Here is a 57,671-nt window from a genome sequence, read left to right on the forward strand (position 1 = left end):
CGGCATAACCCATCGAATTTTATCGATTTTCTTTCGAGCATGTTGCGGGTGCAAAGCCTAGGATTTCTGCGGATCGGGCAAGCTGCCCGCAAGGAGAAAACCATGACAAGCGTGTCCAGCGTCTCGACGGTGACGCGTCCGACCGTTCAGGTCCGCAACACCGAGAAATCCGAGCCGCCAAAGACGGCCGACAGCGATCGGGACGATCGCGTCGCCAAGGCTGCCGAGCGGCGCGCCGAACAGGCACGCCAGGCGCAAGCCGATCGCGAGGACTCCCAGAAGGCGCTGGAAGATCGTCAACAGCAGCGCAACGTGGGCAACAAGGCGAACGGCGTCGGCCGGGTCGTTGATCAGTACGCCTGATACTGTGGCGTCATGGCACCGGCGTTGTCCTGCTGGGTGCCTGGCGCGTTCCATGGAAGCTGTCGGCCATTGGCTGGCCGGCAGCACGGACTTGAAAGCGCGTGTTCCTGGCCGGACCCCATAACGGCAGCTCACGAAGCCTCCGCCAAAGGGCAAAGCTTGGTCCCGGCACCGACCCACAAACAGCCGCTCACATGATTGCGCACCTGGGCTCATAGACGGTATTGAGGGCGCATCCGGGCCAATCCCCGTATGCATTTTGGTTCCATAATATCCATTATGCGAATTTGATATGCCGCTAAGCGCGGCCGTACGGCTCACTATCCCCTGGGATCGGCGGAATTGGCGGGTGATACCTGATAAGCCAAAGGCACTCTCTCATAACCTGGCCAATCCCAAGTCACGCAGGCCCCCAACATCGTTGGCGCTCAGGCGCAGCAAGCACGCGACTTCGATGGTGTTCCCGAAGGCCGATTGACGCTCGCGGATATAGAGCTCGGCTTGATGGGTCGCCCACCGTTCGGCGCGTGAAACTTCAGACTTCCTCAGGGGCGGTCGTTGCCTCGGCAGAACTGCGCGAAGCTATCGATGAAACCCGTGATCTTCGCTCGTCCCTCTGGGGCGTTCATGATGGTGGCCACCTCCTCCGGCGTCAGTTTCATCAGCGGCAGACGCAGGAAGATGTCGGTGGCGAAGCGCGTGGTGACGGTGGCGAGCACAGCGCGCAGGGTTTCCAGCATGTCGTCGCCGCGGTACGAGGCGTGCAGGATGGCAGCGGGTTTGGCGATCAGCTCGTCGCCCGAGACCAGCCAGTCGATGGCATTCTTGAGGCCGCCGGGCAAGGTGCGGACATATTCCGGGCTGGCGATGATCAGCCCATCGCAGGCGGCGACGGCGGCCTTGAAGGCGATGACGGCGGCGGGCGCTGAGTCGCCCTCACGATCGGGCGAGAAGATCGGCAGATCGCCTAGGCCGTCGAAGATCTCGATGGTGATGCCAGCCGGGGCGAGATCGCGCAGGACGCGCAGCATGGCGCTGTTGGTGGAGGCGGCGCGAAGGCTGCCGGAGATTGCCAGGAACCGCATCTATGCCCTCCCCCGAACGTATGTCCCCAAACGCAAAACGGGGCGCCCAAGGCACCCCGTCAAAGCTCAGAAATCGAACAAAATCAATTACTTGATCTTGGATTCCTTGAATTCCACATGCTTGCGAGCGACCGGATCATACTTGGTCTTGGTCATCTTCTCGGTCATGGTGCGGGAGTTCTTCTTGGTAACGTAGAAGTACCCGGTATCGGCGGTCGAAACGAGCCGGATCTTGATGGTCGTCGCCTTGGCCATGGCATCCGATTCCTTGTGTTTGTTAGTGTGATGACAGCCAAAGCGGCTGGACGCCCGTGCCGGAGCGTCGTTCGTTCGCCGCGCACCCTAGTCGAAAAGACTGAAAAGTCAATATGTCCCCTCGCCTTTCATTCAGCCGTCGAACGACGAACGGTGAGGATGCGCCAGGCGGCCAGCAGGGCATAAGCGCCGAGAAACAGGGAGCAGACGATCAGAAAGCCGTGCGGACCAATGGCGTCCATGCCATAGCCGGTGGTGGCCGGGCCGAGCAGCATGCCTATCGAGTACATGAAGATGAAGGCCGCGTTGGCGGAAGCGAGATCGGCGCCGCTCAGGCGGGCGCCGAGATGGGTGAGTCCCACGGTGTAAAGGCACGCAGCGACACCGCCGCAGGCGCCGATCATGATCAGCAGCCAGACAAAACTGCCCGCGAACAACGGCGTTACGGCCGCCAGGATGGCACCGACGGTGGCGATGAGGAGCAAGAGGATGCGCTTGTCCATCTTGTCGGCCAGATAGCCGGCGGGAAACTGCGAGAGGATGTTGCCGACGGCGACCGCCACCACCAACTGCGTCGCCATGTGCTCGGGGAAGCCCAGGCGCAGGCCGTAGATGGCGGCGAAGTTCATCACCGACGATTCGACCGATCCCATGGCGAAGGCGGCGAAGGTGGCGAGGGGCACCACGGTGAGGAAATGCAGGAAGTGCCCCTTGCGTCCGCCTTCCATGGGCGGCGCCGAGCCGAGGCCCAGCACCACGGGGATGATGGAGAGCGCAAGTATGCCGGTGCCGATGGCGAACGGCAGGAACCCGTCCGATCCGGCAAAGCTGAGGATCGCTGGTCCGACCGCGAAGCCGAAGGACAGGATGGTGCCGTAGACGCCCATGACGAAGCCGCGCCTGGCGGTGGGGGCCAGGGCGTTGATCCAGAACTCGGACAGAATGAAGGTGGCGTTGAGCGCCATGGAGAAGATGAAGCGCAGCACGAACCAGGCCGGCAGCGAATCGAAGACATAGAACAGCGGGAACAGCGCCGTGCCGATGACGACACTCCACAGCAGCAGCCAGGCCGGACCGACGCGGCGCGCCAGAGCCGGCACGAAGGGCGTGCACAGCAGCGAGGCGACGCCGGCGGCGGCCGTGTTGGCGCCGATCATGAAGTTGGAAACGCCGTGCTTTTCCATGACCACGGCCAAGAGCGGCATGGCGAGGCTGACGGATGTGCCGACCGCCGACACCGCGCCAATGGCGGCGGCTATGCCTGCGAAGCGGCGCTTGTCATCGAAATCATGGCTGGGATGGAGCGGGCTTGCGTCCGACATCACACGTCTGTCCTGTCCCGGCGTTCATGTCCGGGACCCACAGGCAGGGATGGCCTTGGTCTAGATACCGTGAGAACGCGGATCAGCTTTCTACAGGAGTCCAGCCATAAATCCAATCCAGCGCGTCCAGCAACCGCTCGGGACCGGCAAGACGCATGACCATGTTGCGCGCCTTGGCCGAAAGACCGTCGAGGTGGTAGATCGAGCCATTGCGCCGTGCCATGGCCATGACCTTGTCGGTGCGAGGCTTGCGCAGGCTGACGAAGGTGCTGAGGCGCTCCTCGATGCTGCGATCGTCTTCGGCGGCAAGCAGCGAGGCAAGCACGCGGGCGTCCTCGATGGCCATTGCTCCGCCCTGCGCTACGAAGGGCAGCATGCCGTGCACGGCGTCACCGATGAGAACGGCGCGTTCGCGCACCCAGGGCGTATTGGACGGAGCGCCGCACAGCGCCCATTTGCGCCAGATATCCGGCTTGTCGATCAGTTCTCGCACCTGGGCGGGCCAATCGGCGAAGGCGTCGCGGATCTGCAGCTTCGAGCCGGGAACGTCCCAGTCGTCCTCGATCCAGTCGTCGTCGACAGCGGCGATCAGGTTGATCTCGCGGCCGGCGTCGATGGCATAGTGGACGAGATGCGCGCGCGGACCCATCCACAGGCCGGTTTCCTTGCGCAGATCCAGCGCGCCGTGCCAATCGGAGGCCTGGAAGGTGGCGCGCCAGGCGGTGCGGCCGGTGTAGACGGCGGGGCCGCCGGCGAGAACCTTCTGACGCACCATGGAGCGTACGCCGTCGGCGCCGACAAGGACCGAACCGGTATAGGTGGACGATTTTCCACCGCGCGTGGCCTGAACCTCGACCGTGTCCTTGAACTGCCGGATGGACGTGATCTCGGCACCGAGATGCAGAGTGACCCGCGGCTCGTTCATCACGGCGTCGCGCAGGGTGGCCTGTAGATCGGCGCGATGGATGACGATGTAGGGCGCGCCATAGCGGTCCATCATCACGCCGCCGAGCGGCATGCGGGTCACCACTTCGCCAGAAGCGCTGTCACGAATCGCTACGGCTTCCGGACGCACACCCGTGGCGTCCAGAGCGGGGCCGAGGCCAAGATCGATGAGGATGGACGAGGCATTGGGGGAAAGCTGGAGCCCTGCCCCGACTTCCCTGAGGCGCTCGGCCTTCTCCAGCAGCGTGACCTGAATGCCGGCCCGCGCCAAGCACAGCGACAACGTGAGGCCGGCAATTCCGGCACCGACGACGACCACCGGCAACTGGTCCGGCATTGTTGGGTTCCTGTATGGTTGTCAGGCAGCCTTGGGCTGCCATGCGGCTTCCTTGGGATCCGACTCGGTCGGCTTCAAAGTCGCATCATAGCGATAAACCGTCGAGCAATAAGGACAAATGATCTCCGTATCTCCACCCATATCGAGGAAGGTGTGCGGATGATCGAAGGGCGGCTTGGCACCGATGCACATGAACTCCTTCGCCCCGATGCGAATCGCCGGCACACCGACGTCGTTGGCGAAATGAGGAACGAATGCGTCTGCCATGGATATTTCCCTTGGTTGAACCGTGTCGGGCTGGACCATATCGTCAAGCGCTTGCCAAGAACAGTCCCTTTTGCGCCAAGCCACGGCTTTCGCGGCGAGACGGCCGGGGTGGTTCACAAGCCGCCACCGAGGCCCTATGTTGGCGCCCGCGCTAACACGAGGTGAGCATGCCGACCTTCTTCTCTTCCTCCCATGAGTTCGCCTATCTCGACGAGGGCGAAGGCGAGCCGATCCTGCTGGTGCACGGATTTGCATCGAACCGGAAGATCAACTGGGTCAATCCGGGCTGGGTGGAAACGCTGGTACAGGCCGGGCGCCGGGTGATTGCGCTCGACAATCGGGGCCATGGCGAGAGCGCCAAGTTCTATGACGTCGACTCCTACAAGCTCGGGCTGATGGCGGCCGATTCCATCGCCCTGCTCGACCATCTCGGGCTCGAGCGCGTGGATGCCATGGGCTATTCCATGGGGGCGCGCATCGTGGCGACGCTGGCTGTCGGGTATCCGCACCGACTGAAGTCCATCATTCTCGGCGGCATGGGCTCGTCGCTGGTCAATGGCATGCAGAATGGCGAGGTGGTCGCCGAAGCGCTGGAAGCCGAGAGCGTCGATCAGGTGACCGATCCGCAGGGGCGCGCCTTCCGCCTGTTCGCCGACCAGACGCAGAGCGACCGCAAGGCGCTCGCTGCCTGCATCCGGGGCATCCGCCAGCCGATCGCGCCGGACGCACTCGGCACCATCGTGGCGCCGACGCTGATCGCGGTGGGCACGAAGGACTACGTGGCGGGCTCGCCGCAGGAACTGGCGGCGCTGATCCCCGGTTCGGAAGTGCTGGATATCCCCAATCGCGACCACATGGTTGCGGTCGGCGATCAGGTCTACAAGCGCGGCGTCGTGGCGTTTCTGGCCCGGAAGTGAGGGTGTCGGGGACCACTCAGGCCCCCTCCTCCGCGCCGCCAGCGCCCTTAAGACGGACGACCGTGACCGAGCATGGCGCCTCGGCCACCACGGCCGATGACACGCTGCCCAGATGGCGGCGGAGGGCGCCGACGCCTCGGGCGCCCATCACCACGTGATCGACCTGGTTGAGGCGGATGTAATCGAGCAGCGCTGACGCCGGATCGAGGGCTTCGAGCACGTGGTAGCTGACCCGGTCGTCGGGCAGTTCCAGCGGCTGTGCCCAATCCTTCAAGGCAACGAGGCGCGACAGGTACATGGTGCGACCGTGGCTGTCGTGGGTCGGGGCGTTGCCGTGCAGCTTGGTCTTGAGCACGGTGAGGCAGGCGAGACGGGCGCCCTCCTCCATGGAGAGAACGCGGCGCAGATGCAGGCGCACTTCCTGGGCCAGAGGATCGGCGCCACGCGCCAGATCCACCGCCACCACCACCAGCGGCGCTGCGGAGACGCGGCGGGTTGGGACCATGCGCGTCAGGGGGCGCTGCTTCACCGACCGACCGAGCATCCAGGCGCCGAGGCGACGGAACAGGCCCCCCTTGCCTTCCCGCTCGGCACGGTCCGTGAGAATCACCTGGTCGGGGTGATTGAGGTCGAACAGCAGTTGCCCGGCAGAGCGATAGCGCTGGTCGGGGTCGATCTCCAGGCAGCGCAGGATGATTTCCTGCAGCCATTTGGGAATCTTGGCGTTGATGGCGCGCGGCGGCTGCGGCAGGCTGTAAAGGCGGCGCTTCTGCCCGGCCACCGACGTGGGCTCGCCATGGGGATAGTCGCCGGTGGCCATGCGGTAGAGGATGCAGCCGAGCGCGTAGATGTCGCTTTCCGGCCGGCTGCGTTCGCCGACGCATTGCTCCGGCGCGATGGTGGCGGCCGACCCCATGGGGATGTCGCTTTCCTCGCCGAGCAAGTCCGGCAGGCGCTCGTGGCGGGCGAGGCCGAAATCGATCAGCACCGCACCGCGCTTGGCGAGGATGATGTTACCGGGCTTGAGGTCGAGATGAATGACGCCCTGGCGATGCAGGTTCTCAAGCGCGGCCGCCACCTGAATGCCGACCTTGACCACCTCGGCATAGGGCTTGGCCGTGTCCTCCAGCATTGACTGCAGGACTGTGCCCTCGACGAATTCCATCACCAGATAGGGGCGGATGCGCAGGTCGCCGGCGGCGACGAAGCGCGGCACGTGCTTGCCCTCGACGCGCTTGAGGATCATCTCCTCGGTCTCGTAGCCGACGATGGTGGAAACGTCGGCGCCGGCGCCGAGGAAGGGTGACTTCAGCACCAGCGGAAAGGGCCAGTCGGGATGGTTGGCGCGCCAGATCGAGCCCATGCCGCCGACGGCGATCTTCTCCTCCAGCACGAAGCCGTCGAGTACGGTACCGGGCAGCAGGGACATGGGCCCCATGAAATGTCCTTTCAGCAAATGCCTGGAGTTATGAGCAACTTAATCGATTTTGACGCAGACCGGCATGACGTCTTTGGTGGTAGAGGCCGGCTATTTCCCGGCCTTGAGGCGCATCCAGAGGCGGTCCGGCAAGCCTGCGGCCTTGATCTTGTCGGCGGCGGCGTCGATGTCATAGGGCACACGCATCCAGGCGAGCGTCGACTTGTCGGAGTCATAGAGCCCCCAGCAGGCGGACGGGTTGCCATCGCGTGGCTGGCCGACGGAGCCGATCACCGCGAGATAGCGGCGGATGGGGGCGAGAGGCACCTCCACATCCGGCTGCGGCCGGAAGGTGAGCGTCTTGCCGGTATAGAGTGCGCCCGAGAGCGTGTGGAAGAGCGCCGGCACGTGGGTGTGGCCGCAAAAGGTGAGGCGCGCGTCGGTCGCCGCCCAGCTGGCGAAGGCGTCCGACGGATCGAGCATGTAGTTCCACGACTGGGGATCGTTGGCGCTGGCGTGGACGAAAAGCACGTCGCCATCCATCTCGGCGATCGGCAGGCGGGCGAGAAAGGTTCGGGCGGTGCTGTCGAGCTGGCCTTGCGTCCAGCTCATCGCCTTGGCCGCGCTCTCGGACATGCCGGAGACGCCGGCGGCGACGGCGTCGTCATGGTTGCCACGGATGCAGATGGCGCCCTTGTCGACCAGACCGGAGATCACCTCGACGCAGGCTTGCGGGTCGGCGCCGTAGCCGACGATGTCGCCGAGGCAGACGATACGATCGACACCGGCCTCCTCGATGTCGTCCAGAACCGCATTCAGGGCTTCAAGATTGCCGTGAATGTCGGTGATGATGGCACTCCGCACTATCGTCCTCCCTCCCCTGCCCGACCGCCGTCCTGCGGTTCGAACCGGTTGCTTCGGACTATCTTCGCAAGAGCGGGGCTTGGGAAGCAAGACCAATTACGGAGGGCCGAAAAAGCCTGCGCCCCCGGCAACTTTCGTCACCGGGGGCGCTGTGGTTTTCAGCCAATCGCGAGATCAATCGGCCTTGATCGGCTGCTTGCGCGGGCCGCCGCGGCGCGGCTTGGGATTGGGCGTGCCGACATCGGCCTTGGCGTCCGCCTCCTCGACCTTGCGCTTGAGCGCGGGGTCGGGCAGGCAATCGAGCTTGAGGCCGGGCTTGCCGTTCTCCTTGGTCTCGACCGAGACCTTGACCGTGCCGCCCTTCTTGAGCACGCCGAACAGGACAGCGTCGGCCAGGGGGCGCTTGATGTGCTCCTGGATGACGCGGCCGAGCGGACGGGCGCCCATGCGCTCGTCGTAGCCTTCCTTGGCCAGCCAGTCGATGGCGGCTTCGTCGAGCTCGAAGGTGACGTTGCGGTCGGAGAGCTGCGCTTCCAGCTGCATGACGAATTTCTGCACCACAGAACGCACCACTTCCGGCGGCAGGGCGCCGAAGGGAATGATGGCGTCCAGACGGTTGCGGAACTCCGGCGTGAACAGGCGGTTGATCGCCTCGGTGTCGTCGCCTTCCCGCTTGGAGCGGTTGAAGCCGATCGGCTCCTTGGACAGATCCGCCGCGCCGGCGTTGGTCGTCATGATCAGGATGACGTTGCGGAAGTCGACCTGCTTGCCGTTGTGGTCGGTCAGCTTGCCGTGGTCCATCACCTGCAGAAGGATGTTGTAAAGGTCCGGATGGGCCTTTTCGATCTCGTCCAGCAGCAGCACGCAATGGGGATGCTGGTCGACGCCGTCGGTCAGCAGGCCGCCCTGGTCGAAGCCGACATAGCCCGGAGGCGCGCCGATCAGGCGGCTGATGGTGTGGCGCTCCATATACTCCGACATGTCGAAGCGCAGGATGTTGACGCCGAGGATCGCCGCCAGCTGGCGGGCTACTTCCGTCTTGCCGACGCCGGTCGGGCCGGAGAACAGATAGTTGCCGATGGGCTTTTCCGGCTCACGCAGACCGGCACGCGCCAGCTTGATGGCCGAGGACAGCGCCTTGATGGCAGCGTCCTGACCGTAGACCACGCGATTGAGATTGGTCTCGAGGTTCTCCAGCACTTCCGCGTCGTCCTTGGAGACGGACTTGGGCGGGATGCGGGCCATGGTGGCGATGGTGGCCTCGATTTCCTTGACGCCGATGGTCTTCTTGCGCTTGGGCTCGGGCAGCAACATCTGGCTGGCGCCGGTCTCGTCGATCACGTCGATCGCCTTGTCGGGCAGCTTGCGGTCGTTGATGTAGCGGGCCGACAGCTCCACCGCCGCCTTGATGGCGTCGTTGGTGTAGCGGACCTTGTGGAACTCCTCGAAATAGGGCTTGAGGCCCTTGAGGATCTCCACGGCGTCGTGGATGGTCGGCTCGTTGACGTCGATCTTCTGGAAACGGCGGACCAGCGCCCGGTCCTTCTCGAAGAACTGGCGATATTCCTTGTAGGTGGTCGAGCCGATGCAGCGGATGGTGCCGCCGGCAAGGGCGGGCTTCAGGAGGTTCGAGGCGTCCATGGCTCCGCCCGAAGTGGCCCCGGCACCGATGACGGTGTGGATCTCGTCGATGAACATCACCGCGCCGGGATAGTTCTCGATTTCCTTGACGACCTGCTTCAGGCGCTCCTCGAAGTCGCCACGATAGCGGGTGCCGGCCAGCAGCGCGCCCATGTCGAGCGCGAAGATGGTCGAGCCGATGAGCACTTCCGGCACGTCGCCCTCGACGATGCGCTTGGCAAGGCCTTCGGCGATGGCGGTCTTGCCCACGCCGGGGTCACCGACATAGAGCGGGTTGTTCTTGGAGCGGCGGCAGAGCACCTGGATGGTGCGGTTGATTTCCTCGGCGCGGCCAATCAGCGGGTCGATCTTGCCCTTCTTGGCCTTCTCGTTGAGGTTGACGCAATAGGCATCGAGCGCATCGGCCTTCTTCTTTTCGGCACTGGCATTGCCGGCGGGCGTCTCCTGCGACGGGGTCTCCTCGTCGACGCCACGGGCCGGGCGGCTCTCGTTCATGCCGACGCGCTTGGCGATGCCATGGCTGATATAGTTGACCGCGTCGTAGCGGGTCATGTCCTGCTCTTGCAGGAAATAGGCAGCGTGGCTCTCGCGCTCGGCGAAGATGGCGACGAGCACGTTGGCGCCGGTCACCTCGTCGCGGCCGGAAGACTGCACGTGGATGACGGCGCGCTGGATCACGCGCTGGAAGCCGGCGGTGGGCTTGGCCTCCTCGCCGAGTTCTGTGACCAGATTGTCGAGCTCGGTGTCGATATATTCGATCAGGTTGCGCTTGAGCACATCGAGATCGACGTTGCAGGCGCGCATGACGGCGGCCGCGTCCTGATCCTCGATCAGAGACAGAAGCAGGTGTTCGAGCGTTGCATATTCCTGGCGACGCTCATTGGCGAAGGCCAGTGCCTGATGGAGGGCTTTTTCGAGGCTGCGCGAAAAGGATGGCACGATGGTCCCTCACTTCTTTTCCATGACGCATTGAAGCGGATGCTGGTGGCGGCGCGCGAAATCCATCACCTGAGTCACCTTCGTCTCGGCGACCTCATAAGTAAAGATACCACATTCACCGACACCGTGATGATGGACGTGCAGCATGATCTGGGTGGCTTCATCGCGCCCCTTGTTGAAGAAGCGCTCCAGCACATGCACCACGAATTCCATCGGTGTGTAATCGTCGTTCAGAATGAGAACGCGATACATGCTCGGCCGTTTGGCCTTGGTACGGGTCTTCGTCACCACTCCGGTGCCGAAGTCCCCGCCGTCATCCCCACTTCCCCCGTCTTCGTCGCCTGACATCACAATCCGGCGCTCCGAGGTCTCAGCCCCGAACCCATATTGCAGCAGCGGCAGGTAAAACCGCTCTCCCGATTCCGCCCGTTCTTGAGCGGAGCCCTGGAATTCTGCGGTTATCTGCACAGTCAAAACCACCAATCAGCCTCCGTACCCGACCGCAAAAGAACACTGGCGCGGCAAGCCACGCTGTTTCCCTTCGGTCTGAAACACCCGACCCATACTGTTACAGCCCACGGCGGTGCGCAATTCGTTTTTGGGAGTCGAGCACGTCCCCACGCGTTTGTGAAGAAACCAATTCGCCTCACCTGCCCCTTTTGGCGGCAAAATTATGCGTCATGCAACCAGATGCAAAATGCAAAAGGGCCCACCGCTGGCGAGCGGCGAGCCCTTTCGAGATCGATGGATTCTCGGGCTTCCGCCCTACCCTTACTTGCCGAACTTGACGGCGAAGGTTTCGTAAGGCTTGGAGATTTCCTTGGCGAGGTCGGTATAGATTTCGCCGACGCGGGTGAACTGCGCCATGGCGTCCTCATAGGACTTCTTGAAAAAGTCCGACTGCACGCCGATCGCAACATCGACGCTCTTGGCGCCGAGCAGCTTTTCGAAATACTTGCTGGAGTCTTCGACCGACTTCTTGGAATAGTCGGTGGCCTCGGTGGCGAGCGCCTGGAAGCTCTTGGCAATCACGTCAGCGGACTTGATCGCGGTGTCGAGATTGTCCTTGAAAACCTTCTGAACGTCGTCGAACCCAGTCGCCATGAACGTCACTCCAGATCCATGTTGTTTTGCGCTGCGCAAATCCCCGGAACGTCGCATTCCGCAAATATTTGCGTGCATTTGAACGTAATATATGCAGCGCAATATACGATGTCAACTAATTTTGTGCATCGCACAATTACCTAGACATTGTGGTGCATAAGCGGCTGCCAAATGGAAAATTCGAGTCAAACTTTACGGGTTGGTAACCGCGTTGCCGTTAGTTTTCCAAGTGTTGCGGACGTGCCGACGGAAGGCCTTTCGCATTGTCTTCGAGGGCGCCAAATCTTGCAGGCGTTCCATGTGGTTAACTCGTTTGTGTGCGAGGACGAGGGCGTGTTGCGTAGCTGGATTTCCCAAAAACTGCGGACGATGGCGGATCTGGCCGTTGCCGCGACTGTTTCGATGACGGTTCTGGTGTCTGCCTCTGCGGAATCGCAGGCAGGGATGTCCCAGGTGATCCCGTCGAAATATTCGGCCGTTGTGGTCGATACCGCGTCGGGGAAGGTTCTCTATCAGGCAAACGCCAACTCCCGGCGCTATCCTGCCTCCCTGACCAAGATGATGACGCTCTACGTCCTGTTTGAGGATCTCGAGCGTGGTCGCTTCAAGCTTTCCACTCCGCTCAAGGTGTCGTCCTATGCCGCGCTGCAGGCCCCGACCAAGCTCGGGTTGCGCGCCGGTGACAAGATCTCGGTGGAAGACGCCATCAAGGGGTTGATCACGCGTTCGGCCAACGATGCCGCCGCCACGATCGGCGAGAATGTTGCTGGCTCCATCCCCGCCTTTGCCGAGCGCATGACGCGTACGGCGCGCGCCATCGGCATGACCAATACCCGCTTCCGCAATGCCAACGGCTTGCCCGACCCGGGTCAGTACACCTCCGCCCACGACATGATGGTGCTGGGTGTCGCCTTGCAGGTGCGCTTTCCGCAGTATTTCCCCTATTTCTCGACGCAGTCCTTCGTGTTCCGCGGCAAGGTGATCGGCAATCACAATCATCTGCTGGGTCGTGTTGACGGCGTTGACGGCATCAAGACCGGCTATGTGAATGCCTCCGGCTTCAACATTGTCACCTCGGTCAAGCGCGACGGGCGCAAGCTGGTCGTCGTCGTGATGGGTGGCAAGACCGCGGCGCAGCGCGACGCCCACGTGGTCGAACTCATCAATACCTACCTGCCGAAGGCGACGCGGGCTCGCGGTTACGACAGTGACCTCATTGCCGCCGTGAAGGCTGCGCCGAAGGTTGCCGGTGCCGTGGCTGCGCCCCAGGAAGAAGAGGAAGAGGTGACGCAGGTTCGCATGCCGAGCCATCCCAACCCGGTTCCCCGCCCCGCTGTTGCTGCTTCGATGGAAATGGCGTCGGCCGACCCGGCCATGCTGCCTCCGGCGGCCATTCCCGACGCTGCCCCTGTGACCCGCGATCTGGCCCCTGCCCCGGCCGAGGTTGCCGCCGCTCCGGCGCCCCAGCCGGCTCCGGTGCTGCCGCAGGCTCCGAAGAGCCTGGCCGAAGCCACCTTGCCCGCCAGCCTGGCCAACTCCCGTCTGCCGTCGTCCGCTGCCGAGGCCTTTGCCGACGTGCCGCCGCCGCCCGCCCCGGCTCCGGATGCCATGGCCGCCCTGGTCAACCAGTCGCAGCAGCGGCAGGCCACCTATCAGGTTGCCTCCGTCGAGAGCGATCTTGCCGAAGTGGCTCCGCCGCCGGCCAAGGCGAACCGTCAGGCCAAGGCTCAGAGCGATCGCGACGTGGTCACCGGTTCGGTCAGCTCGACCTCCGAAGGCTCGGGCTGGATCATCCAGATCGGCGCGGTTGGGTCGAAGAAGGCTGCTCGTGACCTGCTCGACAAGGCACGTTCTTCCGCCGGCTCGCAGCTGGCCAAGGCCGACCCGATCATGGAACCCTTCTCCAAGGGTGGCCAGACCTATGTGCGTGCCCGCTTCGGCGGTTTCGGTAGCGAGAAGGCTGCCACCAAGGCCTGTGCGGCCCTCAAGAAGAGTGACTTTTCCTGCTTCACCATTCGTCTCTGATCGCCTGTTCGGCGATCAGAACGGCTTGGCACCCAATGTGTATCTGAGTTCGGGAGCTAGCGATGTTTGGACAAAAGCCTGTCCTTAGCCTGGTTGATGCGTACCGCGAGGAAAGTGGTGCCGCCCTGGTCGGGATGAACCTTCTTCATCAGGCGTCGATGAGCGGCGCGGATGTCGGCCTCGCCGGCGCCCGGATGAAGCCCAAGGATCTCGTACGCCTCCTGCTCGCTCATGGAGCCCGAATCCGCCGCTCGACCGCGCCCCGTTGCGGCCTCAGCCTGCATGTGCTCACGCCATCCGGGCAGTCGGCTGTCGAGATAAATCTCTAGGACGGCGCGGCTGCGTGCGTCCGTGGCGGTCTCCCGATGAAGATCGGCGAGGGCCGAGGCGTCGAGCGTTGCCAATGAGAGGCCAGCCCAGCGTCCCTTCAGGACTTCTCCCGAGACCTGACCGGACGCGGCATCAAGCGTCAGGCTGACCATTGGAGAGGCGATGCGGCTCTTGCGACCTTTTGACGTCGGCGCGTTCCACGAGTTGATCACGCCCATCCGGACCAGGGTATAGAGGAGCGACGCCGCGCCCACTGCCAGTCCGATCCGCCCGGTGAGCGCAAGAGCTGCAACGACGGCGATCCCGACCGTCAGGCTCTGGGAGCGCCAGAGAGACCGGAAGCGGGCCATGTGGCCAGGCTTGAACTTGCCGGCAAGATAGATCGCAAGGCCGATGAGGACGGCGGCGATCAGGACGACATTCATGGGCGGCAACCCCGGGGTGGGATTCGGACAACGCGGCGACCGGACGATGCTCTGTCCCTGCCGCCAATCAGAGGGCTTATGCGGTGGCCCAGCCCAAAAGGCAATCTCTCGATGAAAAGTCCACGTCTGCCGATGGCCTCAGGATCAATACTTGATGCGTCATCTCTTTGCCGCCATCTTTGTCCCTAATTGAGTCGAAGTTGCCATGATGGCGCCCTTTCGGTCGGTGCGTGTGCCCCGATTGCTGCAAGTCCGAGGAGACCTCCGTCCGATGAATGCCCTCAAGTCCGCCAGCCGTCGTCTCTCCGCCTGGCGCCACACGCGCCGCCTCGCGGGAGTGTCGCTCGTCGCCTTGGCGGCGATCTGGTCGGCGCCGGCTCTGTCGGCACCGCAGCCGCTGCTGACCATGCCGATGGCATCCAGCATGGAGGGCAACTATCTGGCCGGTCGTTTTGCCGGGCAGACCTTTGATTATCAGGCGTCTGCTGACTATTTCGCCGAGGCCCTGTTGTTCGACCCGGAGGATCCGTTCCTGCTGGAGCGGGCTCTGTCGCTCTATATGGCTGCCGGCGAGAGTTCGGTGGTGCGCGAATATGCCGAACGGCTGCGGGATGCAGATCATGGCAGTCCGCTCGCCGCGCTGGCGCTGGGCGTCGACGACTTCAGGCGTGGTCGCTGGTCGGTGGCGGTGGAGGAGCTGAAGGGCGCCAAGAACGGACCGCTGCTGTCGCTGGTTTCCGAGGTGATGTCGGCCTGGGCCGAACAGGGCGCCGGCAAGACGGCGCTTGCCATTCAGCGGCTCGACAAGCTGGACGGCGAGAAGTGGTATGAGTTCTTCCGCGACTATCACGCAGGATTGATCGCCAGCGTCTCGGGCGACGACAAGCTGGCTGCGGATTATTTTCAGAAGGCTCTCGCCATCGACGACAGCTCGGTCATCACCATCGATGCCGGCGTCCGCGCGCTGGCCCGCTCGGGCGACAAGGCGGGCGCGCAGAAGCTTCTGGACAAGGCCAACAAGAGCGGCGAGCCGCATCCGGTGCTGGAGCCTGTGATGGCCGATCTGGCGGCCGGTCGCAAGCCGGCGCCGCATGTGCAGACCGTCCAGCAGGGCGCTTCCGAGATCTTGTCCGGCCTCGGCTCGGCGATCATCCGCGAAGACAACAACGACATGGGCATGATCTTCCTGCAGCAGGCACTGGCTGTCGATCCGACCGCCGACCTGACGCGCATCACGCTTGCCCAGACCTATGAGCGCGCCAATCGCTATCAGGACGCGCTCAATGTGCTGGAGAAGGTGTCCAACCGCTCGCCCATGAAGCGCGACGCGTTGATCATGGCGGCCTTCGACTACAACTCGCTCGACAAGGTGGACGAGGCCAAGGCTGCCCTGCGCAAGGTGATCAAGAAGGACGGCACCGACATGGAGGCTCTGGTGAGCCTCGGCAACATCATGCGTGTGCGCAAGATGTTCGATGAAGCGGCCACGACCTATTCCAAGGCGATCGATCAGCTGAATGGCAAGCCCAGCCAGAAGGACTGGCAGCTCTACTACAACCGAGGCATCACCTACGAGCGGACCAATCGCTGGCCGCTGGCCGAGGCGGACTTCAGGAAGTCGCTGGAACTGCAGCCGGATCAGCCGCTGGTGCTGAACTACCTCGGCTACACCTGGGTCGACAAGGGCATCAATCTCGACCAGGGCCTCGAGATGATCCGCAAGGCCGTGGACGGCGACCCGACAAACGGGTTGATCATCGATAGCCTGGGCTGGGCCTATTACAAGCTTGGACAATATGATCGTGCGGTGACCGAGCTCGAGCGCGCCATCGACCTGATGCCGGCCGACCCGACCATCAATGATCATCTGGGTGATGCCTATTGGCGCGTCGGTCGCAAGCTGGAGGCGCGCTTCCAGTGGAACCACGCCCTTGCCTCGAAGCCCGAAGCGGATGAGAAGACCAAGATCGAAGCCAAGCTGAAGGACGGTCTGGTCGATCCGGCGCCGGCCGCGGCGGCCGAGGCAACCACAACTCCTAAGCCAACCGCCAAGCCGTGACCATGTCCATCGTCGCCGATGCCGTGACCGAAACCGGCAGAGCCAAGGTCAATCTGGCTCTGCATGTGGTCGGGCGGCGGGTCGACGGCTATCACCTCCTTGAGACCCTCGCGGTTTTCCCCGACATTGGCGACGACGTGCATGTCGTTGCCGATGACGCAGAGACCTTTGCGATCACCGGCCCCATGGCCTCGGCCCTGCGGGACGCCGATCCCAATGACAATCTGGTGCTGCGGGCCGTCGCCGCCTTCGAGCGTGTTTACGGATTTGGCCCGTCGCTGTCCGTCGAACTTGTGAAGCGCCTGCCCGTGACGTCCGGCATCGGGGGCGGCTCGGCGGATGCAGCTGCCACCTTGAGAGCCCTTGCGCGCTTGCGAGGCGTCGATCCGCTGTCGCCGCAAATGATGGACGTTGCCGTGCGCCTCGGCGCCGATGTTCCCATGTGTCTGCATTCGACGACGCTGCGTGCCACCGGTGTCGGCGAGGTCATCACGGACAGCCGGCGGGGACTGAAGGCGGCCATGCTGCTGGTCAATCCCGGTGTCGCCGTGTCAACGCCGAGGGTGTTCGCCGCCCTGACCCAGCGGGGCAATCCGCCCTTGCCGCCCCTGCCCGCCCGCTTGAACGGGCTGAAGGCGCTGGCAAGCTTTCTGCGAAGCGAAAGCCGCAACGATCTGCAGACAGCGGCCATCAGTCTTGCGCCCAGGATTGGTGAGGTACTGGCGGCGCTCGAAGCGCTTCCCGGCACCGCACTGGCGCGCATGTCGGGGTCCGGTGCCACCTGCTTTGCACTCTTCGAGACGCTTGTGGAAGCGGAGAACGCTGCGGCGACGTTGCGCCAGCAGCAACCGACCTGGTGGATTGCTGCGGCGACTTGTGAAATCTGACGGGACGTCTCGTCTCAGCCCAGCGGAACCGCCACGTCTTCGGTGGCGATGCAGTGGTGGATACGCTGGATATCCGCACTTTCCTCCCCGAAGGGAGCGACGGGCCAATCCCAGCTGCTGTCGCCTTCCGGCGGCTCGACACCGTGTAGCAGGTCGACGGTTTCGGTGACGTTGCCGGTGCGATCCTCGCGTCTGAAGGAGACGTCGGTCAGCAGGCAGGTCTTGCAGGGCAAGGCGGCTAGGCTGTCGAGGTGGGCGGCCACCAGCAGGCGCAGGGTGTCGTCCGGCATGATGCGTGCGTGCCCGTCAGGGCGCTGCAGCCTTGCGGCCGCGCCGACGGCGATCTGCGAGAGAATGTTGGCGGAAACCACCAGCGACAGGTCGTCGATACGACGCAGGAAGCCGAGCGGATCGAGCTTGACGCCCAGGTCTTCCTCGCCGGTTGCCAGCGAAATGCGGGTCTGCTGCAGCAGCTTGTCGTAGCCGGATAGGTCGGCTGTGCGGAAGGTCAGGTTGGAGTAGCGGCGCAGCTTCGCCCAGGCGCGAACGCTTGCGAGATGGCAGATATCGATCAGCACCACTTCGCGGAACATGGAGAACAGACGCTCGATCGGCACGTCGCGCAGCAGTCCCGAGCCGAGGATGACGGCGGTGCCGCGATGCTGGACGCCGTCAATGGCATGGTTGACCGCCGCCTTGCAGTTCTCCTCGTGCAGCGTCCAGGCCTTGCGACAGCGACCGGCGCGCGCCCACAGGCCGACGCTGTCGCTGATGACCGACGGTCGGGTGCGCGGCGACAGGGCCAGCGTGGCGGCAAATTGCAGGGCTTCGGCGAGCATCTTTGATCGAATCGCAGTGAACTGAGCCGCGATCCTATACGATTTCACCGCAGATCATCGGTTCCGGTACACCCGTTGTCGTCGGCCATGACGCCGGCAGCTTGGCGAGGCGGCGCACGGCGAGATAGGCGAAGGCCTGTGCCTCGATGAAATCGACGGAAAGGCCGAGGTTCCCGGCGCCGATGACCTTGCAGCCTGTCTCGGCGGCCAGCATGTTCACCAGGGTCTGATTGTGGGCGCCGCCGCCGCAGACCACCAGTGTCTCCACCTGCTCTCCCGTCACCCGAATGCCGGCTGCGACCGAACGAGCGGTGAGTGCGGTGAGTGTGGCGACGCGGTCGGCCAGGGGCAAGTCTTCCACGGCGGCGCCGGAGAAGGCGTTGCGATCCAGCGACTTCGGTGTCGGCAGGCTGAAATAGGGATGCGCCATCATCTGGTCTAGACGCGTGGCGTCGACCTTGCCGGACGCGGCCACACGTCCGCCTTCGTCGAAGTCTGCCCCGGTCTCCATGGCGATCACGTCGTCGATCAGAGCGTTGCCGGGGCCGGTGTCGAAGGCGACGACCCGGTCGTCTCGGGTGATGATGGTGATGTTGGCGACCCCGCCGATGTTGAGGAAGGCGACGGGAGTCGCAAGGCCGGCCTTGACCGCCAGAGCCCGGTGGAAGGCTGGCACCAACGGCGCGCCCTGCCCGCCTGCCTCGACGTCACGGGAGCGGAAGTCGTGAACCACCGGCACGCGGAACCGCTGGGCCAGTTGGTCGGCATGGCCGATCTGGGCGGTGAAACCCTTGTCGGGGGCGTGAAACACAGTCTGGCCGTGGAAGCCGATGACCAGCGGGCGGATGCCGCGCTTGATCGCTGTCGCTGTCAGCTCCGCGGCAGCGGCGAGATGCACGTCGGTGACAATGGTCTCGGCCTGGACGATGGAGCCGAAGCGTTCGTTCTTGTCGGTCATGGCGCGCGCTTCGCCCAGCGCCGCGCGCAGAATGGCGCGTTCGTCGGACTTGTAGGGCACGCAAAGGGTTGGTCCGAACTCGGCGATTGATTCGCCGTCGGTGAGGACAAGCGCGGCATCGACACCGTCGAAGGACGTGCCGCTCATCAGGCCCAGCGCCCATATGGCGGAATTCGCCGACATTTTTGCCCTCCCCCCGGTGAAATCCTTGAGCGATCCTGTTAGGAAGCAGCCCGGACTGCTTCCCCCGATCATTCTGACATACGCCGATTGGGGTAAATGTGAAGGTAAAGGCTCATGAGCGGCTTCAAGTCGGATTTCCTGCGCGTTCTGAACGAGCGCGGCTTCATCCACCAGATCTCGGACCCCGAGGGTCTCGACGCCCGTTGCTTGAAGGGACCGATCACCGCCTATGTGGGCTATGACGCCACGGCCACCAGCCTGCACATCGGCAACCTCATCTCGGCCACCATGCTGCACTGGCTGCAGGAGACGGGCAACCGTCCGATCGCGCTCATGGGGGGCGGCACCTCGATGGTGGGCGATCCGTCCTTCCGCGACGACCAGCGCAAGCTGCTCTCGGTGGAGACGATCAACACCAACATCGAAGGCATCAAGAAGATCTTCGGCAAGATCCTGCGCTTCGGCGATGGTCAGCTCGACGGCATCATGGTCAACAATGCCGACTGGCTCCTGAAGCTCAACTATGTGGAGTTCCTGCGCGACGTGGGCCGGTATTTCTCGGTCAACCGCATGCTGAGCTTCGACAGCGTCAAGCTGCGCCTCGACCGCGAGCAGTCGCTGTCCTTCCTCGAATTCAACTACATGATCATGCAGGGCTACGACTTCGTCGAGCTCAACCGCCGCTACGACTGCATCCTGCAGATGGGTGGTTCGGATCAGTGGGGCAACATCATCAACGGTGTCGACCTCAGCCACCGCATGGGCGGCAACCAGCTCTATGCGCTGACCACGCCGCTGCTGACCACCTCGTCGGGCGCCAAGATGGGCAAGACCGCCAACGGCGCCGTCTGGCTCAATGGCGATCTCTTCAGCCCCTATGAGTTCTGGCAGTATTTCCGCAACACGGAAGACGCCGACGTGGTTCGTTTCCTGAAGATCTTCACCCGCCTGTCGCTCGACGAGATCGCGCGCCTTGGTGCGCTGGGCGGCTCGGAGATCAACGAGGCGAAGAAGGTGCTGGCGACGGAGGCTTGCGCCATCGTCCATGGTCGCGAGGCGGCAGAGGCTGCCGCCGAGACCGCGCGCAAGACCTTCGAGGAAGGCGCGCATTCCGACGATCTGCCGACCATCGAGATCCCCAGGGGCGATCTCGAAGTCGGCGTTGGCGTGCTCGCCGCCTTCGTGCAGGCCGGCCTTGCCGCCTCCAACGGCGACGCCCGCCGTTCGGCCCAGGGCGGCGGTCTCAAGGTCAATGACGCCACCGTCAGCGATCCCAAGCAGACGCTCTCTCTTGCCGATCTTACCGACGATGGCGTGATCAAGCTGTCGCTCGGCAAGAAGAAGCACATCCTGCTGAAGCCGGTGTGAGGGGCTGTCTGAGCCGCAGTTGTCTCAATGCATCGACGCTGAGGCCCGGGATGTTCTCGGGCCTTTTGCTTGTGCACCTCTGTGCGGTCCAGATGCTCGACTGCGAGGATCGAAGAGGGACGCAAGAAACGGGTGCCGAGGCCCGACCGGGTGAGCCTGATGTGCCCCCCTGATGGGCTATTTCAGCTCGAACAGCTTGCGGAAAATGCCCGGCGCCATGGCGGATAGAGGGTTGACCGTCAGTTGCGGGCTGTCGATGGAGCCGCCCAGATGGAAGGACACGCCGAGCAGGCCGGCGCGGCCGCTGGCGAAGATGGTCTGTCCAAGGATGGGGATGGCGCCGAGGACGCTGTCGAGCTGGCTGGCCGGCAGATAGCTGCCGCCGAGGCGCATGGTCTGGCGTCCGAAATCGACGTCGCCGTTCATGGTGAGGCCGGCCGTTTCCGCACGCACGTAGCCGTTGACGATGGAGAGCACGCCATGGCCGAAGCCGATCTGGAAGCTCAGGCGGCGGATGTCGGCTGTGGAGAGGCCTTCGGTCGGGCCCTCCTTCGAAGCCTGGGACAGGCGCGCAAGTGCCGGTTCTTCCACCACCTTCCATTTGCTGCCGTCGATGGTGGCGTTGAGGTTGCCATCGTCGTCCAGCATGCCGGTGACGGCCGCGCGGCCGCCGAAGACACGCGGGTAGATATCGAAGAAGCGCAGCATGCCGCCGATATTGCCGGTTTCGACGCGAATGCGGCGCTTGTCGTCGTTGGGCGTGATGGTGGCCGACGTGGCTGATCCGTCGTCAGTCTGGGCGGTGAGAGACAGGGCTGCGACCGTGCCGTCTTCCACATCGGCAGACAGATTGATGCCGCGGATTGTCTCACCATTGTAACCGAGCACCGCGTCGATTGTCGCGGAAATGTCAAAAGCCATGCCCTCGAAGCCTGTGGCGTCGGCCTTGGACTGGATCAGGTTGTGGACCATGCCCTGACCGTTGAAGCTGGCCCCCTTCAGGGTGACGGCGATGCGGTTGCCCTTGCGGCGGATCGACAGCGTGGCCTGATCGGTGCCGGAAATGTTGAAGCGGCTGAAGTCGGCCGCCTGCAGGCTGCCGTCCGAGGCCATGTGGATCTTGCCGTCGACCGCCGCACCGGCGGCACGCACCTTGAGATCGGTGATGTCGACGCCGTTGTCGGTGGTGGTCATCTTGAAGGAGATGGTGCCAGGCTTCTTGGCCGCCTTGGTGAAGCCGAGGGCGGGAATGTTGACGCGGGCCTTGGCAAGATCGACGGTGATCTGCCGCACGTCTGGATCCTCTGAGGACACCACGACGTCAACCGGGCCCTTGAGGGCGTCGCCGAAGGCAAAGCCCTGGGCGGCGCGGCCGGCATCGTCTAGGGTCAGCTTGACCGCGCTCTTGGATTGGCCTTCCGCGACGAAGGGGCTGGTGAGATCGATGCTGGCCTTGGCGTTGTCGACGAGGGCGGTGCCCTTGATGACGGCCCCCTGGTTGGTGAGGTCGACCGACAGATCGGCGTTGGTGATCGTGCGGCCATCAATGGGAAGGCCGGGGGCGAGATCCTTGATGTCCAGCTTGCCGCTGAAACGGACGGCGTCGGCCGGTATGTCCTTGAGCAGCGGCAGTTCGAGATGCAGGCTGGCGGCGACCTGCCCCTTGGCGTCTGCGGGATCGAGCGGCAGGTCACCGGTTCCCTTCATGGGGAGCATGGCAACCAATGCGGCGGCCGGGCCCGCCGCGCCATCGAGCTTGAAGTCCATGACGCCGAGGGCGGGTTTGGCGGCGACGTCGGGCACTTCGAAGGTGAAGCCGCCAACGTTGATGCGCCTGCCGTTCCCGAGATCGCCCCAGCCGCTGTCGATGGTGACAGTGAAGCGCTTGCCATCCAGGCTGGCGTGGCCGGTGGCGTCGCGCACCAGCGGGCCACCCTCGAAGGATTTGACGACGCCTCCCTCAAAGTCGAAGGCCAGTTTGGTGGCGAGCGGATCGCCCGCGGTCGCTGGTGTGCTGGTGATGTCGACGGAGGCGTTGGTCAGGACGCCATCGAAGAGATTGTCCTCGATCCAGGAGCGGACCTCTTCGTTGACATTCTGCGGCCAGAGCGTCTTGAGGCTGCGAACCGGAAGGCGCGGAACGGCGCCGGACAGCACGAAGATGGGATGCTGGGTGGCATGCGACAGGCGGGCGGCAGCGGTGAGCGAGGTGCCCTCCCCGTCGAAGTTCAGGCTGTCGAGCACCAGAAGCGACTGGCCGGGGTCATAGGAGCCGACCACGTGGCCGCTGGTCTGCCGGCCCGAGGAGATCAGGTCGGTGCCCTGCAGCGACAGATCGAAAGTCCAGGGAGCCTTGTCGGCCTTGGGCGGCGAGAGGCGCCCCAGTGCCATCACATGGCCGACGTCGAGCTTGATCGGAGACGGATTGAGCTCGATGGCGCCGTCGTCCCAGCTGAAATCGAGATTGACCGGCGAGGGCAGCAGGGCCGCGTCGCTTCCCTCGCCCGACAGCCAGATGGGGCCGGCGCGCAGCTTGCCGCCGCCGGACTTGAGGTCTCCGCCCCGGGTGAGCGAGAGGTTGGCGTCGAAGCCGATGCCGCCCGAGAACGAGCTGTCCGGACGCCCGGCAATCAGGGCGATGTCGGCAAGATCGAAGCCGTTGCTGCGGGCCGTCACCCCGAAGATGTCCTTGCCCTCTTCGGGAAAGGTGACGGCGGTTTCAAGCGAGATGGGACCGTTCAGTCCCAGCGTCGTGGCTTGCAGGCCGACGCCGTCGCGGCCCTGGGCCTGGGCGGTGATCGAGACGTTGGAGACGATGTCGCGCTGGGTTCGGCCAGGGACCTCGTCGCGAATGGTCAGCGCGCCGATCTCGAAATAGCTGAAATCGGCCCGACGTACCGCGCCTTCCAGTCCGTTCAGCACCTGTTCGGCGGTGGGCAGGAGGATCTGCGGGCCGGTGGCGGTGATGAACAGCCGATCGATGGTGATGTGATCGACGCGCGGCGTGCCGCCCAGCAGCGTCGACCAGGCGGTGCCGATCTCGATCTCGTTGACCGAGACGATCACGTCGTTGGGGCGTTCGAGGCGGACGTCGCGGACATAGAGTTCAGGCTTCAGATCCTCGGTCAGGCCGAAGCCGATGACACCCACGTCCACATTGGGGACGGTGGGCAGGCGTTGGGCCAGCTGGTCGCGCACGAAGCCGGCGCCGATCTCGGTGAACAGCGGGCCATGCGACAGGCGCCAGACGAGGCCGCCACAGGCAAGACCGAGCGCCAGCAGCACCAGACACGCAAGCCGAACCAACCGGCGCCGCCAGCGGCCGGGGCGGAGAGCGGCAGATTCGGGATGGTCAGGCGCTGGTGCGGTGTGTTCTGTCATGAATCGGGTTCAAACTGCCCGTCCCATATGCCCGCAATCGGCAGCGTTTTCCAGCACCGCCCGCGAGAATCCCCGCCGTTGCCGGCAAATCAACGGCATTGGCCGGCTGGAAGTCCGACTTTGTGCGCACCCTGCCCCCACAAGACGCCGCGCCCCGTTGACATCACGGGCGCGCATGCTAAGAGCACCGACACCGGGCGCAAAGCCCGATCCGCCCCGCCCTGACCGCCGCGGGACGCTTGTGGAAGGGTGGCCGAGCGGTTTAAGGCACCGGTCTTGAAAACCGGCGATGTGCAAGCATCCGTGGGTTCGAATCCCACCCCTTCCGCCAAATCAAAAAAGCGCGTTCATAAAAATCATTAAAATCAATAAGTTAAATTTTAGCGCGACCATTTTGTTAGATGATTTGTTATGTGATTTGGTCGGCAGGAAAAGCGGTTTATGAGTGTGTGTATCGCGCGGCTGCTAGCGCCGCGTATCTCCCCAGCAATCTGATGGACCTTCTTGATCGGAGTGCCGGCCTTTGTCCGATTCTCGCGGAGACATGCTCGCACTCCCCAGACGGTAGCGATGGTTGCAGACGGGCCCCATGAGGTCAGCAAAACGCCCCAAGTTGGTAGCTTCAAGCTTGCAGCCGTTCTCTCAAAAGTAGCCGTTCCAGCAAAACAATCATTCGCCCCTGATGGGGCGGAAGGCGCACGGTCGAGGTGTCGCGTTTGGCCGATGACCACTCAAGATAAGGCGGGAGTTCACCCGTGGACGTTCTGGGAGTTGTTGGCAACGGACTATCTGAGAAGCAATATGCGTCTGAAGACCGATTCCACAGCCAAACAGTTAATGAGTATCTGTATCGGGCAAACCTGACCCGACCCCAGAGCAGGCTTCCTAGTAGCTGTTTGCCTGCCAGTCGCGCTGCATCGATCGTCTAGCGAGAATCAACTCGAAAAAGGTTTTACGGTGACCAATGGCCGACGACGGTACTTCTGAAATCAGGCCCCATCTTGAGCAGATTCGGTCTTCACTCTTGGCGCTCAAGCCCTCGGGGCCGGCTGGCTTTGAGGGCATACTGCGGCTTGCTCTGACCAAACTTACTGGCATCCCATTTCGACTGGCCGCGAGTGGGCTTCAAGGCGGGATGGATGGTGATGCCGCCTTGCCCAGAGATGCCGTCTGCTTTGAGGCCAAGCGCTATTCAGAAAGCCCGAAGCGTGAAACGGTTCTCACCAAGATCGCTGACTTAGCGCGTTCAAGAGGTGATGCAGATCGGCTGTGGGTATTAGGTGCAACGGTGGAAGTTAATGCGCAGCTTTCATCGGAGGTTACCCAGGACGGAGATCGCAACGCGATTTCTACCTTCGTGCTAGACTGGGTCTCTTCGCCTTTGCCACAGTTAGCCATCGCAATCGTTTCTGCGGGTGACGAAGCTATAAATTTTCTGGTCGATAACTTCGATCCTGCAACTGGCCAAGAAATTTTAACTCGGGAAGCTCTTGTCGACGCTTTCAGCTCTGTTTCAGAACACCCGGATTTCGAAGTGACCTGCGAAAAGGTCAAGGAGAGCCTGAACGTCTCGAAGTTGGCATTCGCAAAGGCCATTGAGCAGAACTTAAAATGGAGAAATGAGGTCTTTTGCTCGGCAAGGAAGGCGAGGATCACCTTAGGGCAAGCCATTGCTGTCTTGGAGGATCGGCAATTGCCGGGACTGCGACAAGAACTCCGTCAGAAAATCTCCGATAAGCTGAAGGTGTGCCAAGAACTCACCTTGCTCGGCGATGAAGGCCATGGCAAGTCCTGGCTCGCTGCGCAGATGTGCTCCAGCACACCGGGTATGGGCGTGTTCCTGAGCTCCGAGAATTTTGAGGGAGTATCGGCCGACAACCTCGAAGAATTCCTGATCAACATGCTCATCAAGCAGTCAGGTGACATCTCGGATACTGCGCTCAGGCTCCGATGGAGCCATCGTCTTAAGGCATGGCAAGCTTCACCTCCTTTGGCGCAACTGCTGGTCATCGTCGATGGCATTAATCAGCGACAGAGCTTGCCTTGGGGGCGTATCCTCAACGCGCTTCATTGCAAACTGCAAGAAATCGGGGCGCGCCTGGTTGTTACTGTGCGGCCGCAATTTTGGCACAGGACAGTTCTTCCAGGTTTGGACTTCAATCCGTCAGAAGTTCAGGTTCCGGAATGGTCCCCACAGGAGAGAGACGCTCTGCTCACCCACCACGGTATAGTTCAGGATTGGCTTGACGACGCCACCCGCAAAACCCTTTGCAATCCTAGGCTTCTCGGTGTCGCGATACAGACACTGCCGCGCCGCGAGCCAAATGCATGGAAAGGGCTGACGACGGATCGGATTTTGATGGAGCACCTTCGATCCTCGCAGCGAGAGAACTTCGAAGCTGAGCCGTTCGCTGAGCTGACTAGGCGACTTAGCCAACATGCCGTCGAGGTGGTGGAACGGGTAACGGCTTCAAGAAAAGCACTTCCCCAGCACTTTCAGGCGGACGCAAATGCTGTGATCGAAACGCGATTCTTTCGTTCGATTGAAGGCCCCGGCGATCTATATGAGCTTCGGAACGAGGGTCTCACACTTGCTCTCGGGTTTGCTTTGGTGGATCAGCTTTGGCGAGCCAATATAGAAGGACACAGCCTATCTGAACGGGTGGTTCAACTCATTGAACCTATCAATGCCATCGACCGGACGGCGGATGTTGTTTTCGCAGCTTTGCTCGTCTGCGCGCTCGATGATACATTCCGCTTTCACAGGGATATTTTTGCGGCTTCGCTTGATGCATTCGCTAACCTTCAGAACATCCCCGACCAACGTTTTGAAGAGTTTGTTGAGATTGTGAAGCACCAGCCTACGGCCTTTCTTGAGGTCGTGGAAAGGCTCCTCCTTGAACGAGGACAGCGGATCAATCACGACTGGTTCTATCACGCGACGTTCGAGGTCGCGTCCAGTGAAGTGGGAAGATCGGCTGCAGAAAGCGCAATCCGCCGTTGGCTACATTGTTACAATAAGTCTCCAGAGACCCAGACCAGCCGCTATCACCCTCGTCAAGAGGCCGAGTATGAGAAGAGCCTGAAAGAAAAACGGGACCACATTGAACAGACTTTGGCCAGCTTCTCTCCCTTTGAAAAACAACTTCTGAGCCGAATGATAGAAGTTGCGGGGGAGCCGGACAGGTTGATCACACTAGCACTTGAGTTGTTGGCGAGTCGGTCGCTTGCCGCATTTTCCGATTGCTTTGTTGCTATGGGAATGGCATTCGCCCTCGATTCCGGGCTGTATTCTTGCCGAAAGGCGTTTCAACAATTAACTACTTTCAACAGAGTCGAGCGGTCCGCAGCCCGCCACGCGTTCCACAAGGCGCTGGAACCGCTTCGATCCAGGGAAACCTCGCGAGGCGGCCAGTGGACCGTTGTCCGTATGCTCTATGCGACGGGGAATGAAGCGGATGCGGCTGAAGCACAAGACATATCGCTCCCTTTGAAAAGGGAGTGGGCTTTGTTCGAGGCACCGGACCCGAAGAGATGGCGCCAAGTCAAAGCCGCTGATCCTCTTGCTCAACTTCCATCAGATTTTGAGATAGAGATCGACCATTTCAAAGCACTCAACCCAGCAAAAATGCTGGACACCCTTTGGTCTGGCGGAGAATATAATGATTACGAAGAGTTCCTTCCTATGGCCTGTAGGTTCGCCCCTGCCGAAGCCTACGCTAAGGCGCGTAGCATCATGGCGGGACTACTTGAACGGGAGGGTTTCCCGCTTAGACAGTTGATTTTGAATAGCGAGGACCGTATTCCGCTGGTTCAGTGGGACTTGGCGCGGGCTTTTGTTAAGCGGATCGTTGAGACTGATGTCATTGAAACAATCCCCGAGCAGGACCGGCAAGTTTGCCGGTGGCTTGCGTATTATACTGTAGCGGCTCGGCTTTCAGCGGAGGAGCAACTCAGGTGCATGAAGGGTGACGCCTTCGGGGACACCTACACCTTGTCTGTCATTCCAGCCATGAAGGATCAGCCGACGGAGAACATAACTGACGCGCTGAATGAGGTCCTGGCTAGGAATGATGAGAAAGCCGCATTCCGGATATTGTCGACTGCACTGTATGGTGGCACCGAAATATCTCCTTCTCTCGAAGAGCAAATTCTTGAGTGTTCTATCCACCAAAGCGCGATGCTACGCGCAATGGCTTTTCAACACGCCGTTGTGAACAATCTGCGTGTTGTCAGAGACGAGCATGTTAAGAGCTTGTGGACTTCAGAGCGCGCCGAGAACGGCCCCTACGAAAGCTGGTATGGCTCCGCATTGTTGATCGAGGCCTGCGCTTATGGCGAGTTATCCATTGATGAACTATTGAAGCGCATTGACCATGAGACGTGGTTCGCAGCTGCCGCTCGGCTGGGTGGGAAATTTACCATACCGATGGCAAGTTGCTTTGCTCATCGACTAAGGGGGGGCGTGGCAAAGGCAGGAGGGATTCCAGTTCCTCAAGCAGATCTGACTTTCTCAATGACAGATTTTGCGCCGTATCCTTTCCTTTCCGTAGATGAGACAGAGAGAGATACAGAGCGGTTCCCTAAGCAGAAGAGCCTATCTGACGTTCTCGGCGGCGAGGACAAGTTCGAGGAAACGCGCGATCGTTTGCATCAGGTAGCGAAGTTGTTTCTCGACAGCCTTAAAGAATCCGATGCGCGGTTGCTCCTGCAACGTATCACCATTGAAGACCTTCAACATCTTGTTCTGACTGTTCCTTCGATACTGCCGGATTTGGTCGCAATCATCGAGCGGGCCGACAAATCACAAATGGTTTGGCTGAAAAATTTGGCCTTCGCCATAGCAAAGCTCATATCGACAGACGAGCCGGACAAAGCCGCTTCGATCCTGCGGCGAGCTCTGGCCTCGCCGGGTTTTGTTACGCAGGCCTTGGGAGACGATCTGACGCTAGAGCACGCGGCTATTTGGGGGGCTGCGCGCTCTGAACCCATAGTGAGCCTCTGGCGAGAACGTCTTTTCGGCGCTGCCAACGATGCGATCCTGGCGAGAGAGGTGTTGGCCGCCGAACGCTTCGGCGCCGCTGGATATATACGTGATTTGGTCTTCGATCTGACCGCAAGCGTGGACAGCTTGGACCATGCATACGCCGCCACAATTGCCAGCTTCTCATCTCAAAGCAACGAAATGGTGGAGGCAATCCAGCGGCACGTGAAAAACGTCAGCTTATCTGGCGAAGCAGCAAAAGCCGCAATGTCATCTCATCAGGCCGCTCAATGGGCTGAAAAATGGATTGTTGACATGTGGGACGCCCGAGCGCCCGAGGAATTCTGGAGGTGCTTGATCATCGCCAAGACCTGCATGGACGCCCGGGTGTCAACCAAACCAAGACCCAACACTCTTTGGGCGCAGTATGCACCCGTGTTCCACTATGTGCGGAAAGCCGCCTTGAAAGAACGGACTAAGGAGCGAGAAAAAAAGTTGCTCGGAATGGACGCGCCTGACGCAATTTTCATCACCTTGCCAGTGTAGCTTGAAGACTGAATTCATCTGGCTGCGTTGCAGAAACAATTGGTGAATGACTGTAGCCAGTAGGCCGGGACTTGTGTTCAACCGCGCTTGGTTCAGAGAACCGGCTCGGGCCGGAAGCGGCCATGTGACTCTCTCTCGTAAATGTCTGCTATGCTATGGGTAGTCTCAGGAGCCTACCTTCCGCTCCCAGCCCCAAGGCTGCCGCTTCGCCCCATTTTCGGTCGAAGAGGACGGTTTCATGTCTACCTTAGCAGACATCGTATCGGCAACGGCGTCACGTCGCCCAACCTGCTCTGGAAGGATGCGCTTCCGCCAATACACCCTATTTATTGGGGGACATTGTCGTGAATGGTGACCTGAGGCGCAATCACTCTGTTGCATCCCTGCGCTGTATAGTTACATTTCATCGACCATTTGGGAACAAGGCAGCACCAATTGTGTACCATTACTTGACTGGCTAGGTGCTCCTGACAGCCGGATGCGATATCGAGGAAACCACTCTATGAGCGGGCGTGGAACTGCTGCCGGCGTTGTATTTCAAGCGGAAGTGGGCGCCTATACTGCCGCCTTCATCCTTGGGGAAAGGCCAACTTCCCGGCTGAGCACGGGGCTACCGGGCAACCCCATTAAAGTTAATTTCGAAACACCGACTGCGGTCGACGACGTTGTGGTTCGGACGGACGTCGGAGAAATATATGTGCAAGCAAAACGCAACATTTCGTTGTCGGCGAAAGCAGATAGCGATTTGGCTTCGGTTGCAGATCAATTCGTACGCCAGTTCCGTGCCGGGGTGCTTGATAGCGGAGTTCGTCGTGGTCTCGATGTTGCGCGCGACCGGCTCCTCCTCGTTGTCGAAGAAGACACCAGCGATACTATCATTATTCACCTCAAGGAAGTACTCGATCGGCAAAGAACATTAGCTGCGACGGCGCTTCCCGAAAGTCTAAAATCTGCGCTTTCAACGTTCTCGGCACATGTCGACCGCGCATGGCTGGCTTCTGCTGGCACGCCGATCACAGATGCGGAGAGAACCGCCATTCTTCGCGTATGTGCCGTTGCATCGATAACTGACGCGTCACGACAACTCTCTGAGGAAGCGCTGCGTGATGCTGTCGAAAGGCCCGGCAGTGAAACAGCCGCGATGGATATTCTCGTCACGTGGGCAGCAAATGCATCCGCGAACGGAACAGGGGGCGACGCTGCCGCTATCAGACTTGCCTTATCGGCGAAAATTTCGTTGGCCTCGCCGCCGAGCTACCGTGCCGATGTGACCAAGCTCCTTGCCTACAGCGCGGCGACAATGAGCCGGCTCGAACGGTTTGCCTCGCTCCGAACGCCGGAGGGCATTGTCACTATCCCAAGGCCCATTACTGCCGCCGTTGCATCGGCCGCAGCCACTTCCAGTCTTGCGATCACTGGCGAACCCGGCGCCGGCAAATCAGCCGTGATTTACGAGACAGCGAAGCAGCTCCCCGCAGGATCGGCGATAGTTCTCGCTGTTGAGGCGAGCGCAACGTCATTCGACGCATTGCGCGGGGAGATCGGCCTTCAGCACCCCCTCGTTGAGGTGCTCGCAACCCTGCCGGGAGCGAGGCCTGGCTACCTATTTCTCGACGCGCTCGATGCAGTGCGCGGCGGAGCGGCAGAGGCCACCTATCGAAAGCTCGTCGAGGCGGTTTCGGCAATGCCTGGATGGCGAGTAGTCGCTTCAGTGCGCACCTTTGACTTGCGCCTTGGCAGAGAGTGGCAACGGGTGTTCCGCGGGAACCCACCCGATGCGAACTGCGCGCACGCAGGATTTCCAACGGTACGGCATGTGCATGTCGGCGTACTTAGCGCCACCGAGATTGCGCACGTCACTGGTTTTTCGCCTTCCATCGCAACTGCAATTGCGGCGGGCGGATCGAAACTGGCCACGCTTGCGACGAATCCGTTTAACCTCGCCTTGCTGGGCGACCTCCTTACTGGTGGGGTAACTGCCGCAGCACTTTCGAGCGTCGGGACACGTGGTGAGCTTCTCGCACGCTACTGGGACGAGCGAATCACAGAGCTTGGCATTGCTGCCACAGTGACGCTCGGTAGCTTGGTCGACTTGATGGTGCATGCCCGTTCCGTCGACATTCCCGTTACCAAAGTGCCGGTTCTGGCAGCCACGACTGTCGATTACCTGCAACATGCAGGTGTTTTGACCGAAGAACTGTCCCTCCGCATAGCTTTCCGGCACCATGTCTTGTTCGACTACGCAGTCGCAAGGCTCTTGTTGATGCCCGACAGGAATGTCGCCCGTTCGTTTTTCGGTCGTGCATCGGGCGCGGGGCTCCTGATCTCTCCGGCAGTCGGCTATTGGGTCGAGGGTCTCAAAGCGGCAATCTCTGCGGATGAGTTTTGGAGGTTTGCTGTCTCACTGATCGGCGATGGCGCTATCGACCCAATTATCAAGGTCGAGTTCGCTCGGCTTGTCGTCGAGTCCGTCAAAGATGGCGACAGCTTAGGTTCTCTTCTAAAGGCTTTGCCAGCCGACGACACGACCGGTGGGCGTCCCTTCCAGCATCTCGTCGGATCATTGCTGACCAAGGCTCATCACGGCCAACCGATTGTTGTGGGGCCATGGGCGGAGCTGCTTGGTTGGATGGTGTCGCCGGGCGACTCTCAGATTGGCGGTATGGCCGCTCTCATAGGTAAGCTCATTGACGCTAGTCCTGATTCCACGTCCCTCGCCGCGCTCGGCAAAGCAAGCCGTGTCGTCTTCGACTGGATGTCTCAAACCGACGACCGCATTAGCTGGCTAGCGCCACGCGTGATTACCTTCGTCGCGCAGACATTCGGCACTGATCCAGCGGCATCCGGTTCTCGTCTTCGTCAGGTTCTTGAAGGCGATCGTTTCACCCGCGTGGGATACAAAGAAGTTCCTTGGCTATCGCGCGCGACACTACACATAGCCCCCCACGACGAAGACCTGGTTGTTTCTCTGTTCTCGCGCGTCTTCCGGGGGGGCGACTTTAGCCGCGACCAAGTCACATCAATCGGCAGCAGTTGGATCCTCCCAATGAGTTCAAATGCCGCCCAAGACTTCGGGATGGCGACACACTCTTTGTGTCAAGACTTTCCTGCGCTCTTGCGCTACCATCCACGGTTGGCGTTCCGAGCCCTTGCGGTATCTTTTGCCGGAGAACGTGACAAGGACCATGCGCCAAGCGATCCTAGCCGCCTCAGGTTGATGCCACTGAACGGCGTTAATTACGGCTTTGAGGAGGACTGGAGCTACATCTGGGCAGGGGATATCGATACCGATACTTACCACGATATAGCAAAACTCTACCAAGCCACAACGACCTGGTTCGCTTCTGCCAATGAGCCGTCGCTATGCAGCGACATTCCGGCACTTCTCCTGAGCGAGACTTCGATATCACTCGTCTGGCGCACGCTGTTTGATCTGGGGACGATCAAGCCACGAGAGTTGGGCCTGAAGATCTGGCGTACAGCTGCAAGCCCGCTATTGCTTGAGAGCCTGGATACAAGGCAAGCTGCGATCAATCTTCTAGCCGTAGTTTATCCTCTTCTTTCGGAACAAGACCGCGAGCAGACCGAGGTCGGTTGGCTCACTATGGATTTATCTGAAACCGCCGATCCCGAGGATTTGAAACGTACAGTCCTTGCCACACTGTTTCAGGCAATCGGCTTTGACAACCTTACTACTAGTGCTACACACGATTTTTTAGCGGCGTCTCTCTCAACAGGTCAAACTTTCGAAAACTCGAAGCCTACGACGTTCCATATCAGAGAGGTCGAGCGGAAGCACACTTCCGGTGTTGCCCCCGATGATCCGGGAAGGCTTCTCGTCGATACCCTTAAGGCGGCACGCACAGCACTTGCCAATACTGCCAGCGATGAAAACTGGACCAACCTCACAACAGCAACGGAAGCCTTGCTTAGGAGAAATATTGCCTTCGGGCAGTTCGAGCCGTCGATCGATGACGAGGCAAGCGCGACGCTCGCCGACGCCCTAGGACTTGCAATCGCAAATGGTGAACTGGCCGAAGATCTGAAAGAACCTGCGCTAGCGACTCTGATTGCATTGGCCTCACACCCGAACCCTGAGCCGCATGACGACACTGAGGAAAACTTTGAGAACGTTCCTTCCTGGGGCAGTCCAGCGCCACGTGTCGAGGTCGCTGAGGCTATATCGAGGCTTGTGAGCAAACCTGAGTTCTGGCAGCAAGTCCGCCCCACATACGAGAAGCTTCTGGTCGATCCGCATCCTGCAGTGCGCATGCAAGCAGCCACGAGACTTTCCGCCGTTTCCTTCGCCAGCGTGGACGATATGTGGGAAATCATGGACGCCTTCTTCCCGCGAGAAACCAACTCGACGGTGCTCCGGTTTGCGATTGCCAAAGCGGGCTGGCTCGACCGGGACTACGCGGCGCGGCTCGAGCCAATCGTCCTCGCACTCGACAAGCGAATCACTAGAAAGCAGAGTGACGATCCCGTCACAGCGCTCATCACGCAATTCAGGCTGCGTTTGCACTTTGAGGCATCCACAAAGACGATTTCCGATTGGATCGTGGGCTTCGAGGCACATGAAGACCAGATACGCCACATGCTCTTCGAGCTTCGGGGAGAGATTATCGAGGGTATCGGTGACCTGTCAAAGCCTCAAGGCGTACGAGCCCGAACCAAGGACCTGCTACTTGAGATTATTGATTCCGTGGAGCCTGCAGTACTCTCCTGGCCGCAGTCAGATCGCGAACCGACGCCCAAAGAGATCTCGGCGTTGAGGGTATTTAACGAAATTGCCAGTCAGATTTTCTATGCGGCAGGCCACGACCAACTCACAGCGGAGCTGAAAGGCTTCAGCGCGCAGACCAAATTCCTTGACGAATATTCCGAGATCATCGGCAAGCTGATGACCCTAGGAACACCGAATTCCGTCCATGAGTTGCTGGATTTGCTTCAGAAGCTCGCGCCGGTCGATCCTGCGCGGTGTTTCGACCTCATAGCCGAAGCCATGCTGCGTACGACGGGAGTGGCCCGCTACGAGCACGAGAGTATGGGGGCCAAGCTACTTGTCGATCTCGTCGGGCTTTATCTGGCGGACTATCGGTTCGTTTTTGACGACGAAGCCCGACGTAGCAAGCTGATTGACTGCGTGGCGGTGTTTGTCGAGGCGGGCTGGCCGGAAGCCCGCCGACTGTTCCAGAGTCTGCCGGAGCTTCTTCAGTGATCACCACTGGCCAACGCCGTGTGTCAGCCTTGTGACGTCGGCCTTCTCCGCTTTGTGTCCGTCTTCGACCTTATGAGTAAGAGAGGTCAACTCCTTCCTGTTCCTAGCAGTGTCGATCTGCAACGCCCGGCCTGAGGCAAACTCTATTTTAAATTGTGTATATCTGGCTTCCAGCTGGTCGTATTGCTTGCGCAACCGCCAGATCGAAGGACAACCAAAATTTCGATCGATAGAATGATATCTGCGCAGCCGCATGCTTTCATGTTGACATGTGCGCAGTTTAAGGTTGTCGACCTTTGTTCCGTCTTGCACTGTCAGATTTTGTCTGTGTGTTACCTGCAACAGCTATGTGAAAAGACATATGAAATCAATGTTCTAAACAGTAATTTGGCACGAGCGTTGCAGCAAATTGAGCTTATCGGGCACTTTGTAAAAGGCTTTGCGCAGGGGTACTCTACCAGCCCTGCCTCGCTGGAGGCCGATCTCGAACAGTGGACGCTACGGTAGGACATAGCGCTTGCGCAGGCGAGGAAAAATGCCCTGTCAAAGATCCATCCTACATATAATTTTGGTTGTATCAGTCGGGCGCGACTTCGGAGTTCCTTCGATAGGTCCAAGAAGGTGACAAAATGACACCCTGGCAGGCAGCAAAATATGGCGTGATGAGTGACAAAATGACACCCCCGGGGGTGTCATCTGATGACACCCCTATAATGAACCCTTAAAGGAACCTATTACCCCTAAATCCCCTAAGGGGACGAAAGAAACGCGACATGTGAGATGTTACTGATCTGAGGCGGTGTTTCTCTTCTGTCAGCTATCATAGATTGAGGACAAAAGGCCGGCAGCAAAAGCTCGATAGTCGATCGTTAGCTCTGAGCCCCACAGGCGAGCGTTGATTGGCAACGATTGTGTGACCCGCGAGGCAACAGCGCGGAAGGCACTGGCGACCGCAATGGCTGGAGGCGGCCCAGTGGAAAGCCGGAAATCGCCCCTTGACGGAAGGTTTGAACATTGACATGTTGTCGGCGGGACGAATTACGTCATGAAGCCGGGCTCTTGTGAGTCCGGCTTTTGCATTTCTGGGGGTATCGATGACGACGGAACCGATGATGCTTGGCACTGCGATCAGTTTGGATGCGGGACCACGTTCGCCGGCTGGTTTTGTGAAACGTGGGGTGATTGCGTGGTTGCGCGAGGTCTGCTGCCCCGCTCAAGCGACCGGCTAAGGTGAAGCTCGGCGCTGGACGCGATCTGCGCGGAAAGCCCGCGAGATCAAACAACCCGCTCCCACGATGAGTAGCCGTTTGATGGAGTTTTCAAAATCGAGGGGAAGGCCCCTGCCCTTTCGATCCACAAATCGCTCCGGCCAATCGCGCGCTGCGATGCTGGGCAGCAAGCTGATGGAGGGGGTAAGGGGGGGTGAAAAGTTTAACCGAAATGGGGATCTACCGGTTGGGTAGGCCTCTTTTTTTGGGCGCAAAATTCTCAAGATTTTTTTTGTTTTTGGGCCAAATGACAACACGAAGGCATCCGTCGGGAATGTCGAGGGCAAATGCGGTAGCAAGCTCAAAATGGTTGCCCTTATTGCCGGTTCATTTCCAGTTGCTCCATGTGCGGGGAGGCGAAATGCCGCGAATGGCGCTGTGCAATTCTGCCGTTCGATGGTTCCGTGACTACTCCGCGTGAACGTTCGGCTCGACGTGGAACTGGCCGCATTCTGCCGTTGTCCCAAGCTCCTGAACGATTGGGTTGAAGCGCATACTGTCGGGAATCGTGACGACCAGTCGCGAGCAACCGAAATGGGTCGTCTTGGTCGTCGAGAGGTGGGACGTAAACTCTTTTGCCCCAAGGACGGGAGGCTGCATTGGTTCGGTGGTTCATTGACCTTGACGGGTGCCTAGTGAGCGGGTCTCTGTCGCAGTTCATGGCCCGGCCTCGCGCGCAAAACTGGAGAGATAGTCTTACTTGTCGCCGTCCTGATGCTGTATCCAAGCGGGAAAGCGCCGCAAAGCATCCTACCGAAAGGTAGCGTCGGCTGTCCGAGCTGAACGGTAAAATCAATCGCAAACAAGCCGGATAGCAAAAGGCGCCGGTCAGCCCAAACAAGGATGATCTCATGACCACCCATCATCTTGGCCTCTTGGAAAAAGAGCCCGGAACGCTGTGGGGAGTTTTCTTCCCCCATCTTCCTGGTTGCGTAGCAGCTGGCGAAACCTCTGACGAGGCGATCGCCAACGCAGTTGAAGTCTTGCGGGATTATCTGGAAGGCAACGAACCCACGGATCCGCCAGCCGCCGATGCTCTTATGCAGAACGAAGACGTTCGCGCAGCCTTGGCGCGCGGAGCTGCCTTTGTCCGTGTGCCGCATCTGGTCAATGAAGGCGTGCCGGTCCGCGTGAATATCAATATCGACCGGGGTGCCCTTGCCGCGATCGACAACGCGGCCAAGGCTCACGGCATGAGCCGGAGCGCGTTCTTGGCAAGCGCTGCCCTCGACAAGATCCGCACGAGCCTATGAACCGAGGAGGGAGGTGAGGTCAGTGTCGAACCAGCCCACCGCACTAGACGGCTGCAGGCGGTCTGAGTGCGATCTTCTCCAGCCATTCGAGCTTCAGGGCGAGGCTTGGCCCAACGCCATACTTCGGGCGATAATGCTTGTGGCCCATGAAAACCGCGATGATCTTGTCAGGCGCATTGATGGCGGTGAGCCGGTCCTCGAATGAGTGGCGCAGCGAGTAAACCGACTGGCCATCGACAGGGCGCAATCCGTTCTCCGCAAGCCACTTGTTGACCACTCCGGACAGGGACGCCGACTTTTCGCGGTAGCGAGGAAAGCCCGCCGGCTGCGCTTTCATGGCTGCGAGCGCAACCCCAACCAGAGGGATTTCGCGCCCGCTATGTGGTGTCTTCATCCGCCGTCCCTCAGCGGAAACGATGATGTGGGGGATCTTGGCATCAAGGCGGATCGTCTCTTCCGTAAGGTTTGTCGCCTCAGACAGCCGCAGACCTGTTTCGGCGATCAGATAGACGATCCGTCGGGCTTCTTCGTTAAGCCCGTCCAGCGCCCCGTCTGCGAGCAAACGCGACTGGATGAAGTCGACATCGAAGGCAACCCTCTGCCCACCCTGTCCTCCGGAAAATGAGAGCTTTGTGAAAACGGGATCAAGACCGAGGCGGTGCGCTTCGTCGACCGCGGAAATCATTGTCTGGATGTGGCCAAAGTCCTTGTTGGCCGTCAGCGCCTGGACGCCCTCATTGACGACGCGGTCAGACCACCAAGTGCGAAAGTCTATCGCGTCCGACCGCGTGATGCGGTCAATAGACTTGTCACCTATGACGCCGATCAGGTTTGCCACGGCTCGCTTTTTCGGGTTGCCCCACTTCCTGACCTGATCTTCAGACATATCCGTCATGGTTGCCGCCTGCAGCTTCTCATAGGCACCGAACAACTCGGACAGCTTGAAGCCAGGCTTTGATATGCCGCCGAGCAGTGCCGCCGTCGTGCCTGTGTCCGGGCTTCCGTTGCTGCCCCCAGCGTTGACCATCGCGACCACGCGAGCGACGATTTCCTCAAGCGGCCGTCCCGCCAACTCGTGAGCCGGAGTGTAGTCAAAGCCCAACTGACGGGACCGCCGACGCGCCGCGTCATAGCGCGTTCGGGCCTCATCCGCCTCGCCGTCCTTGAGAGCGGACCAATAGGCCATAACGTCGGCATCTATTGAGCGAGCGGCGGAAAGCGCGTGGATGCCGCGCGGGTCGTCAACAATCTTGACTTTCGTGCTCTGGAAGATGATCCCACGCCGATCTAAGTCAGCGTATTCTTTCGGGACCCGGCGCACATAGTGCCAATACCCCCCGCGCTTTGTGATCAGCTCTGCCACGTCGTTGCCATGTTAGATGATTTGTTAGACGTTTTTAGACACCCCTTCGGGGAGTTGGTCAAGGGATGTCTTAGTTTTTGGCTAAAAACCGCCATTTTATGAAGTTGTGATGGCTACCACCCCTTCCGCCAAATCCAACAGACAACTGCCTTACCCTAGCCGCTGCGTATGAGCCCGTGCCTGCTCTGGGCCGAGCTTGGGACGTTACAGCGCGGATCCCCAAGCGGGCGCAACGACGCATTTTGCCTATTTATACCAGTATAAAAATTGTAATTTATTTTACCTTGATATAAACCCTGTTTCAGGGCGCGGTGAAGCGCCGGGGGGTGGGTGTGCCGGTCTGGCAAATTGCGGTGCGCGGTGCCGCGTGTCCAAAACAAGGTTGGAGATCCATCTTGAAGCTTTCCAAGATCAACGCCGTCGAGCTGGCCTGGGACAGCTTTGGTCGGGAAGAGGATCCGGCGATCCTGCTGATTGCAGGGCTTGGCACGCAGATGATCCGTTGGGCGGAGCCGTTCTGCGGGTATCTCGCGGGTCTCGGCTATCGAGTCATCCGTTTTGACAACCGCGATGCCGGGGCTTCCACGCATTTCGGCGCCGCACCGCCGCTGGATCTTGGACAGCTGGTTTCGGACCTCTCGGCTGGCCGGCGGCCTCAGCTGCCCTATTCCCTTGCCGATATGGCTGATGATGCCATCGGTCTGCTCGACGCGCTCGATATCCGGCAGGCCCATGTCGTCGGGCGATCCATGGGCGGGATGATTGCGCAGATCCTGGCGAGCGAGCACGCCGAGCGTGTTCTGTCGCTCACTTCGATCATGTCGAGCACGGGCAACCCCGACTTGCCCCAGGCAACGCCAGAGGTCATGGCGATGATGATGCGCCCCGCACCCGATCCGGCGACGGATCCTGACGGCTTTCTGGCGGTGCGTCTTGCCTTCGCCAGGTGCATTGCCGGCAGCGGCTTTCCCTTCGATGTGGCGTTGCACCGAGACCTGTTGCTGGAGGAGGCGCGCCGTGGACACGACCCGAGCGGTGTCGTCAGGCAGATCGGTGCCATGGTGACTGCCGGCGATCGGCGCAATCGTCTGGCGGCGATCCTGGCGCCAACCCTGGTCATCCATGGGACGGACGACCCGCTGATCCCGCCGGCTTGCGGTGAGGACACGGCGCGCTCAATCCCGGGCTCGACCTATCTGCCGATCGAGGGCATGGGGCACGACATTCCGGAGGGCGCGTATCGAACCGTAGCTGACGGCATCGACGCCAACGCGCGGCGCGCCGCCATAAACGTCGCTTGAAGCGGAAGCCCGCCCTGTCCGGAGGCATCCGGCTCAGGGCAGGCTTAATGAGCGGGGTTGAGGTCTCCCCTCACCCCACCACCGTCAGCTTCGGTTCCACCACGCCGCCGTGGTGATACATGGGCCACTTCATGTAGCGGTAGACGGCTTCCTTGACGATTTCGGCGTGAGTGCCGCGGACCATGGCGACGTGGTGTTCGAAGCCGTTCTGCGTAACGAAACGCATGAGTTCGCGCAAGCCGGGCACGCGGGTGACGGCGATGCCGCCGTCCATCGGGAAGGGATGGTCGGTGAACTCGCCTTCGCCGAGATAGCACTTGACGGTGCCGGCGCGGTCGTCGGTGGAGAGGCGGAAATAGGTCATCGGGCCGGCCTTCACCTTGCCCTTGACGGCACCGAAGCACTTCTCGCGACCGATGGTGGCGCCCAGCACGTCGAGTTCGCCGATGTTGGGCGTATCGCCGATGAAGCTCTTGGGATAGTTGCCGCAGTGGGTGCAGACGCAGAGGTCGGGCTCAAGGCCGTAGTTGTTGTTCCAGTCGAGGATGGCCGACGGTGCGCCGGAGGCGAGCGCCAGGGCATACATGGAGAGCGAGCCCATGACGTCCACTTCGCAGGCGGAGGGCATCAGTTCCTCGCCCATCATGGACATGGTGAGGCAGGTGGCGCAGCCGAAGTTGTCCTGCAGCGAGCGCCAGCACTGGATGGCCGAGGCGTCGCAGCCGTTTTCCTCGATCCAGCGGTTGACCGCCAGCGTCCACTTGGCCTGGCGCAGGATCTGCTCGGGCTTGATGTGGCTGTCAATGCGACCGTAGGCGTTGATGCGCTGGAGCTTTTCGCGCAGCGCCGGGTCGTTGTCGGGGATCGCGCCGGCGGCGCCCATCATTTCAGACAGGTCGACGGTGACGACGGTGATGCCGGAGGCCTGCAGCAGCTTCTCCGAGAAACGCATGGTTTGGAAGGCGCCGGTGCGGGCACCGATGGCGCCGATGCGGGCATTGCGGAGGCCGCGCACCGTGCGACAAATGCGCGCGAAACGGTCGAGGTCGGCCTTGAACTCGGCGCTGCCGGTGTCGCAGGTGTGCGTCGTCGTCTCGGTGAAGGGCACGCCATATTGCCAGAAATTGTTGGTCACCGAGAGCTTGCCGCAGAAGGCGTCGCGGCGCTCGGCCACCGAAACCTTGGTCGGGTCGTCGTTGGAGGCCTGCAGCAGGATCGGCACATTGAGGCCGGCGCGGCGGACGAGTTCGGCGATGGCGATCTCGTCGCCGAAGTTGGGCAGGCAGATCACCAGGCCGTCGATGTCGTCGCGCTTGGCCTTGAAGAGATCGGCGTAAAGCTGGGCGTCGGCGACCGATTGCACGGCGCCGTTGACGGTGGCCTCGAAGGGCAAGGTCACCACGGCGACGCCCAAGTCCTTGAGATGGGCCAGGGTTTCCTCGCGGGCCTGCCGACACGGGGCGCCGCTGAAGAAGGCGCGGCTGCCGATCACCAGGCCGAGCGTGATCTGCTTGCGAATGATGGATGTCATGGTCTTGTCTCCATTCGGCCTCCTCCCTCGAATGGAGACCGTATATGTTTTCGTTTGTTTTCGTTTACTGCTGTTTCAAGCCCTGTGCAATTGGATCCTGTGTGTCCAGGCACCCTGATAATTTTGACAGTATCGCCGATGTAGCGATCAGCGTGCCGCAAAACTGCGCAGGATTTGGCTCCTCACGCGAATTCTTGCCTGATCCGTGTCGCGCTGTAAACATCTGTGAAATAGGATATTGACATCAAACGAAAGCAAACGATAGCAATAGAGGCATGGTGGCGAGCCTGAGGAGAGGCTTCCGCCGTAGCCGCAGTCATTGCCTGGGGTGAGGATCCCGGGCGGGATGGAAGATTTCTACTGCACTTTCAGCACTTTGAGGACTTCCTGCGCTGTTGCGTCGAAGAGGGCGCACGGGCAGGTACTTGGGAGGTAACAATGAAGCTCAATCGTCGTTTGCTCGTGTCCGTGTTTGCGCTGGGTCTTTCCGGCGTGCTGCCGACCTACGCCTTCTCGGCCGACAAGATTGCCATCATCACGCCGAGCCCGGACAATCCATTCTTCAAGGCCGAAGCCGATGGCGCCGCCGCCAAGGCCAAGGAACTCGGCTATGAGACCATCATGATGGTCCATGACGACGACGCCAACAAGCAGAGCGATCTGTTCGACTCGGCGATCGCCGCCGGCGTCAAGGCCATCATTCTCGATAATGCCGGTGCCGACGCTTCGGTGGCCGCCGTGCAGAAGGCCAAGGACAAGGGCATCCCCTCGTTCCTGATCGACCGCGAGATCACCCAGACCGGCGTGGCCGTGTCGCAGATCGTTTCGAACAACTACCAGGGCGCTCAGCTGGGCGGCGAAGAGTTCGTCAAGCTGATGGGCGAAAAGGGCACGTTCGCCGAGCTCGTGGGCAAGGAATCCGACACCAATGCCGGCATCCGCTCCAAGGGCTATCATGACGTCATCGACCAGTATCCGGACCTGAAGATGGTCGCCCGTCAGACCGCCAACTGGTCGCAGACGGAAGCCTACACGGTTATGGAGTCCATGCTGCAGGCCAATCCGGACATCAAGGGCGTGATCTCCGGCAATGACACCATGGCCATGGGTGCCCGCGCGGCGCTGGAAGCGGCCGGCCGCGGCGACGTGGTCGTCGTCGGCTTCGACGGTTCGAACGACGTGCGCGACTCGATCCTCAAGGGCGGCATCAAGGCCACCGTGCTGCAGCCCGCCTATGCGGAAGCCCAGCTGGCTGTGGAGCAGGCCGACAAGTTCCTGAAGACCGGCTCCACCGGCGTCGAAGAGAAGCAGCTCAAGGATTGCGTGCTGATCAACGCCGATAACGCCTCCAAGCTCGAGACCTTCGCCATCAAGGAATAAGGTCTCAAGACATAGCCTCCGGCGCCCTCCCCTTCGGCGCCGGAGCGCCTTTCCCATTGATCGGACGGTTTGCCAGAACGCACCCGCTGTCCCGGCGCGGGCCTCGCGTGCTTCCTCCGTCCGCGACAGGTGACCGGTTCTGCAGGTTGCGGAAAACCATGGCCATGAAGATTGTGATGGCGGCAGCCCTGGCGCTGACCGCAGGGCTCGCCGGCTGCAAGTTCGTCAAGACCGACGGCGCCGATGCGACCAGGCCGATTGCGGCGGACGAGAGCGGCGACGACGCCCGCATTGCGGCGTTGATCGGCAAGACCTATGAGGCGGAACTGATCCCGCTGGTGACGTCCAAGGCCGTCGATTTTGCGACGCTGAAGACAGCGATCACTGCCGGTCTCGATGCCGCCGGCAAGCAATATGGCCATCGCGGCGCCGGTGATGGCGGCCCGTGGTCCTTCGCCATCAAGGGCAGCGGCAAGGCCGTCGCGGCTGATCGCCAGTCGCGCGCGGCGCATGTGGATCTCGACATGGACGGCGACGGCAAGGCCGATGTGGTGATCCAGCTCGGTCCGGTGGTCAAGGGCTCGGCGCTGCGCGATCTCGCCCCGTTCTACGATTTCTCCGATTTCCGCGATCAGATCGAGTTCGCCAAGCTCGGTCGCGCGCTCAACGATACGGCCGTCAAGGGCCTCAAGGTTCCCGATGGCGATCTCGTCGGCAAGACGGTGACCTTCCTGGGCGCCGCCTCCGTGAGCTCGGCATCCACGGCACCGGCCATCGTTCCCACCACGATCGAGATCGCGCCATGAGTGAGGCTCATCCTGTCAGCCTGACGATCCGCAACGGCGTGAAGATGTATCCCGGCACGCAGGCGCTGAAGGGTGTCGATTTCGACCTGCACATGGGCGCCGTCAACGTGCTCGTCGGGGAAAACGGTGCCGGTAAGTCGACGATGATGAAGATCATTGCCGGGGTCGAGGCGCTGACGTCGGGCACGATCACGCTGGACGGCAAAGAGGTCGTCTTCGCCGACAAGGCCGACGCGGTGGCGCGTGGCATCGGCATCGTGTTCCAGGAACTCAACCTGTTCCCGAACCTGACGGTGGCTGAGAACATCTTCATGGCGCGCGAGAAGACCGTGCGCGGCTTCCATATCGACCGCGAAGCCCAGTCGCAGGCGGCGCGGGCGCTGATGCAGCGGCTCGAACAGGACATCGATCCGGAGACGCCGCTCGGCAACCTGCGCATCGGCCAGCAGCAGATCGTCGAGATCGCCAAGGCGCTGGCACAGGACGCGCGCATCCTGATCCTCGACGAGCCGACCTCGGCGCTGTCGGCGTCGGAAGTGGACGTGCTGTTCCGCATCATCGAGGATCTGAAGCGGCACGGGGTGGGCATCGTCTACATCTCGCACCGGCTGGAAGAGCTGATCCGCATCGGTGACTACATCACCGTGCTGCGCGACGGCACCATCACCGGATCGCGGCCGATGGAGGGCGTGGACATCCCCTGGATCGTCCGCAACATGATCGGCAGCGCGTCCAAGGACTTTCCGCGCACCGAGGCGCATCCCTTCGGCGACGAGGTGTTCCGGGCGGAGAAGATCTGCCTGCCGCGGCTCGGCGGCGGCTATACGGTCGACCATGTGTCGCTGGAAGTGCGGGCCGGCGAGATCGTCGGGCTCTATGGCTTGATGGGCGCGGGGCGCACCGAATTCCTCGAATGCGTCATGGCCCAGCATCCGCAGTCAACAGGGCATTTCTTCATCGAGGGAAAGCCGCTCAAGACACATTCGGTGGCCGGGCGCATCGATCGCGGGCTGGCGCTGATCCCCGAGGACCGCAAGCGCGACGGCCTGGTGCAGATCATGTCGATCCGCGAAAACATCACCCTGTCCTCGCTCTACAAGCTGGCGAAGGGCTTCCATCTGTCGATCGCGGCGGAAGCCAAGGCGGCGGCGGAGTTCGTCAAGCAGCTGACCATCAAGATCGCCAGCCAGGAGCATCCCGTCTCCTCGCTGTCGGGCGGCAATCAGCAGAAGGTGGTGATCGGCAAGGCGCTGATGACCCGCCCGAAGATCCTGCTGATGGACGAACCCTCGCGCGGCATCGACATCGGTGCCAAGGCGGAGGTGTTCCGCACCATGCGCCGCCTGGCCGCCGAGGGTCTCGGCATCCTGTTTGTCACCTCCGACCTCGAGGAAGTGCTGGCGCTGTCCGACCGCATCCTCGTCATGGCCAACGGCCGGATCACCGGCACCTTCCCGTCAGGGGCCAACCCGGCCGATGTGATCTCGGCGACCGTCCCCGACCGCTCATCCAGGATTGTTCAATGATGTCCACGCCCGCCGGAAACGACTTTTCGACGACCTCAGCGATCCTGCTGCTGCTGAAGCTGCGCACCTTCGTGGCGCTGATCCTGGTGTTCGCCTTCTTCGCCTTCGCCGCACCGAATTTCCTGTCGGCGGCCAATGTGGTGATCGTGTCGAAACACGTGGCGCTCAACGCCTTCCTCGCCATCGGCATGACCTTCGTGATCATCGCCGGCGGCATCGACCTGTCGGTGGGGTCCATCGTCGGCCTCTGCGCCATGAGCGCGGGCTGGCTGGTGCTCTACGGTCTCGACACCGGTTTTGGCTGGCGGATCGAGTTCAACACGCTGGAAATCTGCCTGCTGGTGGTGCTGGTGGGTACGTTCATCGGCGCGGTCAACGGCATTCTCATCACCAAACTCAACGTCGCGCCCTTCATTGCGACGCTGGGCACGCTCTATATCGCCCGCGGCGCGGCGCTGCTGTCGTCCAATGGCAGCACCTTCCCCAATCTGAACGGCAATCCGGAATATGGTTCGGACACCTTCAAGCTGATCGGTGCCGGCAACTTCGTGGGCATTCCCATCTCGATCTGGCTGCTGGTGGTGATCGCGCTGATCGCGGCCTATCTTGCTACCCGTACGCCGCTCGGCCGGCATATCTATGCCGTCGGTGGCAATGAGCGCGGCGCGGCGCTGTCGGGTGTCAACGTCGATCGGGTGAAGATGTTCGTCTACATGTTCTCCGGCTTCTGCGCGGCGCTGGTGGGACTGATCATCTCCTCGCAGCTGCAGGCGAGCCATCCGGCGACGGGCGAGACCTTCGAGCTCAATGCCATTGCGGCGGCGGTGCTGGGCGGAACCTCCATGTCGGGCGGACGCGGGCGGATCGGCGGCACCATCATCGGCGCCTTCGTCATCGGCATCCTCAACGACGGCATGGTGATGATGGGCGTGTCCGCTTTCTGGCAGACCGTGATCAAGGGCCTCGTAATCATCTCCGCGGTGGTCATTGATCAGGTACAGCAAAAGCTACAATCTCGCGTCATTCTGCAACAACGCGTAATGTCCGAATAAAAGCGCATTTCCTGTTGCCCAAAATTGTGCAGCGACTAAATATGAACCTCGAAATAATCGAGGACGCGAAATGGCTGCAGTCAGTGGTGTGTCGGTCATGGAGACGAAGTCCGTTCAGGATGCCGGTGAAACTCTGTCGGGGTTGCTTTCGGAGCCCCGCCGGCGCCGCATTCTCGAATGGATCCAGGAGGAAGGAGCTGCCCGCGTTCGCGAGCTGGCGGTTGCCTTCGGCGTCTCCGATGCCACGATCCGCCAGGATCTCGAGCGCCTCGAAAACGACGGCTATATTACCCGCGAGCATGGCGGGGCGTTTCTAAACCCGCAGCCGGCTCAGGTGGGCACCATGGTGCTGCACCATCAGGAGAACATGGACAAGAAGCGCCGCATCGGCGCGCTGGCCGCGAGCCTGGTTCATGACGGCGAGACGCTGATCCTCGACGCCGGCACCACGACGACCGAAATCGCCATGCGCCTGACGACGCGGCGCAATCTGACGCTGATCACCAATGCGCTGAACATTGCGATCATCCTCGGCGCCAATCCGACCTTTGCCGTGCACATGCCGGGCGGGCACTTCAAGTCGCCGACGCTGTCGCTGTCGGGCGACAAGTGCGTGGAATATTTCACCAATGTCTTCGCCGGCAAGCTGTTCCTGGCGACCGCCGGCGTGGCGCTTGACGCTGGCCTCACCTATCCGAGCTTTGCCGACCTGCAGCTCAAGGAAGCGATGATCAAGGCGGCGGCGCGGGTCTATCTGGTGGCCGACTCCACCAAGATCAACAAGACGTCCTTCACCCGGCTCGGCTCACTGGACGTGATCCATTCCTTCATCACCGACGACGGCATTTCCGACGCCGACGCCAAGGAATTCGAGCGGCGCGGCATCGAACTGCTGATCGCGAGCTGAGCGCCTTCGTCACACTTCCAGTTTCAGACTGATGCGATCGGCCGAAAAGCGCGTGCGCGAGCATTGAACGGGCTTGCCGTCGGGATCGACATTGATGGCGCGCGCTTCCAGCACGATGGCGCCGGGTGACAGCTTGAGGAGATCGCGCTCGCGCGCGTCGGCGTGGCGGGCGGAAATCTCGGTGCTCTTGCGCAGATAGTCGGGCAAACCGCAGGCGATGAAGGCCTTGGTGATCGAGCCGGTGGCCTCGATATGCTCGGCCATGGCCGCGAAGCGGTCGGCAGGGAAGAAATGCTGCGAGCAGGACACCGCCCGCCCGCCGGCAAAGCCGACTTCCTCGATTTCCACGCAATCGGCGCCCTCTGGCAGTTCCAGCAATCTGATCACGTCGTTGGAGGCGGGGTGCGTCCCTGAGGCGACGACGCGGATATGCACGGCACCGGCCTGGCCGCCGATGCCGGCGGAGAAGCGCGTGCGCTTGGAGATCGGCAGCGTCAGCTTGTCACGGCCGAGAATGGTGGTGCCGTGGCCCTGCACCGTTTCCACCAGTCCCTCCTCTGCCAGAAAGGCCACGGCGGCGCGAACCGTATGGCGGTTGACGCCGAAGCGCGCCGCAAGATCGAAGGCGGGCGGCAGCATGCCGGTTTCGTCGAACTCGCCATCGGCAATGGAAACGCGGATGCGGTCGGCAATCTGCCGCCAGAGCGCTACGCCGGAGTGTCGTTCCACCGATTTTGCCACCGTCATGTCACCTCGCTGTCACGTTCGGTCTCTATATGTAATTCCGCTGTGTAGTTGTCTAGAATAATAGACAACATCGAAAACCGCAAGAGAGTGCGATGACCGCCATCGAAGCCGCTTCAGCCGATCTATCGTCGGCCCAACATGAGCGTGCGCGCCGCCTGGCGCTGCTGGCCCGCGCCAGCCGCGACGAGCTTGAAGCCGCCTGGGCCGCCCTGCCCGTCCAACCGTCGGTGACGGCGCTGCGCGGGCCGGAAACCGGTCTCGTGATGCTGCGTGGCCGCATGGGCGGGGATGGCGCGCCGTTCAATCTCGGCGAAGCCACCGTCAGCCGCGCCTCCGTGCGCCTCGGCGACGGCAGCGTCGGTCATGGCCAGCGCCTCGGCGGCGATCGGCAGGCCGCCCGTCTGTCGGCCATCTTCGACGCCCTGGCTGAAGGCGGCGACCGCGTGGCGGTCGATGCGCTCTGTGCCGCAATCGCGGCCCGGGTCGAGGCGGACGCAGCGCGCGAGGCAGCAGAGACGGCCGCGACGCGCGTCAATTTCTTCACCCTGGTGCGAGGAGAGGACTGATGGACGCCTCCACAAGCCTGACCGGCGGCTTTGCCGATCCCGTCTTCGCCGCCCAGTCGGTGTTTCGTGCCGTGATGGACTGCATGGCGCGTCCGGGCACGATCGGCACCATCGGGTCTGAAGCGACGGCACCCGGCGCGCTCGGCGCGGCGCAGGCGGCCATTGCCCTGACGCTGTGCGATGCCGATACGCCGGTGTGGTTCGCCGATACCCTCGCGAGCCCTGCCCTCTCGGCCTGGCTGGCCTTTCACACGGGTGCATCGGTTGCGCCCGACCCGACGACGGCGAAGTTCGCCTTTCTGGGGCTCGGCGGCGTGCCGCATCCCGATTTCCCGATCGGCACGCAGGATTACCCGGACCGCTCGGCCACGGTGGTGATCGAGGTCTCCGGGTTTGAAGCGGGTGAGCCTTTCACCCTCTCCGGTCCCGGCATTGCCGGAACGCAGCCCCTCTCCGTTGCCGGCCTGTTCCCGGATTTCCGGACCTTCTGGCAGGCGAACCGGGCGGAGTTTCCGCGCGGGATCGACCTGATCCTCACCGCCGGTACGCGGCTTGTCGCCCTGCCCCGGTCCGTCCGCATTCTCGATTGAAGGAGCTGAGCCATGTATGTGGCGGTGAAGGGTGGCGAGAGCGCCATCGAAAACGCCCATCGCCTGCTGGCCGACCGCCGGCGCGGCGATCGCAGCCTGCCGGCGATTACCGAAGCGCAGATCGTCGAGCAGCTGTCGCTGTCGGTCGACCGGGTGATGGCCGAGGCTTCGCTCTACGATCCCGGTCTGGCGGCGCTTGCCATCCGCCAGGCGCGCGGCGACATGATCGAGGCGATCTTCATTCTGCGCGCCTACCGCACGACGCTGCCGCGTCTGGCGGTGAGCCGGCCGGTAGACACCGCTGCCATGCGCATTGAGCGGCGCATCTCCGCCACCTACAAGGATCTGCCCGGCGGCCAGCTCTTGGGCCCGACCTTCGACTATACGCACCGGCTGATCGATCCGGCGCTGGTGGGCGAGCCCGACGTTCCCGAAGCGGCTGTGGCCGAGGTTACCGGAGAGCCGGTGATGCGGGTCGCCGACATTCTGGCCCACGAAAGCCTGATCGAGCTGGAACCGCGCGTTGACGCCGAGCCCGGCGACATCACCCGCGAGCCGACCGAGTTCCCCATGCCCCGCGCCGAACGGCTGCAATCGCTGGCGCGCGGCGACGAGGGCTTCCTCTTGGCGCTCGCCTATTCCACCCAGCGCGGCTATGGCCGCAGCCATCCCTTCGTCGGCGAGATCCGCATCGGTCTCGTCGAGGTGGAGATCGACGTGCCGGAGCTCGGCTTTGCCGTGTCGCTCGGCGAAATCCGTCTCACCGAATGCCAGATGGTCAACCAGTTCAAGGGTTCGGCGGAGAAGCCGCCGCAGTTCACCCGCGGCTACGGCCTGGTCTTCGGTCAGAGCGAGCGCAAGGCCATGGCCATGTCGCTGTGCGATCGCGCTCTGCGCGCCGCCGAGTATGGCGAGGACATCACCGCCCCGGCGCAAGACGAAGAGTTCGTCATCTCCCATTGCGACAACGTGCAGGCGACCGGCTTCGTCGAGCATCTGAAGCTGCCGCATTACGTGGACTTCCAGGCCGAACTTGGCCTCGTCCGCCGCCTGCGCGCCAACTATGACGCCGCGCGCGCCGCCGAGCCGGAAGACGACAGTTTCGAGGAGGCCGCCCAATGAGCGCCGTGACCATGAGCGAAGCCGGCACCAACTTCGCCTATCTCGACGAAGAGACCAAGCGGATGATCCGCCGGGCCATCCTGAAGGCCATCGCCATTCCCGGCTATCAGGTACCCTTCGCCAGCCGCGAAATGCCGATGCCCTATGGCTGGGGCACCGGCGGCGTGCAGGTGACGGCCGCCGTCATCGGGCCGGACGATGTGCTCAAGGTGATCGACCAGGGCGCCGACGACACCACCAACGCCGTGTCCATCCGTGCCTTCTTCCGCAAGGTCGCGCGCGTTGCGGTGACCACGCATACGGCGGAAGCGACCGTCATCCAGACGCGTCACCGCATTCCCGAGCACCCGCTAATCGAGGGGCAGATCCTGGTCTATCAGGTGCCGATCCCCGAGCCCCTGCGTTTCCTCGAGCCGCGCGAGACCGAGACGCGGACCATGCACGCGCTTGAGGAATATGGCCTCATGCACGTCAAGCTCTACGAGGACATCGCCCATCACGGCCGCATTGCCACCTCCTACGCCTATCCGGTGAAGGTGGCCGGGCGCTATGTGATGGACCCCTCGCCGATCCCCAAGTTCGACAATCCGAAAATGCACCTGTCGCCGGCGCTGCAGCTGTTCGGCGCCGGCCGCGAGAAGCGCATTTATGCGATCCCGCCGCATACGGACGTGCGCAGCCTCGATTTCGAGGACCATCCCTTCGAGATCCAACGCTTCGACGAGCCCTGCGCTCTCTGCGGCGCCCGCAATGTCTATCTCGACGAGGTGATCCTCGACGACCGCGGCGGGCGCATGTTCGTCTGCTCGGACACCGACAATTGCGAAAGCCGCCAGGCCGACGCCCAGAAGGAGACTGCGGCATGAGCGAGGGACCGCTTCTGATCGCCCGTGACGTCGGCAAGAATTACGGCAACCGCATCGGCTGCACCGACGTCTCCTTCGACCTCTGGCCCGGCGAAGTGCTGGCCATCGTCGGCGAGTCCGGCTCGGGCAAGACCACGTTGCTCAACTGCCTGTCCACCCGGCTCAATGCCGATCGCGGCACCGTCACCTATCGCATGCGCGACGGCGTGGCCCGCGATCTCGCGGCCCTCGGGGAAGCTGAACGGCGTTTTCTCATGCGCACCGACTGGGGCTTCGTGCATCAGAACCCCGCCGACGGCCTGCGCATGGGTGTCTCGGCTGGCGCCAATGTGGGTGAACGGCTGATGGCGGTCGGCAACCGACACTATGGCCGCATCCGCCATTGCGCCGAGGATTGGCTCAACCGCGTGGAAATCGATGTCGACCGCATCGACGATCGCCCGCGCGCCTTTTCCGGCGGCATGCGCCAGCGGTTGCAGATCGCCCGCAACCTCGTCACTTCTCCGCGCCTCGTGTTCATGGATGAGCCGACCGGCGGCCTCGATGTGTCGGTGCAGGCGCGCCTGCTGGATCTCGTTCGCGGTCTCGTCCGCGATCTCGGCCTGTCGGTGATCATCGTCACCCATGACCTCGCCGTCGCCCGCCTGCTGTCGCACCGCATGATGGTGATGAAGGAAGGCCGGGTGATCGAGCAGGGGCTGACCGATCGCGTGCTCGACGACCCGCGCGAGCCCTATACCCAGCTTCTCGTTTCCTCCATCCCGCAAGCCTGACGGAGACCCGCGATGACCCTGCCTCTCTCCGTCCGCGACATTTCCAAGTCCTTCGTCATGCACCTGCGTGGCGGCATCGAGTTGCCGGTGTTCTCCGGCGTGTCCTTCGATGTGGCAACCGGCGAATGCCTGGTGCTCGGCGGCCCCTCCGGCGTCGGTAAGAGCTCGATCCTGAAGATGCTCTACGGCAACTATGGCGTCGACGGTGGTTCGATCCTGGTGCGCCATGGCGAGACCGTCGTCGATCTCGCCCGGGCCGAGCCGCGCGAGGTGCTCGACGTGCGCCGGGCGACGCTCGGCTATGTCAGCCAGTTCCTGCGCGCCATTCCGCGTGTCTCAGCCCTCGAGATCGTGGCCGAGCCGCTGGTGGCGCGGGGTACCGAGCGTCAGCTTGCCCTGGCACGGGCCGGCGAGTTGCTGGCCCGGCTCAACTTGCCGCGCGATCTGTGGCACCTGCCGCCGGCCACCTTCTCGGGCGGCGAGCAGCAGCGCGTCAACATCGCGCGCGGCTTCATCTCCGATCACCCGATCCTTCTGCTCGACGAACCCACCGCCTCGCTGGATGCGGCCAACCGCGCCGTGGTCATGGCGATGATCGAGGAGAAGAAGGCGCGCGGCGTGGCGCTGGTGGGCATCTTCCATGATGCCGACGTGCGCGACCGCGTGGCGAGCCGCATCGTCGATGTTTCCAGCTATTCCCTGAGAGGAGCCGCCTGATGGCCACCCGACTGTCCGAGACGCCCCTCATTCACCCGACCGCCCGTGTCTCCGACGATTGCCGTCTGGGGCGCTATACGGAAGTGGCCGAGGGATGCCGCATCTCCGAGACCGAACTCGGCGACTATTCCTATGTGATGGAATGCGGCATGATCTGGTGCGCCAGCATCGGCAAGTTCGCCAACATCGCCGCCTCGGTGCGCATCAACGCCACGCGCCACCCGATGGAGCGCGCCAGCCTTCACCATTTCACCTATCGCGCCGGCGACTATTGGGACGACGCCAGCCACGAAGCCTCGTTCTTCGACTGGCGCCGTGAGAACCGGGTGACCATCGGCCATGACACCTGGATCGGCCATGGCGTCACCATCCTGCCTGGCGTCACCGTCGGCAACGGCTCGGTGATCGGCTCCGGCGCCGTGGTCAGCCGCGACGTGCCGCCCTACACCATCGTCACCGGCGTCCCTGCCCGCCCGATGCGCGAGCGCTTCCCGCGCGCCATCGCCGAGCGCCTGGAAGCGCTTGCCTGGTGGGACTGGAGTCATGAACGTCTGCGCGAGGCCCTTGAAGATTTCCGTGGTCTCAGCATCGAGAAATTCCTGGAAAAGCACGCCGCTTAGGCGGGTAAATACTTGAGATCGACACGAAAGTGACATCTCGACGGAATAAGTTAGGTACACAACAAAGATAACTCTGCAGGGGCGTCGCGAAAGATGTTTGAGATCAACAATGTGTCTCGACATTTCGGCAAGAAGATTGCCGTTCAGGATGTCAGCTTTACCATCCCCGAAGGGCAGATGGTTGGCGTGATCGGCCGCTCCGGCGCCGGCAAGTCGACGCTGCTGAGGATGATCAACCGCCTTGCCGACCCCACGTCCGGCACCATCCGCTTCGGCGGTGTGGAAGTGTCCGCCCTGAAGGGGGAAGCGCTCAGGCGCTGGCGGCGCGAATGCGCCATGGTGTTCCAGCAGTTCAATCTGGTGCCGCGTCTCGATGTGCTGACGAACGTGCTGCTCGGCCGCCTCAATCACCGTTCGACGACACTCAGCATTCTCTCCATGTTCACCCGGCACGAGCGGATCATGGCCATTGCCGCGCTTGAGCGCCTCGGCATCGAGCAGACGGCGCTGCAGCCGGCCGGCACGCTGTCCGGCGGACAGCAGCAGCGCGTTGCCATCGCCCGCGCCCTGATGCAGGAGCCGCGCGTGATCCTCGCAGACGAGCCGATCGCTTCGCTCGACCCGATGAATGCCAAGGTGGTGATGGATGCGCTCGCCGACATCAACAGGCGCGACGGCATCACCGTCATCACCAACCTGCATACGCTCGACACGGCCCGCGCCTATTGCCAGCGCATCATCGGCATGGCCGAGGGACGCGTGGTGTTTGACGGCTTCCCGCAGGAACTGACGCCGGAGGTGGTGCGCTCCATCTACGGCGTGCAGGACGATTTCGACGAACAGATGACCTCGACATCCCTGAATTTCGCCCCCGTGCCCGGTCACATGCCGGCGCCCGGTCTGGCGATGACCACGGCGATGGCCGCCGTGTAACGGGGCGGCTCTCCGCCCCAACCTGATGACAACACAAGCCTTTCAGCGCGCAGAGCCCTTTGGCGGTTTTGCGAAGGGATCCGCTTTGCGCGCTCGTCCGCCCGCGACAAGGGCAATCCATGACCCCGTTCCAGCCGGAAGCCCCGGCGGACCCAGGAGACAGACATATGTTGAAGAAAGCTCTTTACGCTGCCGCCGCCCTCTGCGTCCTCGCCGGCTCTGCCGTCGCTGGCGATCTCAAGGAGTTCCGCATCGGCATCCTCGGTGGCGAGAACGAAGCCGACCGCCTGCGCAACTTCAAGTGCCTGCAGGACAAGCTGCCGGCCGCCATCGGTGTCGACAAGGTGTCGCTGTTCCCGGCCGCCGACTATGACGGCGTGATCCAGGGCCTGCTCGGTGGCACGCTCGACGAAGCCGAACTGGGCGCCTCGGGCTTTGCCAAGATCTACCTGACCAAGCCGGAAGCCGTGACCCCGGTGCTCACCACCGTGCAGACCGACGGTTCCAAGGGCTATTACTCGCTGATGGTCGCCCGCAAGGACAGCGGCATCAAGACGCTGGCCGACCTCAAGGGCAAGAAGCTCGGCTTCGCCGATCCGGACTCCACCTCGGGCTACCTCGTCCCGATGGTGTCGCTGCCAGAGCAGCTCGGCATGCCCGTCAAGGACTTCTTCGCCTCGACCGGCTTCGGTGGCGGCCATGAGAACCTCGTCCTCGAAGTCATGAAGGGCACCTTCGACGCTGGCACCACCTTCGGTTCGGGCGTGGGCGACTTCAAGGCCGGCTACACCTCCGGCAACCTGCGCAAGATGGTCGACAAGGGCGAACTGAACATGGATGACGTGGTCGAGCTGTGGCGCTCGCCGCTGATCCCGAACGGCCCGCTCGTCGTCCGCAACGACCTGAACGCCGACGTCAAGGCCAAGTTCGTCAGCTTCATGAAGGACCTGCCGAAGACCGATGCGGCCTGCTTCCAGGCCATCGAAGGCGGCGATTTCGCCAGCTTCGTCGACGTGAACGTCGACTTCTATTCGACGATCATCGCCGCCCGCAAGGCTGCCATCGGCAGCTGATCGCAGGCGATTGCCAGACATTGGCCGGCCGGGATCTTCCCGGCCGGTTTCATTGAAGGGAAGCCATCAGGACATGCCGACACAGCTTTCAGATCGTACGGCGCAGATCGAACGGCACTGGCAACAGCTCGCCCGCCAGCGACGCATTGCCACCGCGCTCGGCCTCGGCGGCCTTTTGCTCGCTGTGGCGCTGTCGCTGTGGTTCGCCAACGAGACGAACTCCGGCAAGTTCTTCGACCGCCTGCCCTATTTCTTCGACTTCGCCAAGGATCTGGTGCCGCGCGACTGGCTGGAAGTGCCCCGGGCCCTCTTCGATCTCAAGTCGCCCTATGACGACGGGTCGATGAAATACAATTATCCCGATGGGCGCCACTATCTGTCGTCGGATCTCTATGTTCCCGAATATTTCGACCAGATGGCGATCACGCTGAACATCGCCCTGCTGTCGACCGTGCTCGGTGCCATGTTCGGCCTGGTGCTGTCCTTCCTGGCGGCCAGCAACATGATGCCCAATCCGATCGTGCGCGGCGCGGCCCGCCGCTTCATGGAAGTGGTGCGCGCCTTCCCCGATGTGGTGATCGCCGGCTTCTTCCTGTCCTTCCTGAGCGTCGGCCCCATGCCGGCCATCGCGGCGGTGTCGATCCACACGATCGGCGCGCTGGGCAAGCTGTTCTATGAAGTGGTCGAGAATGCCGACATGAAGCCGGACGAGGGTCTGAAGGCCGTCGGCGGCAGCTGGATCGAGCGGGTGCGCTTTGCCTTCCTGCCGCAGGTGCTGCCCAACTTCGCCAGCTATTTCCTGTTGCGCCTCGAGATCAACGTGCGCATCTCCACCATCATCGGTGCCGTCGGCGGTGGCGGCATCGGCGAGCTCTTGCGCCTCTCCATCAGCCAGGGGCATGGCGCCAAGACCATTGCCATCGTCTCCCTGCTGTTTGCCACCATCATCGCCGTCGACCAGTTCTCGGCCTGGCTGCGCCGCCGGCTGGTGGGCGAGCAAGCCTTCGTACCGGCCACATGAGGACGACCACCATGATCGCGCTCAGCCCCGCCGAAGTCGACGCTCTCGTCGCCCGTCATCCGCATGTGGTCCGCCCGCGTCGCTGGGTCGTGTGGCGCCTGCCACTCTTTCTTGGCTGTCTCATCGCCTATCTGATGTTCTCCTGGTGGTATTTCGCCATTGGGCAGGTGCTGGCCACCTCCAACTGGCAGCTGGCCGGCGGCTATCTGATCCAGTGGGTGACCTATGAGAACCGCCCCACGGTGACCATCGACGCTGATGGCGCCATGCATGTGGACTTCCCGCGCTTTGATCCGATCGGCCCCAATCCCAAGCCGGCCTGGATGACGCTCGATCGCGTGCAGATGCAGCGCCATGTGGCTCAGGCGCCGGCTGTGACGACCGCAGCGCCTGCCGGCAATGGCTTCATGACTGGCGGCTTCATGGCGCCGGAGCCCTCGGTGGCCGCTACGCCAGCAGCTCCGACCGCGCCGACCTCCCGCCTGGAAGAGGTGGTCTCGCGGGCCGAGATCCGCATGACCTCCGACAGCACGATCACCGTCACGCCCGAGACGATCACCGTCACACGCGGGGCGGAGCGGATCGAGGTGCCCGTCACCCATGCCGATCTCGTAAGGGCGCTCGGTGCCCTGCCCGCCTGGGCCGAGCAGAAGCGCGTCGAAGACCGCATCATGGTCAGCTTCGGCTTTGCCGGCTGGGCCGCGATCGACGGTCACTCGGTGGTGGTGCACAAGCGCTTCCTCGGCTGGGCCAATTTCCTGTTCGATACCGACAGCGCCTTCTTCGGCAAGTCGGCCGGCGAGGTGATCTCGCTGATCGCCGGCGGCGAGCGCCTCGACCCAAGCCAGAGCAACCTGTCGCTTGCCATCAACGACATTCTCTACAATCCGTCCTGGCAGCATCTCGACGTCTGGACCAAGCTGCTCGAGACCATCGTGATGGCCTTCATCGGCACGCTGTTTGCGGCGCTCCTGGCCTTTCCGCTGAGCTTCATCGCCGCGCGCAACATCACGGCCAACCGTCCGGCCAACCAGATCACCAAACGCTTCTTCGACTTCCAGCGCTCGGTCGACATGCTGATCTGGGCTCTGTTCTTCACCCGCGCCTTCGGCCCGGGGCCGATCTCCGGCATGGCGGCGATCTTCTTCACCGACACCGGATCGCTCGGCAAACTGTTCTCGGAAGCGCTGGAGAATATCGACAGCAAGCCGCGCGAGGGCGTCACCTCGGTCGGGGCTGCGCCGGTCGCGGTGCATCGCTTCGGCGTGCTGCCGCAGGTGCTGCCGGTGTTTGTCAGCCAGACACTGTATTTCTGGGAGTCGAACACCCGTTCGGCCACCATCATCGGCGCCATGGGCGCGGGCGGCATTGGTCTCAAACTTTGGGAGTCCATGCGCACGCACACAAATTGGCCCAACATCTTCTACATGGTGTTGCTCATCATCGGCACCGTGTTCATCTTCGACACCATCTCCAATGCCCTGCGCAGCCGTCTCATCGGCCGCCAGGCGCACTGAGTTCCAGCCTCAAGAGAGCCCCTCATGCCCAGCGATCTCAACTTCCAGCTCGCCAATGCCCGCGTCGTCCTCGAAGA

The 57,671-nt window shown here is 62.1% G+C and carries 44 protein-coding genes and 1 tRNA gene (1 of these 45 cut by a window edge); 28 read left to right on the forward strand and 17 right to left on the reverse strand.

The features are described from left to right. Positions 1–102: 102 nt before the first annotated feature. The gene (locus L2I41_RS02090; protein ID WP_237151839.1) at positions 103–363 is read left to right on the forward strand and encodes a hypothetical protein; all 261 of its coding nucleotides are present in this window, start codon (positions 103–105) and stop codon (positions 361–363) included. A 545-nt stretch (positions 364–908) separates the two neighbouring features. Here the strand turns inward: L2I41_RS02090 and L2I41_RS02095 are convergent. From L2I41_RS02095 to L2I41_RS02115, 5 genes are all read right to left on the reverse strand, one after another. Continuing rightward, the gene (locus L2I41_RS02095; RefSeq protein ID WP_237151840.1) at positions 909–1,448 is read right to left on the reverse strand and encodes an NADPH-dependent FMN reductase; all 540 of its coding nucleotides are present in this window, start codon (positions 1,446–1,448) and stop codon (positions 909–911) included. An 87-nt stretch (positions 1,449–1,535) separates the two neighbouring features. Further along, positions 1,536–1,703, reverse strand: a complete 168-nt coding sequence (gene rpmG / locus L2I41_RS02100) for a 50S ribosomal protein L33 (protein ID WP_026782960.1) — start codon at positions 1,701–1,703, stop codon at positions 1,536–1,538. A 128-nt stretch (positions 1,704–1,831) separates the two neighbouring features. Then, the gene (locus L2I41_RS02105) at positions 1,832–3,025 is read right to left on the reverse strand and encodes an MFS transporter (protein ID WP_237151841.1); all 1,194 of its coding nucleotides are present in this window, start codon (positions 3,023–3,025) and stop codon (positions 1,832–1,834) included. 82 nt (positions 3,026–3,107) lie between these two features. Next, positions 3,108–4,307 carry an FAD-dependent oxidoreductase gene (locus L2I41_RS02110; RefSeq protein WP_237151842.1) on the reverse strand — a complete coding sequence of 400 codons (1,200 nt, stop codon included), beginning with the start codon at positions 4,305–4,307 and terminating at the stop codon, positions 3,108–3,110. Positions 4,308–4,328: 21 nt separating this feature from the next. Next, positions 4,329–4,574, reverse strand: a complete 246-nt coding sequence (locus L2I41_RS02115; protein WP_237151843.1) for a zinc-finger domain-containing protein — start codon at positions 4,572–4,574, stop codon at positions 4,329–4,331. Between the two features lie 167 nt (positions 4,575–4,741). On the opposite strand from L2I41_RS02115, the gene L2I41_RS02120 reads away from it, so the two are divergent. After that, positions 4,742–5,491 carry an alpha/beta fold hydrolase gene (locus tag L2I41_RS02120; RefSeq protein WP_237151844.1) on the forward strand — a complete coding sequence of 250 codons (750 nt, stop codon included), beginning with the start codon at positions 4,742–4,744 and terminating at the stop codon, positions 5,489–5,491. A gap of 16 nt (positions 5,492–5,507) precedes the next feature. Here L2I41_RS02120 and L2I41_RS02125 read toward each other — a convergent pair whose 3' ends face one another. The 5 genes from L2I41_RS02125 to L2I41_RS02145 form a co-directional block, all read right to left on the reverse strand. Further along, a complete protein-coding gene (locus L2I41_RS02125) occupies positions 5,508–6,929 on the reverse strand; it encodes a bifunctional serine/threonine-protein kinase/universal stress protein (protein ID WP_237151845.1) in 1,422 nt (473 codons plus the stop codon). 90 nt (positions 6,930–7,019) lie between these two features. Continuing rightward, positions 7,020–7,772 carry a metallophosphoesterase family protein gene (locus L2I41_RS02130; protein WP_237151846.1) on the reverse strand — a complete coding sequence of 251 codons (753 nt, stop codon included), beginning with the start codon at positions 7,770–7,772 and terminating at the stop codon, positions 7,020–7,022. Between the two features lie 174 nt (positions 7,773–7,946). Further along, entirely contained in the window at positions 7,947–10,352 is a 2,406-nt protein-coding gene (gene clpA, locus L2I41_RS02135) for an ATP-dependent Clp protease ATP-binding subunit ClpA (protein WP_237151847.1), read from the reverse strand. Between the two features lie 9 nt (positions 10,353–10,361). Next, positions 10,362–10,700, reverse strand: coding sequence for an ATP-dependent Clp protease adapter ClpS (gene clpS / locus L2I41_RS02140; RefSeq protein ID WP_237151913.1), 339 nt, complete (start codon positions 10,698–10,700; stop codon positions 10,362–10,364). Positions 10,701–11,123: 423 nt separating this feature from the next. Further along, positions 11,124–11,456, reverse strand: coding sequence for a phasin family protein (locus tag L2I41_RS02145; protein ID WP_237151848.1), 333 nt, complete (start codon positions 11,454–11,456; stop codon positions 11,124–11,126). A 444-nt stretch (positions 11,457–11,900) separates the two neighbouring features. Between L2I41_RS02145 and L2I41_RS02150 the strand changes: the two genes are divergently transcribed. Next, entirely contained in the window at positions 11,901–13,481 is a 1,581-nt protein-coding gene (locus L2I41_RS02150) for a D-alanyl-D-alanine carboxypeptidase (RefSeq protein ID WP_237151849.1), read from the forward strand. Positions 13,482–13,537: 56 nt separating this feature from the next. Here the strand turns inward: L2I41_RS02150 and L2I41_RS02155 are convergent, their stop codons facing one another. Further along, positions 13,538–14,236: a DnaJ domain-containing protein gene (locus L2I41_RS02155; RefSeq protein ID WP_237151850.1), complete on the reverse strand. Its 699-nt coding sequence runs from the start codon at positions 14,234–14,236 to the stop codon at positions 13,538–13,540. A 271-nt stretch (positions 14,237–14,507) separates the two neighbouring features. Between L2I41_RS02155 and L2I41_RS02160 the strand changes: the two genes are divergently transcribed. Further along, a complete protein-coding gene (locus tag L2I41_RS02160; RefSeq protein WP_237151851.1) occupies positions 14,508–16,295 on the forward strand; it encodes a tetratricopeptide repeat protein in 1,788 nt (595 codons plus the stop codon). 2 nt (positions 16,296–16,297) lie between these two features. Beyond that, positions 16,298–17,182, forward strand: coding sequence for a 4-(cytidine 5'-diphospho)-2-C-methyl-D-erythritol kinase (locus L2I41_RS02165; RefSeq protein ID WP_237151852.1), 885 nt, complete (start codon positions 16,298–16,300; stop codon positions 17,180–17,182). A gap of 14 nt (positions 17,183–17,196) precedes the next feature. Here the strand turns inward: L2I41_RS02165 and L2I41_RS02170 are convergent, their stop codons facing one another. Both L2I41_RS02170 and L2I41_RS02175 read right to left on the reverse strand, forming a co-directional pair. Continuing rightward, positions 17,197–18,021 carry a hypothetical protein gene (locus L2I41_RS02170; RefSeq protein WP_237151853.1) on the reverse strand — a complete coding sequence of 275 codons (825 nt, stop codon included), beginning with the start codon at positions 18,019–18,021 and terminating at the stop codon, positions 17,197–17,199. A gap of 34 nt (positions 18,022–18,055) precedes the next feature. Further along, positions 18,056–19,162, reverse strand: coding sequence for an anhydro-N-acetylmuramic acid kinase (locus L2I41_RS02175; RefSeq protein WP_237151854.1), 1,107 nt, complete (start codon positions 19,160–19,162; stop codon positions 18,056–18,058). Between the two features lie 114 nt (positions 19,163–19,276). On the opposite strand from L2I41_RS02175, the gene tyrS reads away from it, so the two are divergent. Beyond that, positions 19,277–20,530: a tyrosine--tRNA ligase gene (tyrS, locus tag L2I41_RS02180; protein WP_237151855.1), complete on the forward strand. Its 1,254-nt coding sequence runs from the start codon at positions 19,277–19,279 to the stop codon at positions 20,528–20,530. Between the two features lie 177 nt (positions 20,531–20,707). Here tyrS and L2I41_RS02185 read toward each other — a convergent pair whose 3' ends face one another. Next, positions 20,708–23,911, reverse strand: a complete 3,204-nt coding sequence (locus L2I41_RS02185) for a DUF3971 domain-containing protein (RefSeq protein WP_237151856.1) — start codon at positions 23,909–23,911, stop codon at positions 20,708–20,710. Between the two features lie 243 nt (positions 23,912–24,154). Here L2I41_RS02185 and L2I41_RS02190 point away from each other — a divergent pair. The 4 genes from L2I41_RS02190 (at position 24,155) to L2I41_RS02205 (ending at position 37,183) form a co-directional block, all read left to right on the forward strand. Continuing rightward, a tRNA-Ser gene (locus L2I41_RS02190) sits at positions 24,155–24,242 on the forward strand. 804 nt (positions 24,243–25,046) lie between these two features. Then, positions 25,047–29,441 carry a hypothetical protein gene (locus tag L2I41_RS02195; RefSeq protein WP_237151857.1) on the forward strand — a complete coding sequence of 1,465 codons (4,395 nt, stop codon included), beginning with the start codon at positions 25,047–25,049 and terminating at the stop codon, positions 29,439–29,441. 502 nt (positions 29,442–29,943) lie between these two features. After that, entirely contained in the window at positions 29,944–34,662 is a 4,719-nt protein-coding gene (locus tag L2I41_RS02200; RefSeq protein WP_237151858.1) for an NACHT domain-containing protein, read from the forward strand. Positions 34,663–36,781: 2,119 nt separating this feature from the next. Continuing rightward, the gene (locus L2I41_RS02205; RefSeq protein ID WP_237151859.1) at positions 36,782–37,183 is read left to right on the forward strand and encodes a type II toxin-antitoxin system HicB family antitoxin; all 402 of its coding nucleotides are present in this window, start codon (positions 36,782–36,784) and stop codon (positions 37,181–37,183) included. Between the two features lie 43 nt (positions 37,184–37,226). On the opposite strand, the gene L2I41_RS02210 is transcribed toward L2I41_RS02205, so the two are convergent. Then, on the reverse strand, positions 37,227–38,546 hold the full coding sequence (locus L2I41_RS02210) for a tyrosine-type recombinase/integrase (protein WP_237151860.1): 1,320 nt from the start codon (positions 38,544–38,546) through the stop codon (positions 37,227–37,229). A 395-nt stretch (positions 38,547–38,941) separates the two neighbouring features. On the opposite strand from L2I41_RS02210, the gene L2I41_RS02215 reads away from it, so the two are divergent. After that, the gene (locus L2I41_RS02215) at positions 38,942–39,847 is read left to right on the forward strand and encodes an alpha/beta fold hydrolase (RefSeq protein ID WP_237151861.1); all 906 of its coding nucleotides are present in this window, start codon (positions 38,942–38,944) and stop codon (positions 39,845–39,847) included. A 70-nt stretch (positions 39,848–39,917) separates the two neighbouring features. Here the strand turns inward: L2I41_RS02215 and L2I41_RS02220 are convergent, their stop codons facing one another. Continuing rightward, on the reverse strand, positions 39,918–41,378 hold the full coding sequence (locus tag L2I41_RS02220) for an L-fucose/L-arabinose isomerase family protein (RefSeq protein ID WP_237151862.1): 1,461 nt from the start codon (positions 41,376–41,378) through the stop codon (positions 39,918–39,920). 438 nt (positions 41,379–41,816) lie between these two features. Between L2I41_RS02220 and L2I41_RS02225 the strand changes: the two genes are divergently transcribed. The 5 genes from L2I41_RS02225 to L2I41_RS02245 all read left to right on the forward strand — a co-directional run bounded on the left by L2I41_RS02225 (position 41,817) and on the right by L2I41_RS02245 (position 47,049). After that, on the forward strand, positions 41,817–42,758 hold the full coding sequence (locus tag L2I41_RS02225) for a D-ribose ABC transporter substrate-binding protein (RefSeq protein ID WP_237151863.1): 942 nt from the start codon (positions 41,817–41,819) through the stop codon (positions 42,756–42,758). A gap of 158 nt (positions 42,759–42,916) precedes the next feature. Then, complete coding sequence (locus tag L2I41_RS02230) at positions 42,917–43,564, forward strand: DUF2291 family protein (protein ID WP_237151864.1); 648 nt, start codon at positions 42,917–42,919, stop codon at positions 43,562–43,564. After that, positions 43,561–45,090, forward strand: a complete 1,530-nt coding sequence (locus L2I41_RS02235; RefSeq protein WP_237151865.1) for a sugar ABC transporter ATP-binding protein — start codon at positions 43,561–43,563, stop codon at positions 45,088–45,090. The genes L2I41_RS02230 and L2I41_RS02235 overlap by 4 nt, the downstream gene beginning before the upstream one ends. Further along, positions 45,087–46,142, forward strand: a complete 1,056-nt coding sequence (locus L2I41_RS02240) for an ABC transporter permease (protein ID WP_237151866.1) — start codon at positions 45,087–45,089, stop codon at positions 46,140–46,142. Before L2I41_RS02235 ends, L2I41_RS02240 begins: the two co-directional genes overlap by 4 nt. A gap of 70 nt (positions 46,143–46,212) precedes the next feature. Further along, on the forward strand, positions 46,213–47,049 hold the full coding sequence (locus L2I41_RS02245; RefSeq protein WP_237151867.1) for a DeoR/GlpR family DNA-binding transcription regulator: 837 nt from the start codon (positions 46,213–46,215) through the stop codon (positions 47,047–47,049). 9 nt (positions 47,050–47,058) lie between these two features. On the opposite strand, the gene phnF is transcribed toward L2I41_RS02245, so the two are convergent. Next, positions 47,059–47,796 (reverse strand): phosphonate metabolism transcriptional regulator PhnF, encoded by a 738-nt coding sequence (phnF, locus tag L2I41_RS02250; RefSeq protein ID WP_237151868.1) that lies wholly within the window; start codon positions 47,794–47,796, stop codon positions 47,059–47,061. A 92-nt stretch (positions 47,797–47,888) separates the two neighbouring features. Here phnF and phnG point away from each other — a divergent pair, with 92 nt between their 5' ends. The 12 genes from phnG to L2I41_RS02310 form a co-directional block, all read left to right on the forward strand. Further along, the gene (gene phnG / locus L2I41_RS02255; protein WP_237151869.1) at positions 47,889–48,362 is read left to right on the forward strand and encodes a phosphonate C-P lyase system protein PhnG; all 474 of its coding nucleotides are present in this window, start codon (positions 47,889–47,891) and stop codon (positions 48,360–48,362) included. Continuing rightward, positions 48,362–48,952 carry a phosphonate C-P lyase system protein PhnH gene (gene phnH, locus L2I41_RS02260; protein ID WP_237151870.1) on the forward strand — a complete coding sequence of 197 codons (591 nt, stop codon included), beginning with the start codon at positions 48,362–48,364 and terminating at the stop codon, positions 48,950–48,952. The genes phnG and phnH overlap by 1 nt, the downstream gene beginning before the upstream one ends. Positions 48,953–48,964: 12 nt before the next feature. Continuing rightward, entirely contained in the window at positions 48,965–50,074 is a 1,110-nt protein-coding gene (locus L2I41_RS02265) for a carbon-phosphorus lyase complex subunit (protein WP_237151871.1), read from the forward strand. An 11-nt stretch (positions 50,075–50,085) separates the two neighbouring features. Continuing rightward, entirely contained in the window at positions 50,086–50,940 is an 855-nt protein-coding gene (locus tag L2I41_RS02270) for an alpha-D-ribose 1-methylphosphonate 5-phosphate C-P-lyase PhnJ (protein ID WP_237151914.1), read from the forward strand. Beyond that, positions 50,937–51,713 carry a phosphonate C-P lyase system protein PhnK gene (phnK, locus tag L2I41_RS02275; RefSeq protein WP_237151872.1) on the forward strand — a complete coding sequence of 259 codons (777 nt, stop codon included), beginning with the start codon at positions 50,937–50,939 and terminating at the stop codon, positions 51,711–51,713. The genes L2I41_RS02270 and phnK overlap by 4 nt, the downstream gene beginning before the upstream one ends. Positions 51,714–51,725: 12 nt before the next feature. After that, positions 51,726–52,430, forward strand: a complete 705-nt coding sequence (phnL, locus tag L2I41_RS02280) for a phosphonate C-P lyase system protein PhnL (RefSeq protein WP_237151873.1) — start codon at positions 51,726–51,728, stop codon at positions 52,428–52,430. Further along, the gene (locus L2I41_RS02285) at positions 52,430–53,050 is read left to right on the forward strand and encodes an LbetaH domain-containing protein (protein WP_237151874.1); all 621 of its coding nucleotides are present in this window, start codon (positions 52,430–52,432) and stop codon (positions 53,048–53,050) included. The genes phnL and L2I41_RS02285 overlap by 1 nt, the downstream gene beginning before the upstream one ends. A gap of 93 nt (positions 53,051–53,143) precedes the next feature. After that, on the forward strand, positions 53,144–53,983 hold the full coding sequence (gene phnC, locus L2I41_RS02290) for a phosphonate ABC transporter ATP-binding protein (RefSeq protein WP_237151875.1): 840 nt from the start codon (positions 53,144–53,146) through the stop codon (positions 53,981–53,983). 167 nt (positions 53,984–54,150) lie between these two features. Beyond that, the gene (phnD, locus tag L2I41_RS02295; RefSeq protein ID WP_237151876.1) at positions 54,151–55,056 is read left to right on the forward strand and encodes a phosphonate ABC transporter substrate-binding protein; all 906 of its coding nucleotides are present in this window, start codon (positions 54,151–54,153) and stop codon (positions 55,054–55,056) included. Between the two features lie 73 nt (positions 55,057–55,129). Continuing rightward, positions 55,130–56,077 (forward strand): phosphonate ABC transporter, permease protein PhnE, encoded by a 948-nt coding sequence (gene phnE, locus L2I41_RS02300; protein WP_237151877.1) that lies wholly within the window; start codon positions 55,130–55,132, stop codon positions 56,075–56,077. 11 nt (positions 56,078–56,088) lie between these two features. Then, positions 56,089–57,594 carry a phosphonate ABC transporter, permease protein PhnE gene (phnE, locus tag L2I41_RS02305; protein ID WP_237151878.1) on the forward strand — a complete coding sequence of 502 codons (1,506 nt, stop codon included), beginning with the start codon at positions 56,089–56,091 and terminating at the stop codon, positions 57,592–57,594. A gap of 24 nt (positions 57,595–57,618) precedes the next feature. Then, positions 57,619–57,671, forward strand: partial view of an alpha-D-ribose 1-methylphosphonate 5-triphosphate diphosphatase gene (locus L2I41_RS02310; protein WP_237151879.1) — the 5' end (the start) only. The gene runs 1,087 nt beyond the window's last position; 53 of the gene's 1,140 nt are visible here — the first part of the coding sequence; its start codon is at positions 57,619–57,621; its stop codon lies beyond the right edge, outside the window.

The sequence above is a fragment of the Oryzibacter oryziterrae genome (assembly GCF_021864535.1).
In the GTDB taxonomy this organism is placed as follows: Bacteria; Pseudomonadota; Alphaproteobacteria; order Rhizobiales; family Pleomorphomonadaceae; genus Pleomorphomonas; species Pleomorphomonas oryziterrae.

Coding starts and splice junctions, on each gene's coding strand:
- L2I41_RS02090 (WP_237151839.1), top strand. CDS start 103: ATGACAAGCGTGTCCAGCGTCTCGACGGTGACGCGTCCGACCGTTCAG.
- L2I41_RS02095 (WP_237151840.1), bottom strand. CDS start 1,448: ATGCGGTTCCTGGCAATCTCCGGCAGCCTTCGCGCCGCCTCCACCAAC.
- rpmG (WP_026782960.1), bottom strand. CDS start 1,703: ATGGCCAAGGCGACGACCATCAAGATCCGGCTCGTTTCGACCGCCGAT.
- L2I41_RS02105 (WP_237151841.1), bottom strand. CDS start 3,025: ATGTCGGACGCAAGCCCGCTCCATCCCAGCCATGATTTCGATGACAAG.
- L2I41_RS02110 (WP_237151842.1), bottom strand. CDS start 4,307: ATGCCGGACCAGTTGCCGGTGGTCGTCGTCGGTGCCGGAATTGCCGGC.
- L2I41_RS02115 (WP_237151843.1), bottom strand. CDS start 4,574: ATGGCAGACGCATTCGTTCCTCATTTCGCCAACGACGTCGGTGTGCCG.
- L2I41_RS02120 (WP_237151844.1), top strand. CDS start 4,742: ATGCCGACCTTCTTCTCTTCCTCCCATGAGTTCGCCTATCTCGACGAG.
- L2I41_RS02125 (WP_237151845.1), bottom strand. CDS start 6,929: ATGGGGCCCATGTCCCTGCTGCCCGGTACCGTACTCGACGGCTTCGTG.
- clpS (WP_237151913.1), bottom strand. CDS start 10,700: ATGTCAGGCGACGAAGACGGGGGAAGTGGGGATGACGGCGGGGACTTC.
- L2I41_RS02145 (WP_237151848.1), bottom strand. CDS start 11,456: ATGGCGACTGGGTTCGACGACGTTCAGAAGGTTTTCAAGGACAATCTC.
- L2I41_RS02150 (WP_237151849.1), top strand. CDS start 11,901: ATGTCCCAGGTGATCCCGTCGAAATATTCGGCCGTTGTGGTCGATACC.
- L2I41_RS02155 (WP_237151850.1), bottom strand. CDS start 14,236: ATGAATGTCGTCCTGATCGCCGCCGTCCTCATCGGCCTTGCGATCTAT.
- L2I41_RS02160 (WP_237151851.1), top strand. CDS start 14,508: ATGAATGCCCTCAAGTCCGCCAGCCGTCGTCTCTCCGCCTGGCGCCAC.
- L2I41_RS02165 (WP_237151852.1), top strand. CDS start 16,298: ATGTCCATCGTCGCCGATGCCGTGACCGAAACCGGCAGAGCCAAGGTC.
- L2I41_RS02170 (WP_237151853.1), bottom strand. CDS start 18,021: ATGCTCGCCGAAGCCCTGCAATTTGCCGCCACGCTGGCCCTGTCGCCG.
- L2I41_RS02175 (WP_237151854.1), bottom strand. CDS start 19,162: ATGTCGGCGAATTCCGCCATATGGGCGCTGGGCCTGATGAGCGGCACG.
- tyrS (WP_237151855.1), top strand. CDS start 19,277: ATGAGCGGCTTCAAGTCGGATTTCCTGCGCGTTCTGAACGAGCGCGGC.
- L2I41_RS02185 (WP_237151856.1), bottom strand. CDS start 23,911: ATGACAGAACACACCGCACCAGCGCCTGACCATCCCGAATCTGCCGCT.
- L2I41_RS02195 (WP_237151857.1), top strand. CDS start 25,047: ATGGATGGTGATGCCGCCTTGCCCAGAGATGCCGTCTGCTTTGAGGCC.
- L2I41_RS02200 (WP_237151858.1), top strand. CDS start 29,944: ATGAGCGGGCGTGGAACTGCTGCCGGCGTTGTATTTCAAGCGGAAGTG.
- L2I41_RS02205 (WP_237151859.1), top strand. CDS start 36,782: ATGACCACCCATCATCTTGGCCTCTTGGAAAAAGAGCCCGGAACGCTG.
- L2I41_RS02220 (WP_237151862.1), bottom strand. CDS start 41,378: ATGACATCCATCATTCGCAAGCAGATCACGCTCGGCCTGGTGATCGGC.
- L2I41_RS02225 (WP_237151863.1), top strand. CDS start 41,817: ATGAAGCTCAATCGTCGTTTGCTCGTGTCCGTGTTTGCGCTGGGTCTT.
- L2I41_RS02230 (WP_237151864.1), top strand. CDS start 42,917: ATGGCCATGAAGATTGTGATGGCGGCAGCCCTGGCGCTGACCGCAGGG.
- L2I41_RS02235 (WP_237151865.1), top strand. CDS start 43,561: ATGAGTGAGGCTCATCCTGTCAGCCTGACGATCCGCAACGGCGTGAAG.
- L2I41_RS02240 (WP_237151866.1), top strand. CDS start 45,087: ATGATGTCCACGCCCGCCGGAAACGACTTTTCGACGACCTCAGCGATC.
- L2I41_RS02245 (WP_237151867.1), top strand. CDS start 46,213: ATGGCTGCAGTCAGTGGTGTGTCGGTCATGGAGACGAAGTCCGTTCAG.
- phnF (WP_237151868.1), bottom strand. CDS start 47,796: ATGACGGTGGCAAAATCGGTGGAACGACACTCCGGCGTAGCGCTCTGG.
- phnG (WP_237151869.1), top strand. CDS start 47,889: ATGACCGCCATCGAAGCCGCTTCAGCCGATCTATCGTCGGCCCAACAT.
- phnH (WP_237151870.1), top strand. CDS start 48,362: ATGGACGCCTCCACAAGCCTGACCGGCGGCTTTGCCGATCCCGTCTTC.
- L2I41_RS02265 (WP_237151871.1), top strand. CDS start 48,965: ATGTATGTGGCGGTGAAGGGTGGCGAGAGCGCCATCGAAAACGCCCAT.
- L2I41_RS02270 (WP_237151914.1), top strand. CDS start 50,086: ATGAGCGAAGCCGGCACCAACTTCGCCTATCTCGACGAAGAGACCAAG.
- phnK (WP_237151872.1), top strand. CDS start 50,937: ATGAGCGAGGGACCGCTTCTGATCGCCCGTGACGTCGGCAAGAATTAC.
- phnL (WP_237151873.1), top strand. CDS start 51,726: ATGACCCTGCCTCTCTCCGTCCGCGACATTTCCAAGTCCTTCGTCATG.
- L2I41_RS02285 (WP_237151874.1), top strand. CDS start 52,430: ATGGCCACCCGACTGTCCGAGACGCCCCTCATTCACCCGACCGCCCGT.
- phnC (WP_237151875.1), top strand. CDS start 53,144: ATGTTTGAGATCAACAATGTGTCTCGACATTTCGGCAAGAAGATTGCC.
- phnD (WP_237151876.1), top strand. CDS start 54,151: ATGTTGAAGAAAGCTCTTTACGCTGCCGCCGCCCTCTGCGTCCTCGCC.
- phnE (WP_237151877.1), top strand. CDS start 55,130: ATGCCGACACAGCTTTCAGATCGTACGGCGCAGATCGAACGGCACTGG.
- phnE (WP_237151878.1), top strand. CDS start 56,089: ATGATCGCGCTCAGCCCCGCCGAAGTCGACGCTCTCGTCGCCCGTCAT.